This window comes from Pseudomonas antarctica (assembly GCF_900624995.1).
In the GTDB taxonomy this organism is placed as follows: domain Bacteria; phylum Pseudomonadota; class Gammaproteobacteria; order Pseudomonadales; family Pseudomonadaceae; genus Aquipseudomonas; species Aquipseudomonas antarctica.
The window spans coordinates 1-55,529 of record NZ_UYXQ01000007.1; the positions used below are offsets into that span (position 1 = coordinate 1).

Annotated in this window: 54 protein-coding genes, 1 tRNA gene, 3 pseudogenes and 1 riboswitch (1 of these 59 running past the window's edge); of the genes and pseudogenes, 25 read left to right on the forward strand and 33 right to left on the reverse strand. The window is 60.7% G+C overall.

Annotated elements, in window-relative coordinates; translation table 11 throughout:
• Window positions 1-345: 345 nt before the first annotated feature.
• From E0F99_RS07140 to E0F99_RS07155, 4 genes are all read right to left on the reverse strand, one after another.
• Window positions 346-2,904: a TonB-dependent receptor gene (locus E0F99_RS07140; protein WP_083359692.1), complete on the reverse strand. Its 2,559-nt coding sequence runs from the start codon at window positions 2,902-2,904 to the stop codon at window positions 346-348.
• 128 nt (window positions 2,905-3,032) lie between these two features.
• On the reverse strand, window positions 3,033-4,001 hold the full coding sequence (locus E0F99_RS07145) for a FecR family protein (protein WP_083359691.1): 969 nt from the start codon (window positions 3,999-4,001) through the stop codon (window positions 3,033-3,035).
• Window positions 3,998-4,546 (reverse strand): RNA polymerase sigma factor, encoded by a 549-nt coding sequence (locus tag E0F99_RS07150; RefSeq protein WP_083359690.1) that lies wholly within the window; start codon window positions 4,544-4,546, stop codon window positions 3,998-4,000. Before E0F99_RS07150 ends, E0F99_RS07145 begins: the two co-directional genes overlap by 4 nt.
• 209 nt (window positions 4,547-4,755) lie before the next feature.
• Window positions 4,756-5,772 carry a DUF4917 family protein gene (locus E0F99_RS07155; RefSeq protein WP_083359689.1) on the reverse strand — a complete coding sequence of 339 codons (1,017 nt, stop codon included), beginning with the start codon at window positions 5,770-5,772 and terminating at the stop codon, window positions 4,756-4,758.
• A gap of 123 nt (window positions 5,773-5,895) precedes the next feature.
• On the opposite strand from E0F99_RS07155, the gene yiaY reads away from it, so the two are divergent.
• The 5 genes and pseudogenes from yiaY to E0F99_RS07180 all read left to right on the forward strand — a co-directional run bounded on the left by yiaY (window position 5,896) and on the right by E0F99_RS07180 (window position 10,508).
• On the forward strand, window positions 5,896-7,044 hold the full coding sequence (yiaY, locus tag E0F99_RS07160) for an L-threonine dehydrogenase (protein ID WP_130908736.1): 1,149 nt from the start codon (window positions 5,896-5,898) through the stop codon (window positions 7,042-7,044).
• Window positions 7,045-7,136: 92 nt separating this feature from the next.
• Window positions 7,137-7,811: an NAD(P)H-binding protein gene (locus E0F99_RS07165; protein WP_083359687.1), complete on the forward strand. Its 675-nt coding sequence runs from the start codon at window positions 7,137-7,139 to the stop codon at window positions 7,809-7,811.
• Window positions 7,811-8,185, forward strand: a pseudogene (locus tag E0F99_RS07170) (LysR family transcriptional regulator); the annotation flags it as partial. The gene E0F99_RS07165 and the pseudogene E0F99_RS07170, both read left to right, overlap by 1 nt.
• Before the next feature lie 191 nt (window positions 8,186-8,376).
• Window positions 8,377-9,570, forward strand: coding sequence for a CaiB/BaiF CoA transferase family protein (locus E0F99_RS07175; protein ID WP_083359686.1), 1,194 nt, complete (start codon window positions 8,377-8,379; stop codon window positions 9,568-9,570).
• Window positions 9,567-10,508, forward strand: coding sequence for a hydroxymethylglutaryl-CoA lyase (locus tag E0F99_RS07180; RefSeq protein WP_083359685.1), 942 nt, complete (start codon window positions 9,567-9,569; stop codon window positions 10,506-10,508). The genes E0F99_RS07175 and E0F99_RS07180 overlap by 4 nt, the downstream gene beginning before the upstream one ends.
• A 126-nt stretch (window positions 10,509-10,634) precedes the next feature.
• Here the strand turns inward: E0F99_RS07180 and E0F99_RS07185 are convergent, their stop codons facing one another.
• Window positions 10,635-11,123 carry a DMT family transporter gene (locus E0F99_RS07185; protein WP_083359684.1) on the reverse strand — a complete coding sequence of 163 codons (489 nt, stop codon included), beginning with the start codon at window positions 11,121-11,123 and terminating at the stop codon, window positions 10,635-10,637.
• A 77-nt stretch (window positions 11,124-11,200) separates the two neighbouring features.
• Here E0F99_RS07185 and E0F99_RS07190 point away from each other — a divergent pair, with 77 nt between their 5' ends.
• The 4 genes and pseudogenes from E0F99_RS07190 (at window position 11,201) to E0F99_RS07205 (ending at window position 13,883) form a co-directional block, all read left to right on the forward strand.
• A complete protein-coding gene (locus tag E0F99_RS07190; RefSeq protein WP_408003408.1) occupies window positions 11,201-12,118 on the forward strand; it encodes a LysR substrate-binding domain-containing protein in 918 nt (305 codons plus the stop codon).
• A gap of 13 nt (window positions 12,119-12,131) precedes the next feature.
• Window positions 12,132-12,541, forward strand: a pseudogene (gene fos / locus E0F99_RS07195) (fosfomycin resistance glutathione transferase).
• Between the two features lie 54 nt (window positions 12,542-12,595).
• A complete protein-coding gene (locus tag E0F99_RS07200; RefSeq protein ID WP_083359682.1) occupies window positions 12,596-13,237 on the forward strand; it encodes a LysE family translocator in 642 nt (213 codons plus the stop codon).
• A 118-nt stretch (window positions 13,238-13,355) separates the two neighbouring features.
• On the forward strand, window positions 13,356-13,883 hold the full coding sequence (locus tag E0F99_RS07205; RefSeq protein WP_083359681.1) for a DUF4142 domain-containing protein: 528 nt from the start codon (window positions 13,356-13,358) through the stop codon (window positions 13,881-13,883).
• Window positions 13,884-13,941: 58 nt separating this feature from the next.
• Here the strand turns inward: E0F99_RS07205 and E0F99_RS07210 are convergent, their stop codons facing one another.
• The 16 genes and pseudogenes from E0F99_RS07210 to E0F99_RS07285 form a co-directional block, all read right to left on the reverse strand.
• Window positions 13,942-14,367 (reverse strand): low affinity iron permease family protein, encoded by a 426-nt coding sequence (locus tag E0F99_RS07210; protein ID WP_083359680.1) that lies wholly within the window; start codon window positions 14,365-14,367, stop codon window positions 13,942-13,944.
• Between the two features lie 112 nt (window positions 14,368-14,479).
• Window positions 14,480-14,980 carry a methylated-DNA--[protein]-cysteine S-methyltransferase gene (locus tag E0F99_RS07215; RefSeq protein ID WP_083359679.1) on the reverse strand — a complete coding sequence of 167 codons (501 nt, stop codon included), beginning with the start codon at window positions 14,978-14,980 and terminating at the stop codon, window positions 14,480-14,482.
• Window positions 14,981-15,344: 364 nt separating this feature from the next.
• Window positions 15,345-15,452, reverse strand: a pseudogene (locus tag E0F99_RS30390) (type II toxin-antitoxin system HicB family antitoxin); the annotation flags it as partial.
• Between the two features lie 117 nt (window positions 15,453-15,569).
• A complete protein-coding gene (locus E0F99_RS07225; protein WP_083359678.1) occupies window positions 15,570-15,875 on the reverse strand; it encodes a DUF6482 family protein in 306 nt (101 codons plus the stop codon).
• A gap of 23 nt (window positions 15,876-15,898) precedes the next feature.
• Window positions 15,899-16,423 (reverse strand): DUF3833 domain-containing protein, encoded by a 525-nt coding sequence (locus tag E0F99_RS07230; protein WP_083359677.1) that lies wholly within the window; start codon window positions 16,421-16,423, stop codon window positions 15,899-15,901.
• 195 nt (window positions 16,424-16,618) lie between these two features.
• A tRNA-Gly gene (locus tag E0F99_RS07235) sits at window positions 16,619-16,692 on the reverse strand.
• Between the two features lie 215 nt (window positions 16,693-16,907).
• A complete protein-coding gene (locus E0F99_RS07240) occupies window positions 16,908-17,792 on the reverse strand; it encodes an alpha/beta fold hydrolase (RefSeq protein ID WP_083359676.1) in 885 nt (294 codons plus the stop codon).
• A gap of 304 nt (window positions 17,793-18,096) precedes the next feature.
• A complete protein-coding gene (locus E0F99_RS07245) occupies window positions 18,097-18,789 on the reverse strand; it encodes a pseudouridine synthase (RefSeq protein ID WP_083359675.1) in 693 nt (230 codons plus the stop codon).
• Entirely contained in the window at window positions 18,789-19,001 is a 213-nt protein-coding gene (locus E0F99_RS07250) for a cysteine-rich CWC family protein (protein WP_083359674.1), read from the reverse strand. The genes E0F99_RS07245 and E0F99_RS07250 overlap by 1 nt, the downstream gene beginning before the upstream one ends.
• 51 nt (window positions 19,002-19,052) lie before the next feature.
• Window positions 19,053-20,825, reverse strand: coding sequence for an allophanate hydrolase (gene atzF / locus E0F99_RS07255; RefSeq protein ID WP_083359673.1), 1,773 nt, complete (start codon window positions 20,823-20,825; stop codon window positions 19,053-19,055).
• 28 nt (window positions 20,826-20,853) lie between these two features.
• Window positions 20,854-24,477 carry an urea carboxylase gene (uca, locus tag E0F99_RS07260; RefSeq protein WP_083360489.1) on the reverse strand — a complete coding sequence of 1,208 codons (3,624 nt, stop codon included), beginning with the start codon at window positions 24,475-24,477 and terminating at the stop codon, window positions 20,854-20,856.
• Between the two features lie 259 nt (window positions 24,478-24,736).
• Entirely contained in the window at window positions 24,737-25,366 is a 630-nt protein-coding gene (locus E0F99_RS07265) for an urea amidolyase associated protein UAAP2 (RefSeq protein ID WP_083359672.1), read from the reverse strand.
• A gap of 9 nt (window positions 25,367-25,375) precedes the next feature.
• Entirely contained in the window at window positions 25,376-26,101 is a 726-nt protein-coding gene (locus E0F99_RS07270; RefSeq protein WP_083359671.1) for an urea amidolyase associated protein UAAP1, read from the reverse strand.
• Window positions 26,098-26,862: an ABC transporter ATP-binding protein gene (locus E0F99_RS07275; RefSeq protein WP_083359670.1), complete on the reverse strand. Its 765-nt coding sequence runs from the start codon at window positions 26,860-26,862 to the stop codon at window positions 26,098-26,100. Before E0F99_RS07275 ends, E0F99_RS07270 begins: the two co-directional genes overlap by 4 nt.
• Window positions 26,859-27,674, reverse strand: coding sequence for an ABC transporter permease (locus tag E0F99_RS07280; RefSeq protein ID WP_083359669.1), 816 nt, complete (start codon window positions 27,672-27,674; stop codon window positions 26,859-26,861). The genes E0F99_RS07275 and E0F99_RS07280 overlap by 4 nt, the downstream gene beginning before the upstream one ends.
• Before the next feature lie 12 nt (window positions 27,675-27,686).
• A complete protein-coding gene (locus E0F99_RS07285) occupies window positions 27,687-28,754 on the reverse strand; it encodes a putative urea ABC transporter substrate-binding protein (protein WP_083359668.1) in 1,068 nt (355 codons plus the stop codon).
• Between the two features lie 61 nt (window positions 28,755-28,815).
• Window positions 28,816-28,917: riboswitch (guanidine-I (ykkC/yxkD leader) on the reverse strand.
• Between the two features lie 313 nt (window positions 28,918-29,230).
• Here E0F99_RS07285 and E0F99_RS07295 point away from each other — a divergent pair.
• On the forward strand, window positions 29,231-29,578 hold the full coding sequence (locus E0F99_RS07295) for a hypothetical protein (protein ID WP_083359667.1): 348 nt from the start codon (window positions 29,231-29,233) through the stop codon (window positions 29,576-29,578).
• Here the strand turns inward: E0F99_RS07295 and E0F99_RS07300 are convergent.
• On the reverse strand, window positions 29,575-30,687 hold the full coding sequence (locus tag E0F99_RS07300) for an enoyl-CoA hydratase/isomerase family protein (protein ID WP_083359666.1): 1,113 nt from the start codon (window positions 30,685-30,687) through the stop codon (window positions 29,575-29,577). The two genes, E0F99_RS07295 and E0F99_RS07300, sit on opposite strands and share 4 nt — an antisense overlap.
• Before the next feature lie 135 nt (window positions 30,688-30,822).
• Here E0F99_RS07300 and ung point away from each other — a divergent pair, with 135 nt between their 5' ends.
• Window positions 30,823-31,515 carry a uracil-DNA glycosylase gene (ung, locus tag E0F99_RS07305; RefSeq protein WP_083359665.1) on the forward strand — a complete coding sequence of 231 codons (693 nt, stop codon included), beginning with the start codon at window positions 30,823-30,825 and terminating at the stop codon, window positions 31,513-31,515.
• A 64-nt stretch (window positions 31,516-31,579) separates the two neighbouring features.
• Here the strand turns inward: ung and E0F99_RS07310 are convergent, their stop codons facing one another.
• From E0F99_RS07310 to E0F99_RS07330, 5 genes are read right to left on the reverse strand one after another with little or no spacing between them, the layout of a single operon-like run.
• Window positions 31,580-32,617 carry an AbrB family transcriptional regulator gene (locus tag E0F99_RS07310; RefSeq protein ID WP_083359664.1) on the reverse strand — a complete coding sequence of 346 codons (1,038 nt, stop codon included), beginning with the start codon at window positions 32,615-32,617 and terminating at the stop codon, window positions 31,580-31,582.
• Complete coding sequence (locus tag E0F99_RS07315; RefSeq protein WP_083359663.1) at window positions 32,610-34,124, reverse strand: tripartite tricarboxylate transporter permease; 1,515 nt, start codon at window positions 34,122-34,124, stop codon at window positions 32,610-32,612. The genes E0F99_RS07310 and E0F99_RS07315 overlap by 8 nt, the downstream gene beginning before the upstream one ends.
• Window position 34,125: 1 nt before the next feature.
• Window positions 34,126-34,584, reverse strand: a complete 459-nt coding sequence (locus tag E0F99_RS07320; RefSeq protein ID WP_083359662.1) for a tripartite tricarboxylate transporter TctB family protein — start codon at window positions 34,582-34,584, stop codon at window positions 34,126-34,128.
• 60 nt (window positions 34,585-34,644) lie between these two features.
• Window positions 34,645-35,628, reverse strand: coding sequence for a Bug family tripartite tricarboxylate transporter substrate binding protein (locus tag E0F99_RS07325; RefSeq protein ID WP_083359661.1), 984 nt, complete (start codon window positions 35,626-35,628; stop codon window positions 34,645-34,647).
• 48 nt (window positions 35,629-35,676) lie between these two features.
• Window positions 35,677-36,966, reverse strand: a complete 1,290-nt coding sequence (locus E0F99_RS07330) for an OprD family porin (protein WP_083359660.1) — start codon at window positions 36,964-36,966, stop codon at window positions 35,677-35,679.
• A gap of 235 nt (window positions 36,967-37,201) precedes the next feature.
• On the opposite strand from E0F99_RS07330, the gene E0F99_RS07335 reads away from it, so the two are divergent.
• Together E0F99_RS07335 and E0F99_RS07340 are read left to right on the forward strand one after the other, a co-directional pair.
• A complete protein-coding gene (locus tag E0F99_RS07335; protein WP_083359659.1) occupies window positions 37,202-37,873 on the forward strand; it encodes a response regulator in 672 nt (223 codons plus the stop codon).
• A complete protein-coding gene (locus E0F99_RS07340; protein ID WP_083359658.1) occupies window positions 37,866-39,251 on the forward strand; it encodes a sensor histidine kinase in 1,386 nt (461 codons plus the stop codon). The genes E0F99_RS07335 and E0F99_RS07340 overlap by 8 nt, the downstream gene beginning before the upstream one ends.
• On the opposite strand, the gene E0F99_RS07345 is transcribed toward E0F99_RS07340, so the two are convergent.
• The gene (locus E0F99_RS07345; RefSeq protein ID WP_083359657.1) at window positions 39,252-40,073 is read right to left on the reverse strand and encodes an HDOD domain-containing protein; all 822 of its coding nucleotides are present in this window, start codon (window positions 40,071-40,073) and stop codon (window positions 39,252-39,254) included. It abuts the gene before it with no gap.
• A gap of 36 nt (window positions 40,074-40,109) precedes the next feature.
• Window positions 40,110-41,051, reverse strand: coding sequence for a CAF17-like 4Fe-4S cluster assembly/insertion protein YgfZ (gene ygfZ / locus E0F99_RS07350; RefSeq protein ID WP_083359656.1), 942 nt, complete (start codon window positions 41,049-41,051; stop codon window positions 40,110-40,112).
• Window positions 41,052-41,191: 140 nt separating this feature from the next.
• Here ygfZ and E0F99_RS07355 point away from each other — a divergent pair, with 140 nt between their 5' ends.
• On the forward strand, window positions 41,192-41,446 hold the full coding sequence (locus E0F99_RS07355) for an FAD assembly factor SdhE (protein WP_083359655.1): 255 nt from the start codon (window positions 41,192-41,194) through the stop codon (window positions 41,444-41,446).
• Window positions 41,430-41,876 carry a protein YgfX gene (locus E0F99_RS07360; RefSeq protein WP_083359654.1) on the forward strand — a complete coding sequence of 149 codons (447 nt, stop codon included), beginning with the start codon at window positions 41,430-41,432 and terminating at the stop codon, window positions 41,874-41,876. Before E0F99_RS07355 ends, E0F99_RS07360 begins: the two co-directional genes overlap by 17 nt.
• Here E0F99_RS07360 and nadB read toward each other — a convergent pair.
• Window positions 41,845-43,461 (reverse strand): L-aspartate oxidase, encoded by a 1,617-nt coding sequence (nadB, locus tag E0F99_RS07365; protein WP_083359653.1) that lies wholly within the window; start codon window positions 43,459-43,461, stop codon window positions 41,845-41,847. The genes E0F99_RS07360 and nadB overlap by 32 nt on opposite strands.
• 461 nt (window positions 43,462-43,922) lie before the next feature.
• Here nadB and rpoE point away from each other — a divergent pair, with 461 nt between their 5' ends.
• The 4 genes from rpoE (at window position 43,923) to E0F99_RS07385 (ending at window position 47,771) form a co-directional block, all read left to right on the forward strand.
• On the forward strand, window positions 43,923-44,504 hold the full coding sequence (gene rpoE, locus E0F99_RS07370) for an RNA polymerase sigma factor RpoE/AlgU (protein WP_003172477.1): 582 nt from the start codon (window positions 43,923-43,925) through the stop codon (window positions 44,502-44,504).
• Between the two features lie 32 nt (window positions 44,505-44,536).
• Entirely contained in the window at window positions 44,537-45,124 is a 588-nt protein-coding gene (locus E0F99_RS07375; protein ID WP_083359652.1) for a sigma-E factor negative regulatory protein, read from the forward strand.
• Window positions 45,125-45,140: 16 nt separating this feature from the next.
• On the forward strand, window positions 45,141-46,100 hold the full coding sequence (locus E0F99_RS07380; protein ID WP_083359651.1) for a MucB/RseB C-terminal domain-containing protein: 960 nt from the start codon (window positions 45,141-45,143) through the stop codon (window positions 46,098-46,100).
• A gap of 234 nt (window positions 46,101-46,334) precedes the next feature.
• Window positions 46,335-47,771 (forward strand): DegQ family serine endoprotease, encoded by a 1,437-nt coding sequence (locus tag E0F99_RS07385; protein WP_083359650.1) that lies wholly within the window; start codon window positions 46,335-46,337, stop codon window positions 47,769-47,771.
• Between the two features lie 56 nt (window positions 47,772-47,827).
• Here E0F99_RS07385 and E0F99_RS07390 read toward each other — a convergent pair whose 3' ends face one another.
• A complete protein-coding gene (locus E0F99_RS07390) occupies window positions 47,828-49,261 on the reverse strand; it encodes a M48 family metalloprotease (RefSeq protein ID WP_083359649.1) in 1,434 nt (477 codons plus the stop codon).
• Between the two features lie 95 nt (window positions 49,262-49,356).
• Between E0F99_RS07390 and E0F99_RS07395 the strand changes: the two genes are divergently transcribed.
• Together E0F99_RS07395 and E0F99_RS07400 are read left to right on the forward strand one after the other, a co-directional pair.
• Window positions 49,357-49,596 carry a sulfurtransferase TusA family protein gene (locus E0F99_RS07395; RefSeq protein ID WP_010212198.1) on the forward strand — a complete coding sequence of 80 codons (240 nt, stop codon included), beginning with the start codon at window positions 49,357-49,359 and terminating at the stop codon, window positions 49,594-49,596.
• 31 nt (window positions 49,597-49,627) lie between these two features.
• Complete coding sequence (locus E0F99_RS07400; protein WP_083359648.1) at window positions 49,628-50,698, forward strand: AI-2E family transporter; 1,071 nt, start codon at window positions 49,628-49,630, stop codon at window positions 50,696-50,698.
• Between the two features lie 36 nt (window positions 50,699-50,734).
• Here E0F99_RS07400 and E0F99_RS07405 read toward each other — a convergent pair whose 3' ends face one another.
• Window positions 50,735-51,208, reverse strand: a complete 474-nt coding sequence (locus tag E0F99_RS07405) for a peroxiredoxin (RefSeq protein WP_083359647.1) — start codon at window positions 51,206-51,208, stop codon at window positions 50,735-50,737.
• Between the two features lie 14 nt (window positions 51,209-51,222).
• Window positions 51,223-51,783, reverse strand: coding sequence for a glycine cleavage system transcriptional repressor (locus E0F99_RS07410; protein WP_003172487.1), 561 nt, complete (start codon window positions 51,781-51,783; stop codon window positions 51,223-51,225).
• 273 nt (window positions 51,784-52,056) lie between these two features.
• Here E0F99_RS07410 and dapA point away from each other — a divergent pair, with 273 nt between their 5' ends.
• The 4 genes in view from dapA to purC are tightly spaced (at most 27 nt apart) and all read left to right on the forward strand, a layout consistent with a single transcriptional unit that may run on beyond the window.
• Entirely contained in the window at window positions 52,057-52,935 is an 879-nt protein-coding gene (dapA, locus tag E0F99_RS07415) for a 4-hydroxy-tetrahydrodipicolinate synthase (RefSeq protein ID WP_083359646.1), read from the forward strand.
• Window positions 52,936-52,952: 17 nt separating this feature from the next.
• Complete coding sequence (gene bamC, locus E0F99_RS07420; protein WP_083359645.1) at window positions 52,953-54,068, forward strand: outer membrane protein assembly factor BamC; 1,116 nt, start codon at window positions 52,953-52,955, stop codon at window positions 54,066-54,068.
• A gap of 4 nt (window positions 54,069-54,072) precedes the next feature.
• Window positions 54,073-54,831 (forward strand): MBL fold metallo-hydrolase, encoded by a 759-nt coding sequence (locus tag E0F99_RS07425; RefSeq protein ID WP_083359644.1) that lies wholly within the window; start codon window positions 54,073-54,075, stop codon window positions 54,829-54,831.
• A gap of 27 nt (window positions 54,832-54,858) precedes the next feature.
• A protein-coding gene (gene purC / locus E0F99_RS07430; protein WP_130908737.1) for a phosphoribosylaminoimidazolesuccinocarboxamide synthase crosses the window boundary here: on the forward strand, window positions 54,859-55,529 show its 5' portion. The gene runs 43 nt beyond the window's last position; the window shows 671 of its 714 coding nt (coding positions 1-671); the start codon lies at window positions 54,859-54,861; its stop codon lies off the right edge, out of view.

The following is a 55,529-nucleotide window of genomic DNA, read 5'->3' on the forward strand; positions in this document are numbered from 1 at the left end:
GGGTAAACCGGCAGGACGCCGGTTTAGCCGCGATGGGCCAAGGATGGCCCATGGCGGCGGCCCACGGTCCAAAGCCTGCGTGAGGGCACACCGAGCCTAGGCGAGGTGCCGAGTGGTGGGGCAAGAGCGTTTTGGTTACTTTTGCGCTCTTTCAAAAGTGACCCGCTGTAAGAGCGGAACCCATAGCCGCCGTTACCCAAATAACGGATATGTACCCAGCGCCCCCGCGACAACCAAAGCATTCAACCCATAAAAAGATGTGTAGATACCTATGCTGCGATAGCACCACCTCGAGATGCCTGATACACCGAGTCGCCTGTATCGCAGGCGAGCCAGTTCCCACAATCAGAAGAACCGCGTAACGCTGATCTTCGCATCGCGGCCTTTGGTGTAGGCACGGTCGCCGCTCAAGGCCGGGCGGAAGTTGTTGTTGAACAGGTTGTCCACGGTGAAATTCACCTCGGTGCCTTTCAGGTAAGCCTGTTGCGGCTTCCATTTGGCGAACAGGCCTTGGGTGTTGTAGGCCTTGTTGCCGTATTGGTCGTAGAACAGGTCGCCCACGCTACTGCCCGGGCCGCCGGAATATTTGTCGCTGGGCAAGCGGTCGGTCGCACCGATGAACTGACCCATCCAGCCCACCTGGGCATCCCACGCCGGAATGTGGGTGCCCAGTACCAGCACCCACTTGGTCGGTGGAATGTCGCGTGCTGCCACGTTCGGGCCCCATGGGTTGGTGTAGGCGCCTTCGTGTTCGCCCTTGGCGTAGGCGAACGACACCGAGCCGAACAGGTAGGTGGAGTTGTAGAACGATTCCAGCTCAAAGCCCTTAATGGTCAGGCTGCCGATGTTGCGGTAGTTGGACATCGCGCCCGGTGGGCAGGCGCTGGAAACCGTGCCGCCATTGACGGCCTGGTTTTGGCAGCCAACGCCGGTGGCCTTGAAGATTTCGTCTTCAACTGTGTTGTGGAACAGCGTGGTGCGCACTTGCAGGTTGTCGTCCTGAGCGATCAGGTTATCGAAGCTGACGACGCTGCCCACGGTGATCGAGGTGATGCGTTCCGGGTCGAGGTCGACGCTGGTGGCGGTGCGGCTGCCCAGGCCTTGCACTTCATACTGCTCGTCGATGACCGGCGCGCGCCAGGTCTTGCTCCAGTTGGCGAACAGTCCCAGGTGCGGGTTGACGTTCCAGAACAGCGCCAGGCGCGGTGACCAACCGGTGTAGGTGCGGTCGCTGTAATCGTGGCCGACGGCCGGGTTTGGGCTGCTGTAGTACGGCGCATCGTTGGCTTCGCCGCGATTGCGCACATGGTCGTAGCGCAGGGACGGGGTGATGGTCACATCGCCAACGGTCACCGCATCCTGCACAAAGAAGCTATTGGTGTCGACTTTGCCGTGGGGCATGAAGCCTGGCTGGAAGTGCCCGTAGTTGTAGCGCGCGGTGTCGTAGGTTTTACCGGGCATCCACATCTCGGTTTCGCGGATGTGCTTGCGGACCTGCCCGCCGACGGTGACTGCATGCTGCAAGGGGCCGGTGTCAAACAGGCTGACGTTGCGGATATCGAGGTTCTTGTCGGTGTAGGACGTGTCCATCTTGCGCCCGCCGGTGGCCAGTTGGAAAAACGCGCTGGCGTTGCGCTCGTCGGTCTGGTCGGTGTTGGACTGCGAATACTTGACGGTCAGGTCTACCAGCGGGTTGTCCAGCGGTTGGTATTCATACTTGCCCGACCAGGTGGTGTCGACGGTGTCGCGGTGGGCTAAAAAACGCGTCAACGCGCCTTCGTAGCCGTAGCGGTCGATCTGGGCCTGGGTCGGCGGCGCCGGGTAGCTGGCGGCGGAAAACGGTGTCCAGCGGTTGCTGTGGGAGCGCGAGTAGGAAAGCCCGACACTGTGCTCATCGGTCAGGTGCGCGTTGACCTTGAACAATTTGCCGTCCACATCCTGGGCGCTGTTGGGCAGGCGCTGAGGGTTGATCGGGAACAGGTTGTCCTCGTTGGGCAGCTTGGCGGCCACCTTCATGTCGCCGCCGTCGCGTTGGGTCAGGTAGGCCAGGGCGTCGAAGCGACCGTCGTCGGTGCGGCCATACACGGCGCCGCTGTAGACCTGTTCGTGGTCGTTGCTGGAGTAACCGTACTTGAGCATCGCGCCGCTGTTGTGCCCATCTTTGAGCAAGTCCGGGGCATCCTTGGTGGTCATGTTCACTGTGCCGCCAAAACCGCCGTTGCCGGTGAACGGCGAGTTGGGGCCTTTCTCGACCTCGATGCTCTTGATCAGCTCGGGCTCGATAAACACCGTGCCTTGTTGATAGCGCTCAAAGCCACTTTTGGTGGCGCCATCGACGGTCATCGGCACGTCTTCGGCATCGCCGAAACCACGGATGTTGATGGTCTGGCCGCCGGGTTTCAGCGAGCCGCCCTGGCTCACGCCGGGCAAGGTCTGCAACAGGCTGGGGATGTTATTGGACTGGTAGCGATCGATGTCGGCCTGGCTCAGGGTGGAGCGGTTGACGGTGTTGGAATCGACGTCGTTTCCGGTGCCGATCACGCTGAGCGCGTCCAGCTCGATTGCCCCACTGTGGGTGGGCTTGCCTTCATCGGGGCGTACCACGTAGGTGGTGCCGACCTTGATCAGGGTGAACGCGCCGTTTTTCAGCAGGTTGTGAATCGCTACTTCCGGGGTGAACTCGCCATTGAGCGCTGGCGCCTGCACGTTCTCGAGCAGTGTTTCATCGAACAGCAGCTGTATTTTCGCTTGCTGCGCCACCTGGCTCAGGGATGTGGCCAGCGACTGGGCGGGCAGTTGCAGCTTGAACGACTCGGCCTGGGCACTGAGGCTCAACGCCATGCAGCTGGCAATAAGGGTCGGTCGAAGAAACAGGTGCGTAGCGTGGCAAGGCGCGCGAAACATGAAATCCCCCGGGGTGGCTAAGTTGCCAAAAAGGTGTGCGTATCAAACACAGTCGGGAGGAAGACGGGGCAGGTTAAAAAAACCACACATGCGAATGCAAAATATTCTCAACCGTGGGTTCGCCTGCGTTACTTGTTCGGTTCGATTCTCACAATGCCATCGGCTGAGGCCACCGTTTTCACTGGCAGCAGGGCCGGCAGGGCGTTGAGCAGGGCGTCCGGGTCATTCACATCCAGATTGCCCGAGACCTTCAGTTGCGCCACGGCTTTGCTGACCTGCAACGGTGCCTGCGGCCGGTAAAGGCTCAGCTCATCGATCAGGCTGGCCAGGTCGCGGTTGCGAAATGACAAGTGCCCGCTGCGCCAATCCGCCACTTCCTCAGCCGTGAGGGTTTGTTGTTGCACCGTGCCCTTGGCGTAGCTGTAGGCCGCGCGTTGTTGGGCGCCAAGTAAGGTCACCGGGCTTTTGCTGTCGGGCGCGAAGGCCACTTGGCCATGGGCAACGCTGACCACCAGTTGCTGCTGGCTGCGCCGCACATCGAAACCGGTGCCGACCACCCGCACATCCGCCTCGCCGGCTTGCACGTACAGCGGCCGTTCCTTATCGGCGGCCACTTCGATGTACAGCTGGCCCTTGTCCAAATGAAGGAGGCGTTGGTGAGCGCTGAAGTCTACGCGCAGCCGCGTGTTGGCATTCACATACAGCGTGCTGCCATCGGGCAGATTCAGGGTGCGCATGCCTTTGGCGTGGGCGGCGATTTGGCTGTGGTAAAGCTCGCGAGGCGCGCCGATGTGCGTGGCCAGCACGGCGCAAACCAGCGCGGCGGCGACGGCCAGGGCAGGGCGCCAGACAGAAGGCTTGCGCGTGGGCAGCGGCACGGGTTTGTTCAGTTGCTGCAATTGGCCGAGGTCGGCCCACAGTTGTTCGAACTCGGCATACGCGCGGGCATGGGCAGGCACGGCCTGCCAGGCGGCAAAGGCTTTGCGATCGGCACGCCCCATGTCGCTGCGGTTGCGGGCAAACCAGCTGGCGGCTTGGGCATCGATGGAGTCACTCGCTTCGATGTCTAGCGCGTCGATGTCGCTCAGGCGGTTCATTCTGGCTGCTCCGTGCCGGGTTCGTGTTGAAGGCGTCGCTTGCAATGCAGCAGGGCAAACGCGATGTGCTTTTCCACCATGCTGGTGGAAATGCCCATGCGCTCGGCAATCTGCGCCTGGCTCAGGCCTTCGAAGCGGTGCAGCATAAGGGCTTCTCGCCTGCGGGGCGAGAGTTCGGCGAGGACTTCTTTCAACTGTTCCAAGCGTTGCAAGCGCTGCAAGCGCTGCGCGGCGACCATGGGCTCGTTTTGCTCATCGGTGACCGGCTCGGCGTCCCTTTCGTTGGGGGCAAGGTGGACGGTCTGCCGTACCTTCTGCTTACGCCAGTGATCGCGCAGCAGGTTGCGCGCCATCTGGAACAGAAACGCCCGTGGCTGCTCGACCTTGGCCCGGTCGCGGTAGTCCAGCCATTGGGTAAAGACATCCTGGGTCATGTCCGCCGCGTCGCTGGCGTTGTCCGTGCGTTTGCGCAGGAAATACAGGATGTCTGCATAAAACCCGCGAAAGGCATCGGTCGACAACGGGTCGGGCTTGGGACGAGACATGGATATCCTTCTTGACGAAGCACGACGTAGAAAAGCCGCGAATGATATCGAGAATTATTGTCATTTGTCTCTAGGTGAGTGTGGCTCGCTCAAAATGTGGGAGGGGGCTTGCGCTCGATGGCAGTGTGTCAGCCCATGAATGTGGCGACTGATTCACTGCAATCGGGAGCAAGCCTCCTCCCACATTTGATTCTCTTTGTTCCGGGAGATCAGCGTTCAACGGGGACGGACAACGCGCTATTACCCAACGGATGCGTGCGCGCCGCAAAGAATTTCAAGTCCACGCCGCTGCCCTCAAATAGCTGCGAATAGCGGCGCTTCTGCTGGCGAATAAACCCATCGCTGCGCCCCGACACCGAAATCGCCAGGGTTGTAATCCTGGCCTGGCGAAGCGCATCCACCAGGTGCTTATCCTGCGGCCCGAGGTCCTGGCCGAAGATGCACAGCGCACCTGCATGGCTGAGCAACTGCTCGTAACAGAACGACAAGTAGTCCGAACTGCGGATGGTTTTGAGCTTCTCTTGCACCTTGCCTTCGCTGACAAACAGCGGCACATCATCCAGGGTCTTGATCGTGTTGTTGATCGCAAAACTGCTGAGCAGAATGCTGTCGGTGGACGGCAATTTTCGCGCCGTACCGTCGAGGTTGCGCACCAGGTGCAGGCCGCCGTGCAGGTAGAGGATGCGCGTGGCCTCGGTGCGGGTGTTGCGCAGGTCGAAGCTGGCATCGGCGCTGCGGAACAGATCGTCGATGCCTGGCGTGTGCAGGATCGCCCAAGCGTTGAGCAGGTCGTAATTGCTGGTGAATACCGTGGAGTAGCGAGCCAGTTCCGCGTTGATCGTCGCCAGCGTTGACGGCTGCACCAAGCGCCACGGAATGTGCACGGCGTGGAGGGTATTGATCAGCGCTTCCTTGATCGCGTAGTAGCGATTGCGCGGCGCCGCCGAGCTGACTGCCAGGGCCTTGTTGACCCGGCTGGTGGTCTTCAACGCGCCCAGCGCCTGCTCGAAACTGCGGGTTTGCAGGGCGTCGAACACACTCAGCTCGGATTGGCTGAGGGGTTTTTCTTCGACGGTACGGGCGTTTTCGAACAGAGAGTCGTAGGCAAAGTCTTCCCAAATCGTGCGGCTCGCGCCATTGCCGATCAGAATCCCACTGAAGTCGACGGCGCTGCGCAGCGCGCTCCAGTCTTCAAGGTGGGCGTCAATATCGTGGAAATCCTTCATTGCGGCGGGTCTACTCGAAATCGGCTGGGTGGTGACTTTATCACGAGCGGGCGTTGATCCTGATCAAGATGGCGCAGGCAAGTCAGGTTGATTCTGTAGGCATAACGCCTCTGAGGATTGACCATGAGAAGCACCTTCTTTATTCCCGCCGTCAACATCATGGGCACCGACTGCCTCGACGAGGCCATGATTGCCATCCGCAACTACGGTTTTCGCAAGGCTCTGATCGTCACTGATGCGGGCCTTGCCAAGGCCGGCGTGGCCAGCATGATCGCCGAGAAGCTGGCGATGCAGGATATCGACTCGGTCATCTACGACGGCGCCAAGCCCAACCCCAATGTGGAAAACGTCGAGAAGGGCCTGGCGCTGTTGCAGCATAGCCAGTGCGATTTCGTAGTGTCCCTGGGCGGCGGTTCGCCCCATGACTGTGCCAAGGGCATCGCGCTGTGCGCCACCAATGGTGGGCATATCGGCGACTACGAAGGCGTCGACCAATCCAGCAAGCCGCAACTGCCACTGGTGGCCATCAACACCACCGCGGGCACCGCCAGCGAGATGACCCGCTTCTGCATCATCACCGACGAAACCCGCCACGTGAAAATGGCCATCGTCGACCGTAACGTCACGCCGTTGTTGTCGGTCAACGACCCGGCGCTGATGGTCGGCATGCCCAAGGGCTTAACCGCCGCGACCGGCATGGACGCCCTGACGCATGCCATCGAAGCTTACGTTTCTACCGCCGCCAACCCGATTACCGACGCTTGTGCGATCAAGGCCATTGAGCTGATCAGCGCCAACCTGCGTCTGGTGGTGCGTGATGGCACCGACAAAGCCGCGCGGGAAAACATGGCCTATGCGCAGTTCCTCGCCGGGATGGCATTCAACAATGCCTCCCTGGGTTTTGTGCATGCCATGGCCCACCAACTCGGCGGCCTCTACGACTTGCCCCACGGTGTGTGCAACGCGGTCTTGTTGCCCCACGTGCAAAGCTTCAACGCCAGCGTTTGCGCCAAGCGCTTGAGTGACGTGGCGCGCGCATTGGGCGCCGATATCAAAGGAATTACCCCGGAAGAGGGTGCCCAAGCTGCCATCGCCGCCATTCGCACCTTGGCCCAGGATGTTGAGATTCCCGCCGGCTTGCGTGAGCTGGGCGCCAAGTTGCAGGACATTCCGTTGCTGGCCACCCATGCGTTGAAGGACGCCTGTGGGCTGACCAACCCACGGCGGGCGGATCAGCGGCAGATCGAGGAGATCTTTCGCAGCGCTTTCTAAAAGGGGCAGCCACACGCTGCAGACGGTAAGCTACAAGCTGAACTGCATTTAACTTAAGCATGAAGCTTGCGGCTTGCCGCTGAGGTCCCCCAATGAGAGTTCTGTTATTCGGCGCTACCGGCATGGTCGGCCAAGGCGTGCTGCGCGAGTGCCTGCTGGCTGCTGACGTACAGGAAGTCGTCGCCGTTGGCCGCACGGCCCTCACCCAGGAGCACGGCAAGCTGCACCAGGTGCTGCACAGTGACATGCTGGATTTCCAGCCGCTGGAAAACCTGCTGCAAGGTTTTGATGCGTGTTTCTTCTGTCTCGGCGTTTCGTCAGCGGGCATGAATGAAGCCAAGTACACCCACCTCACCTATGACTTGACGCTGGTCGCGGCCAGCACCTTGGCACGACTCAATCCGCAGATGACCTTTATCTACGTGTCCGGCGCCGGCACCGACAGCTCCGAGGCGGGCAAGTCGATGTGGGCGCGGGTCAAGGGCAAGACCGAAAACGCTTTGTTGCGCTTGCCGTTCAAGGCGGTGTACCTGTTTCGGCCGGGGGTGATTCAGCCGTTGCATGGCGTGCGTTCGAAAACGCCGCTGTACCAATCCTTCTATTGCGTACTCGGGCCGGCGCTCTCTTTCGTACGTCGGGTCAACCCGGGCTGGGTCGTGAGCACCGAGACCGTCGGCCAAGCGATGTTGGCTGCCGTGCGCCATGGTGCGCCGCACGCGGTGGTGGAGCAGGCCGACATCAATCGCCTGGCAGCCGAGCGTCACTGATGCTGCACAAGAGCTGGGTGCGTCGCCTGGACTTGATCACCTTGCAACTCTTCGTTGCAGTGTTCGAGGAAGGCACGCTGACCCGCGCAGCTGCCCGCGAGGCCGTTGCGGTGTCCGCGGCGAGCAAGCGTCTGATGGCGCTGGAACACGTGCTGGGCGTCAGCCTGTTCGTGCGTCGGGCTAAGGGCATGGACCTCACCGCTGCGAGCGAAACCCTGTTGCACCCTGCGCGGCAGATGCTGTTCAACGTCGAAAAAATCGGCCTGGAGCTGGGCGAGCACAGCCATGGCGTGCGAGGTTATGTGCGCATGCTGGCCAATCTGTCGGCGATCATTCAGTTCCTACCCGAAGACATGCGGCCGCGCGCGAGGCGGGCAAGCCCGGCTCCCACCTATGAATGCGATCACCTGTGGGGGCGGGCTTGCCCGCGATAGCGATCGAGTCAACGCCGTGATTGTATTGTTGTTCGTGTTTTGCGAACGCTCGTTGCCAACTGACGGTTGGATTTTTCCTACGGCTGTCCTCTAGCCTAGGCCACACATTTCAAGAATAAGAGGCACACCCCATGACGGCTCCATTGAACGGTATCAAGGTGATTGAGATCGGCACCCTGATTGCCGCGCCGTTCGCCGCCCGGTTGATGGCCGAGTTCGGCGCCGAGGTGATCAAGATCGAAGCCATGGGCCAGGGCGACCCACTTCGAAAATGGCGAAAACTGCACGAAGGCACGTCGCTTTGGTGGTACCTGCAATCGCGCAACAAGAAGTCCCTGGCCCTGGACCTCAAGTCCCCGGAAGGCCTTGGCCTGATCAAACAACTGCTCGGCGACGCCGACGTACTGATTGAAAACCTGCGCCCTGGCGGCCTGGAAAAACTCGGCCTGGGCTGGGATGTGTTGCACGCCCTCAACCCCAAGCTGACCCTGGTACGCATCTCCGGCTACGGCCAGACCGGCCCTTACCGCGACCGCCCAGGCTTCGGAGCCATCGGCGAGGCCATGGGCGGCATTCGCTACACCACTGGCAACCCTGATTCGCCACCGGCGCGAGTGGGCGTGAGCCTGGGCGACTCCCTCGCTTCCCTGCACGGCGTGATCGGCGCGCTGATGTCGCTGCTGCGGGTCAAGACCGGGCAGGGCGACGGGCAGGTTGTCGATGTGTCCCTGGCCGAAAGCGTGTTCAACCTGATGGAAAGCCTGGTGCCCGAATACGACATGCTCGGCCATGTGCGCGAACGCAGCGGCGGCGCCTTGCCCGGCATCGCGCCCTCCAACACCTACCTGACTGCCGATGGCACTTACGTGGTGATCGCCGGCAACAGCGACCCGATCTATAAGCGCCTGATGACCACCATCGGCCGCGCCGACTTGGCCGAAGCGCCGGAGTTTGCTCATAACGATGGCCGTGCGGCGAAGAGCGGGCTGCTTGACGCGGCGATTACCCACTGGACCAGCAGCCTGCCCATCGACCAAGTGCTCAGCGCTCTGGAAGCGGCCGAAGTGCCAGCCGGGCGCATCTACTCGGCGGCCGATATTGTCAGTGACCCGCACTACCAGGCGCGCGGCATGTTGCTCAATGCCGTACTGCCCGGCGGCGTGTCGGTAAAAATGCCCGGCATCGTGCCCAAGCTTTCCGAAACCCCAGGCGCGGTGAACTGGCAAGGCCCGACACTGGGCCAGCACACCGACGACATCCTCGCCGGGCTGGGCCTGACCGGTGCCGATATCCAACGCTTGAAAACCACGGGAGTGGTGCAATGATCACCGACTATTGCGACCCGCTGATCGTGCAGGAAGTGTCGCCGCGCGACGGCCTGCAAATCGAACCGACCTGGGTCGAGACGGCCGACAAAATCGCGCTGATCAACCAGCTGTCGTTGGCCGGCTTTTCGCGGATCGAAGCCGGTTCATTCGTCTCGCCCAAAGCCATTCCTGCATTGCGCGATGGCGAGCAAGTGTTCCAGGGCATCGCGCGCACGCCGGGTGTGATCTACGTGGCGCTGATCCCCAACCTCAAAGGCGCCCAGCGTGCCATCGAATCCCGGGCCGATGAGTTGAACCTGGTGATGTCCGCCAGCCAGACCCACAACCTGGCCAATATGCGCATGCGTTGCGAGGCGTCATTGGCAGCGTTTGGCGATATCGTCAGCTTCGCCGCCGACTACCCGGTGCACCTCAACGGTAGCATCGCCACCACCTTCGGTTGCCCGTTTGAAGGCAAGATTGATGAAGACCGCGTGCTGCAAATCGTCGACGCCTACCGCGAGTTGGGCATCCAGGGCATCACGCTTGCCGACACCACTGGCATGGCCAACCCGCGCCAGGTGCAACGTCTGGTCAAGCGTGTGCTGGCGCGCGTTCCGGCCAGCGACCTGACCCTGCATTTTCACAACACCCGCGGCCTGGGTTTGTGCAATGTGCTGGCGGCTTATGAAGCTGGCGCACGGCGTTTTGATGCCGCGCTGGGTGGCCTCGGCGGCTGCCCGTTTGCGCCGGGGGCTTCGGGCAATATCTGCACCGAAGATTTGCTCAACCTGTGTGACGAAGTCGGTATTCACACCGGTATCGACCTGCCGCACGTGCTGCACATGTCCCGCCGCCTACCGGCTCTGCTCGGCCATGAGTTGCCTGGCCAAGTGGCGAAAGCCGGGCGCAACGGCGACCTGCATCTGCCGCCGGCTTACATCGCCACGCTGTAATGCCGCACCCGACAACAAAAACAATCGGGTGCCTTTGAGCAGCCCACTGGAGAGAAAGCATGAGCACTAATACGTTGGAGGCGCGCGCGCGCCCAGCCGCTCAAATCGATACCGAAAAAGCCCTGGTCAGCCCGCAGTTGCCAGTACACGGGCGGGCGTGCTGCTGAACTGAATCAACACCACCGCGCCAATCAATAACAACGCCCCCAACACACGGGGCGTTGTTAGTTGGCGCTCCATCAGGCCGAACAGCCCAAAGTGGTCGAGCAGCAGTGCGGCCAGAATCTGCCCTGCCATGGCTAGCGCGATAAAACCCGACGCGCCGAGCCTGGGCAGCAGCATCAACGCCAGGGAAATAAAGCACACGCCAAATGCACCGCCGGCCCACATCCACAGCGGTGCTTTAGTGATAAACGCCAGGCTCGGCAGTGGTAAACGCAACGCCAGAATCACCGGCAGCAGCACGATAATGCTCACCAACAGTGACGCCAGCGTGGCCCACAATGGGTGGCCCAGCCCGCGCCCGAGGTTGGCATTGATCGCACTTTGAAACGGCACTACCGCCCCGGCGATTACCGCCAGCGCCAACAAACCCAGCCAATACAACGTCGTCATTTCAAATCTCCCAAAGGTTTTGCTGGACTCTAGGCTATTCGTCGCGCAAATTTAAATTCAAAGTTCTTATGCTGGGTATGCAGCTGATGAATGATCTGCGCCGTATCGACCTCAACCTGCTGGTAGTCCTGGATGCCTTGCTCAGCGAGCAACACGTCACCCGTGCTGCTGAGCGTCTGCACCTGAGCCAGCCAGCGGTCAGCCATGCGTTGGCGCGCCTGCGGGATGTGTTGAATGACCCGTTGCTGGTGCGCCAGGGCGGCACATTTGTGCCGACCGCGCGCGCTCTGGAATTGGCTGGGCCGTTGGCCGAAGCCCTGGCCCAGGTGCAGGCGCTGCTGGCGCCGAACCGGTTTGACCCGGCGTCGGCCAAGCGCAGATTTCGCGTGGCAATGTCGGACTACAGCGCGGCGATTTTGCTACCCGGTTTGGTCCGCGTCCTGCGTCATGAGGCGCCCGGCATCGACCTGCAAATCATCCAGGCCAGCCGCGAAGGCATGGTGGACGGCGTGCTCAATGGCGACATTGACCTGGCCGCTGGGGTCTTTCCTGATATGCCCGCCGAACTGCGCACCACACTGTTGTTCGAGGAGCATTACACCTGCCTGGTAGACCGCGACAGCCTGCCGGCAAACGGCACGCTCGACCTGCCCACCTACCTGTCACGCCCCCATGTGCTGCTGGAAATGCGCGGCAGCGGCACCCCGGAAATCGAGCGGGCGTTGACGGCGATTCGTGAGCGGCGGCATGTGGCGATCAGCCTGCCGCATTGGGGCGTGGCGCCGCAGTTGATCCAGGGCACCGACCTGATTTTGACGGTGTCATCCAGAGGCGTACCCAACATCGATCAGCAGCATTTGCTGGCCGTGCCGCCGCCGTTTCATATTCCCTCGTTTGCCTTTGAGCTGGCGTGGCATGCGCGGCGGGGTGGGGATTCGGGGTTGCAGTGGTTGATTGGGCAGGTACAGGGTGTATTGTCCGAAAGCCACCGATAACAGGAAGCCCACCATGCTCTCAGGCCTCAACCACCTGACCCTTGCCGTCACCGATTTGAACCGCAGCGTCAACTTCTATCACCAGGTGCTGCACCTTCAAATCGACGCCACCTGGGACAACGGTGCCTACCTCTCATTGCCCGGTTTGTGGCTGTGTTTGTCGCTCGATCCCTCGCGTCAGTCAGAACCCGCAGCGGAGTACACCCACTACGCGTTCACCGCCGCTGCCAGTGATTTCCCCGCGCTGGTGGCGCGCCTGCGCGCGGCAAAGGTCCAGGAGTGGCGCGACAACCGCAGTGAAGGCGCCTCGTTCTACTTTCTCGACCCCGATGGCCACAGCTCGAAGTGCACGTCGGCGATTTAGCCTCGCGCCTGCACGCCTGTCGCGCCAAGCCGTATGCCGGAATGAAGTTTTACCCATAGCCCCAGAACGTGCAGAATCCTTGCACCTCTCAACCGTCTGTCAGAGTCGCGCCCATGACCCCATCCTTGCTGCTCGCCGTCCTCGCTTCGGGTTTTATCTACGGGATTACCCCAGGCCCGGGCGTCCTGGCCGTGTTCGGCATTGGCGCTGCGCGTGGCCGCCGCGCCGGTGCGGGTTTTCTGTGCGGGCATTTGCTGGGGGACGTGGTGTGGTGCAGTACTGCGCTGATCGCCATTGTTGGTGCGCGGGAAGTCGGCAGCAGTGCCTTTGATGTACTTGGTGTGCTCAGCGGCTTGTATTTGTTCTGGCTCGGCTGGCGCGCCATTCGCACCCAGCGTCGCAGCAGCGATGCACCTCAGGGCGCGGCGCGGCATCCGTTCTGGCACGGCATTCTGTTCGGCTTGACCAACCCCAAAGCCTACCCGGTGGCGGTGGCGACATTTACCGCGCTGCTGTCCAGCCGTGCCGAGTTGCTGACCTGGGCGATGCTGCCGTCGTTGATCTTCCTGAGCTTCGTCGGTGGCGTGCTGGCCTACGCCATTCTGATCGGCGTGGTGGGCGCCCAGCGCGTGCGCACGGTGTATCAGCGCCATGAAATCCTGATCACTAAACTGTGCGGTGTGATGTTCATCGGCTTCGCCATTAATGCGCTGGCGCATGCATTGCCCGGCCTGTTCGGCAGCAAACCGGCCTGATGCGACGACGACCGTTCGTCGCACTGGGAAGTTTTTTCTAAACCTTTGCTGCCCTGAAAATTCGAATTCAGGGCGGGTGTATTTTCCCGCACTTATTTTTGCCCTGGAGGAACCCATCATGAGCCGCATGGCTATCCGGTTACGCACCGCCAGTTTCGCGATGCTGCTGGGCCTCGGCGCCAGCAATGCTCTCGCCCAGTCGCCTGCTGAATTCATCGAGCAGGCTTCGGCCATAGGTATGGCCGATATCGAAACCAGTCGCATGGCCCACGCCAAAACCTCGTCCCAGGAAATCAAGGACTACACCATCGAGGTGATTAACGAGCGCACCTTGGCCAACCAGCATCTGGCGGCGATCGCCAAGAAGCTCGACTTGCCGGTGGCGCCGCGCGAGAAGATCGTCGACAAGGCCGAAACCCTGATGCCCGAGCTCAAGGATGGCGACACCTTTGACGCCGCCTACACCGCGCAGCAGGTCAAGGAAAACGAAGACGCGATCGCCTTGTTCAAACAGGAAGGTGCGGCCTCGGATGTGCCGGAGATAAAAGCGCTGGTGGACGAGACGCTGCCTAAGCTGCAAGAGCGTCTGCAAAAAGCCCGTGCCCTGGCGTCGACTTACGGTAAAGGTCATCAAGGCGACGGTTGATTCATTTGCGGTGAACTGAAAAAAACGGCGGTTTGGTCAAGTCCAACCGCCGTTTTTTTTATGCCTGGTTCAGGTCGGTTTTATTCGCTACCGCGTCATCGACCATGTCACCGCAGCTGCTGTTGAGGCTGACGCTGCCGGTGGCGCCGATGCTGCGGTATTCCTTGCGCAGTTTTTCCAGCTCTTTGCGGTCCAGCCCGTCCAGGCTCAACACCGCGTTCTGCGCATCCTTGGAAACGCGCAGCAGCTCATCAATCTTGATATGCAGGATGTCGTTATCGCGGTTTTGCGTGTTCTGGATCAGGAACACCATCAGGAAGGTGATGATGGTGGTCGAGGTGTTGATAATCAGTTGCCAGGTGTCGTTATAGTGAAAATACGGCCCGCTCAGGCTCCACAGCAAAATCAGTGCAACGGCGGCGTAAAACGTCCGGGCACTGCCTGCCCAGCGCGACAGAGACTGCGAGACAGCGGAGAATTTCATGACCTTTTTCCTTAACGGGTGGGTGATGAAATGATGGACCGCAGCCGTGCTTTGAAATTTCTTTTTACATTTTGGCGCGTGAACAAAGTTGTGCGTTTTTGTCGCGACGTGTTCAGAGCGCCAGCGCTGCCTGGCGCGTACCTTCCAGGGCGAGCAGATATTGCTTGGTCTCAAGCCCTCCGGCAAACCCGGTCAGCCCGCCTGAAGCGCCGATGACACGGTGGCACGGTGCGATGATCGAGATCGGGTTGCGGCCGTTGGCAGCGCCCACCGCACGCACGGCTTTGGGGTTGCCGATCTGCTGGGCGATCTGGCTGTAGCTGCGGGTTTCGCCAAAGGGGATGGTCAGCAGCGCCTGCCAGACTTGTTTTTGAAACGCGGTGCCGGTGAAATCCAGTTCCAGTTCAAACTGGTTGCGGGTGCCAGCGAAATACTCTCGCAACTGGCGCTCGGCTTCCAACAACACCGGGCTGTCGTTGGCCTCCTGCAATTCACCCAAACGCACACGGTTAGCACGCTCTGTTTCCCACAGGATGGCGCTGAGTTTGCCGTCGCGCGCGACCAAGGTGAGCTGGCCGACGGGGGAGGGCATGAGCTTGTATTCGTAGGACATGAGCTGATTCCTCGAAGGGCATTTAACAGGTACGGCGCTACTGTAGTTCTCCCCGCCGGGCTGGAAACTACGTTTCTTGCGATCAAATTCTCCCTGAGTTTAGAGGCTCCAGTAAACCCAATCGGAGCCGTGCGGGTACCCGTAGAACCAGGCGATTCTATAAAGCCCCTTGAGTATTGAGACCTCGCCAATTGCCACTGGCGAAATCACAGTGAGCCGCGTGACGATCAACGCGAATACGCCCAGGCGTCGGCTTATGGCGCCAGGCAAGCCTTACGCCATAAGCCGAAGCAGCAATAGCGCCCAGCACCATGAGCAACCCAAGGGGAAATGGCAGCCTTACAAACGAGACTAATAATGGCAACACCACGGCCCGGGCGCAGCCAGCGTACTGTGGGTTGGCCGCATGCACGCTAACTTTTTGTGCGCTGGGAATCGGCGCGCTATCTTGCGCAAGGATCTCGAAGAGCCCTTTCAACGGTTGAAATTGCGATGGGGTAAAGCATGTCTATTGCCCTCCGGGGACGGTCAGCTGAGCAGATAGTCTGCACATACTGAACGCAAGGGCAGCCAGAAAATGCAAAGCGTTTTAGAGCGATGCGCTCAGCGTAAACGGAATACGCAACGCGCCGATCGGCCCTTCCCGTGCACCGCACATTTCATCGTGCACGCACTGCTGGACCAGCACGCAGGGAAACGGCGGAACCCGTTGCAACAGGTCGCGCAAATGCGTGGTGGAACCGATGCGCATCGGTTTAGCATCATCGTCCAGCAGCGTCATTTCGACATGATCCAACCTGACGCGCGCGATGTAGAAACCACCTTCCAGCGACAGCAGTTCCAGCTCACGCACTTCGCCTTTTACCGCCAGTTCGGTCAGCATTTTCATATTCATGATTCACCCTCACTCTCGGTCGTTTATTGGCGACGGAAAAACAACGTGATCTGGCCCCATTCGACGCCGAACTTGGTCATGCTGGAACGGTTGATCAAGGTGTCTTCGTCCATCAAGTACATCCAGTCATCAAAGCTGACTTCGTACACTGAACCATCCACCGGCAGGTTGAGCCGGTAGCGCCAACGCAGCGCGTTGCCCGCCACTTCGCCAATCGCCTCGCCGACCACATCACCTGCACGACCGCGCCAGCGCCCCGGGCCATCGGGTGTCAACGTCCACACTCGCTGTTGGCGCGTACCATCGCTGTACAGGAAGCGCTCGTCGAGAATCAAGGCGTTGCCCTCGCGCCGGCTGGCGATATTCACTTCAAAGCGCTTGGCCACTTCGCCCGAACGCTTCTGGAAAATCCCCCAGGCCTTGACGGGTTTGCTGAAGAAACGTTGCAGGTCCAGCTGCGGCTGTTGGTCGGCGTAGTGGTCGACCCCTACGTTGCCGCAACTGCTTACACTCAACACCAGCAACAATGAAACCAGTAGACGTGTCATTGCCCGGCTCCGGGATCGTACGTGGCGAAGCGCCAACGCTCAGACTTAATACTTGTACAGAAATATTGATTTGTACAGGTTTGACCGGACGAATGACTGATCGCTTAAATCGCGCCCATAAAAAAACCGGTCACATGGACCGGTTTTTTACGCGTCCCTCGTCAGAACTATACTGACGTGAGTGCACTATGTGAGTGGAGCGGGTAGAGGGAATCGAACCCTCAACTAAAGCTTGGGAAGCTTTCGTTTTGCCACTAAACTATACCCGCTCAGAGCGGCTGACTTTGTACCAGATGTTCGCCGGAATTTGAAGTTTTTCTTCGAAAAATGTGTGGGTTGCGTTCATCACGCCAGTCGACGAACAGGCCTCATACCGGCGCACGCTGGTGTGGGAGCGGGTTTACCTGCGATGGCCTGCACCTGAGTGCGACTGACACACCCAGGCGTTTGCCTCACCGGCAAGCCCGGCTCCCTCATAAGCGGTTCAGATCGCAAAGGCATGCTGCGTCTGGCCATGGTGATAGCGCAACCGGCTGGCCTGCCGCTCGGGTTTCAAAAAGCCCACCACCGCGTCCCGGCTGTCCCGGCACGCCGCCTTATGCTCCATATCCAGAAAGTGCCCGGTGGCCTGGATGGTGCTGAAGCTGCTCTTGGCCACATGCTGGCCAAACAGCTTGGCCTCTTCGGCGCTGGTGTATTCGTCCCATTCGCCATTTAAAAACAGCACCGGAATGTCGATCTGCCGGGCCGCCTTGAGGTAGCACAGCCGGTCGCTGTTGAGCACGTGGCTGATGTGAAAGTGCATCTGCCCGTATTCGTGCTCGGCCAGGTTGCTGACGTGTTTGTGGTTGAAACGCTTGAACAGCGACGGCAGGTGTTTGCCGAGGGTGCTGTTGACCAGGTGGCCGACGCGCTCGCGGTCGAGGTTGCCGAGGTAGTCGACGCCGCGTTCGAGGTAGTCGCGCATCGGCGCGTTGATCACCGGGGAGAACGAGCTGATCACCGCCTTTTCCACACGGCGCGGGCGCTCTGCGAGGGCGACCAGGGCGGCGGCGCCACCCCAGGAAAACGACAGCACGTGTTCGGCGGCGAAATGGTCGATGAGTTCCAGCAGAATCTGGCCTTCGACTTCCTTCGTCAGCATCTGCTCGTGGCGGTTATGGATTTTGGAGCGGCCAGCGTAGGGCTGGTCGTACAAAACCACATTGAATTGCGGGTACAGGCTTTTCACGGTTTGGGCGAAAGAGGCCGTGGTGGCCATGGAGCCGTTGACCAGGATGATGGTCTTTGCCGCAGCATCCGCGCGATAGAACTCCGTGTAAACCCGATACTGACCCTGTATATCCAACACAGCGATTTCTGGCCTCATGTCGTAAGACTCCTGGCAAGCGGGTAGGGCGCGCAGATCAGTCTGCACACGCTTTATGACAGGTAGGCATACGCCTGGAAGATGAGCGCCCATGTCGGCCCGATGACGGCTGGCCGACGGCTGTTGTTAGGGCGGGCTGTTTGCCGCAAAGGCCCTTGGATCAAGCGCGGGCGGGGCAAGGTGTTTCTTGGAGGTTATCGGCGACTCGCCAGTCATATTTTGGCTGACGTCTTGATTCAAGCAGCGCAGACGCCAGGTCGCAAGGCGCCGAACTGGTTTTTTGCCATCACCGGCCGAACGGTCATCAAACCCTTCGGATTTCGTTGTCAGTCAGTGCCCGATATTCGCCCGGCGCAAGCGCATCATCCAGCACCAGCGGCCCCATCCGCTCACGGTGCAGGCCGATCACCTTGTTATCAAAGTGGCCGAACATGCGCTTGACCTGGTGATAGCGGCCTTCGATGATGCTCAGCCGCGCCGTCCTTGGGCCTAACAGTTCCAACTCGGCGGGCTGAGTGGTGAGGTCTTCAAACGCAAAATACAGGCCCGCAGCAAACGTCACCGCGTACTCAGGGGTGATGTCTTGTTCGGTTTGCACGAGGTAAACCTTGGGCAATTTGGTCTGCGGTTGGGTCAGGCGTCGCGACCACTGGCCGTCGTTGGTGATGAGCATCAGCCCGGTGGTGTTGAAATCCAGACGACCGGCGATATGCAGCTCGCTCGGATCCGGCTCATCCAACAGATCAAGCACCGTGGGGTGCACCGGGTCGGCTGTGGCGCTCACGCAGCCTTGAGGTTTGTGCAGCATGAAATAGCGCGCTGGTTTGCCGACTTGCAGCACTTCATCGTCAACACACACGCAGCTGAACTCACGCACTTCGTGGTGTGGATCGCTGACCGCTACGCCATCGACCGTCACCCGTCGCTCAACCAGCAGTAAGCGCACTTGCTGGCGATTGAAACGCGGCAGGTTGCTGAGGAAACGATCAACGCGCATTACTTCGGCGCAACCCCACGCAATTGCGCATCCACCTGGGCACACCGTGGGCATAGGCAGGCGGTGTTGCGCAGTTCATCCGCCAGCGCTTGTAGCACCGCCGGGTCGATGGTGACGCTGTAGCACCAGCACGCTTGGTCGGCGGTGCGCGGGTCGGCCAGGGTGCAGTCGTTACGCGCACCGCAGGCGGGGCAGAGGGTTGGCGTGGTCATGTCGGTTCGGGCTGTATCGCGCAGTTTCCAGCACGATACAGCGCCGCCCCGCTATTGCAAGCTATGCAGGTAGCCGCGCCAGCCGCCGAAGTGGCTGATGTCCACCGCGCCCGCCAGGCCGTAGGGCTCGCAGATGAAGCCGCTTTCCCAGCGCCCGTCCGCCAGTTGCACCTTGCCCAGGCCCAGTGGCGCGGGGATGCCGGTGAGGAATGAGCCGAGTTCGCGGCTCGGCAATTCCCACACCTCAACCTCGACGGCCACGCCGCCTTCGCTCACCCGCAGCATGCCGGGGCGATAAGGCGGCCCGCCGGCCAGGGCGAACAGTTGATAGTCCGCCGAGCTGTGGGTGCGCTCCAGCAAGCGTGCACCACGGCGCACTAATTGGCCGTTCAGCGCCAACCCTTGCAAGTGCGCGCCGCACACCACCAGCCGCGTCATGTCATGGCTGGCGATACCTGCTGGCGCGCTGAGCGATGCATCCTGTTGGCGCTGCAGCGCATCGGCCACGCCCAGCAGGTATTGATCGGTAAATGCGCGACCAAACAGCGTCACACCCCAAGGCAAACCGTTATGCATAAAGCCGCTGGGCACGGCGACGGCCGCGTAATCCAGCAGGTTCATGAAGTTGGTGTAATAGCCCAGTTCGGCGTTGCGCAGCACGGGTTCGGCGCGCAATTCCTCGAGGGTAACCGGGCGACCGATAGTCGGCGTCAGCACGCAATCGAGCCCTTCCAATAACACGTCACATTGGGCTTTCAAGGCTTGCAGACGGTATTGCGCACGGAAGGTGTCTACGCCACTCACCGCCGGCGCCTTGGCCAACACGGCACGGATTACTGGCAGCACCGCCTCGGGTTCACGTGCCATCAGTTCACCGGCGACGCTGTAGCGCTCGGCCACCCACGGCCCTTCATAGAGCAGGCACGCGGCTTCGAGGAAGGGTGACAGGTCGAGCGTAACCGGCTCGCCGCCGAGGGCAATCATGCGGGCGATGGCCTGCTGGAGCAGGTGTGGGCCTTGCTCGCAGCCGAAGAACTCCAGGTCCTCTGCACGCGGCACACCAAAACGAAACGGCCTCGGAGCGCCAAACGCGCAAGCGTCATTCCACGCCGGGTTCTGCCTGCTGTAGGTATCCAGTGGGTCGAGCTTGGCAGTCAACGCCAGCAAGTGGCTGGCCTCGCGCGCGGTGCGGGTAAAGGTGGTGACGCAATCCAGCGTGCGGCACGCTGGCACCACGCCCGCCGTGGAGATCAGCCCTTTGCTCGCCTTGAGCCCCACCAGGTTATTCAACGCCGCCGGCACCCGCCCGGAACCGGCGGTGTCGGTGCCCAGGGCAAAGCTCGCCACGCCCAGGGCGACGGCCAACGACGACCCGGCACTGGAACCGCCCGACGGATAGTCGGGCAATACACTGTTGGGGCACGCGCCAAAGGGCGAGCGGCTGCCATTGAGCCCGGTGGCGAACTGATCCAGGTTGGTCTTGCCCAGCGGCACCGCGCCCAGCGCGATCAGTTGCTCGACAATCGTCGCACTGCGCGTCGGTACATAAGCAAATGCCGGGCAGGCCGCCGTGGTCGGAATGCCCGCCAGGTCGATGTTGTCCTTGATCGCAAACGGCACGCCGAACAACGGCAATTCGGACGGCTCGCGAGCGTCCAGTGCCGCCAGGTACGGCTCCAGTTCCGCCACGCTGAGCAGATGAATAAACAGGTGATAGTCAGGGTTCAGATGCGCGGCTTTTTCGCGCAGTTGCAGCAAAAGCTCGCGGGGTGTGATGTCGCCGCTGAGGTAGGCATTGCGCAGGTTATCCAATTGCAGATTCATGGCTTGTCCGCCTGTTGAAAAAGAAAAGTCAGTCACGTTCCAGCACCACCACCCGTTGCCCGGCGGCAATGCCACTGCCGGGTTGCACCGGGATCTCGCGCACGGTGCCAGCGCAGGGCGCCACCACCGGGATTTCCATTTTCATCGACTCAAGAATCACCAGCACATCGCCGGCTGAAACCCGATTCCCGGTAGTCACCTGAACCTGCCAGAGGTTGCCGGCGAGAGGGCTGTCGACGCTGACCTCGTTGGCCAGCAGCGGCGTGTCTTTACCGCTTGGCGCAGCCAGCTCTTCACTGTCGTAATGCGCCTGGCCGCTGGCGATCCAACGCTCGCGCTCGGCGTTAAAAGCGTGCTGCTGATGCTCGCGAAAGGCGCCGATGCTCGACGCTTCGCGCGCCAGAAAAGCCTGGTAATCCGCGAGGTTCAACTGGCTGTGCTCGATGCTCAGGGCAAAGCGCCCCAGTGGGAAGTCACGGCGGATCTGCACCAGCTCATCAGCCGTCACCGGATAAAAACGAATCTGATCAAAGAAGCGCAGCAACCATGGCTTGCCGTCAAACGCTGCCACTTCCCGATAGCGATTCCACATCTGCAACGTGCGGCCCACAAACTGATAACCGCCAGGGCCTTCCATGCCATACACACACAAGTAGGCACCACCGATGCCCACCGAGTTTTCGGCGGTCCAGGTGCGGGCCGGGTTGTATTTGGTGGTCACCAAGCGGTGGCGTGGGTCCAGCGGCGTGGCCACCGGCGCGCCGAGGTAGACGTCGCCCAGGCCCATCACCAAGTAGCTGGCGTCGAACACGGTGTGACGTACTTCATCGAGGTTCGCCAGGTCGTTGATACGGCGGATGAACTCCAGGTTGCTCGGGCACCACGGCGCGTCTTTGCGCACGGTGGTCATGTATTTTTCGATGGCCAGTTGGCAGGCCGGGTCGTCCCACGACAGCGGCAAATGCACGATGCGCGACGGCACTTGCAGGTTTTGCGTGGCGCACACGGTGGCCCATTCGGTAGTGATCAGCGCCAGCAGGTCGGCCAGGGGCAGTTGTTCGGGCTGGTAGTGAATTTGCAGCGAGCGGATGCCCGGGGTCAGGTCGATCACGCCGTACAGGGCGCGGGTTTGCAGGGCTTGCATCAGGGCGTGGGCGCGAAAGCGCAGCACCAGGTCGAGTTCAGGCGCGCCGATTTCCAGCAGCAGGTGGGTGTCACCGGCGAGTCGGGCGACGAGGCGGGTGTCATCTTCACCGATGTCCAACACCACTGGCGACTCGATCAACTGTGGGAGCGGGCTTACTCGCGAATGCATCACCGCGGTTTGACTGACACACCGAGCCGTCTGCATCGCGGGCAAGCCCGGCTCCCACAGTTGGTCCCATTTCAGGGCGAGGTCGCGTGCGGTCTTGAGATCCACCGGTTCGAACCTGATTTTGTCTCCCGCCTTCAACTGCCCCAACTGCCACAGGTCCGCCTCTATCACCGTCACCGGGCACACAAACCCACCCAGGCTCGGCCCATCCGGTCCGAGGATCACCGGCATATCCCCAGTAAAATCCACCGCCCCAATCGCATAAGGATTGTCATGAATATTCGACGGATGCAGCCCGGCTTCGCCGCCGTCCGTGCGCGCCCATTCAGGCTTCGGCCCGATCAGCCGCACCCCGGTGCGGCTGGAGTTGAAGTGCACTTCCCACTGGGTGGCGAAGAAGGTATCGATGTACTCAGGCAGGAAATATTCCGGCGCGCCGTGAGGGCCATAAATGACGCGCAGTGTGCGTACCTCAGTCAGCGGTTCACAGACCAACTGCTGCCCGGCGTTGAGGTCTGCCAATGGCAACAGATGCAACACATCACCGGCCCGTAAAGCGCGCCCGCCATGCCCGCCAAACTGACCGAGGGTGAAGGTGCTTTTGCTGCCCAGGTAGTTCGGCACTTGCAGCCCGCCACGCACGCATAAGTAACTGCGCGCACCGCTACCGGCGATAGTGCCAAGGCTCAACACCGCCCCCGCCTGAATTAACAGCGCGGTATTCATCGGCACGGCCTGGTCATTCAACCGCAGTGGAATATCCGCCCCGGTCACCGCCACAACCGCCGCGCAGTTGAAGCGCAGCAGTGGCCCACTCATGGTGATTTCCAGCGCCGCCGCCCCGTCGCTATTGCCTAGCAAGCGGTTACCCAAGCGCAGCGCACGGCTGTCCATCGGGCCGGATGGCGGTACGCCGACCGCCCAATAACCGAGGCGGCCTGGATAGTCCTGCACACTGGTTTGTGTGCCAGCGCTGAGCACTTCAAACGTGTCGGCGGTGTACACCAGGTTTTCCAGGCAGCGCGTCCACGGCTGGCCACTGGCGAAGGGCTCGGCAAGCAGGATCTGGCGCAGGTAATCGCGGTTGGTTTGCACGCCATAGAGTTGGCTGTGGCTCAGTGCCTGATGCAAATCCAGACGCGCCTGTTCGCGGGTAGGCGCCCAGGTGATGAGCTTGGCGATCATCGGGTCGAAATACGCTGGGATCTCGCAGCCAGCTTCCACCCAGGTGTCGATCCGTAGGCCTTCGGCCGCCGGGAAATCGACGCGAGTCAACAGGCCCGGGCTCGGCTGGAAGTCCTTGCCCGGGTCTTCCGCATACAGCCGTGCCTGAATCGCATGGCCGTGGGGGTTCACATCCAAGGTATTCAACGGCGGCATTTCGCCTGCCGCCAGTTGCACCATCCAGCGCACCAGGTCCACGCCCCAGACTTGCTCGGTCACGCCGTGTTCCACCTGCAACCGCGTGTTCACTTCGAGGAAGTAGAAGCGGCCATCGGCGCTATCAAAGATAAATTCCACGGTGCCGGCGCTGCGGTAATTTACGGCCTTGGCCAGGGTGATGGCAGCCGCGCACAAGGCCTCGGCCATGCCGTCGGGCAGGTTCGGCGCCGGAGTTTCTTCGAGGACTTTCTGGTTGCGCCGCTGCACGGAACAGTCGCGTACACCGAGGGCGATCACTTCACCTGCGCCGTCGCCGAACACCTGCACTTCCAGGTGGCGGGCGTGCTGGATGTACTTCTCGATGAATACACCGGCGTCGCTGAAATTGTTCTGCCCCAGGCGTTTGACCGCCTCGAACGATTCGCCCAACTCGGCTGCGCTGCGGCACACGCGCATGCCGATACCGCCACCGCCGGCGGTGCTTTTGAGCATCACCGGGTAGCCCACCGTGTTGGCCGCCAACAACGCCGCGTCGAGGCTGTCGAGCAGTTCGGTGCCTTCCAGCAAGGGGATCTGATGGTGCTTGGCCAAGGCGCGGGCAGTGTGCTTGAGGCCGAATACGCGTAACTGTTCAGGCGTCGGCCCGACGAAGGCAATACCGGCGCTTTCGCAGGCTTGCGCAAAGGCGGCGTTTTCCGAAAGGAAGCCGTAGCCGGGGTGGATGGCCTTGGCGCCACAGGCCTTGGCGGTGGCGAGGATTTTCTCCACCGCCAGATAGGTGCCGGCCGCCGCGCCTTCACCGAGGCTGTAGGCCTCGTCGGCTTGCTGGATATGCAGGCTGGCGGCATCGGCTTCGGCGTACACGGCGACGCCCTTGACCTGCAGCTCGGGCAAGGTGCGCAGAATGCGGCAGGCGATAGCGCCACGGTTGGCGATCAACAGTTTTTCGAACATGGCAAAACCCTGCGGGCCGTCCCGCATGTGGGGGTACGCGCCAGGGTCGTCCATGGCGCAAATCTTTGGAGTTGATGGTGATCAACTGTGGGGGCCGGGCTTGCCCGAGATGGCGGTGGGTCTGTCACCTTATTTATTGGCTGATTAACCGCCATCGCAGGCAAGCCAGCTCCCACAAGGAACCTTCATTGTTTTTGCAGGCACTGCCCCGCTCGGGCCTGGCACAGGGCGAATAACCATTTACGCAACCGCTTCATTTTCAGTTCCATACCAGTAACTCCGCAGGGGTCGGGTTGTAGGCGTTGCAGGAGTTGTTCAATTGCGGGCAGTTGGAAATCAGCACGATCACGTCCATCTCCGCGCGCAAGTCGACGTACTTGCCGGGCGCGGAAATGCCGTCTTCGAACGTCAGCCCACCGTCGGCCGTGACCGGCACATTCATGAAGAAATTGATGTTCGGCCCGATGTCGCTTTTACCCAGGCGGCCATCGTGGGCACAGGCGCGCAGGTAGTTGTCGCGGCAGCTGTGCATGTAGCGTTTTTCCAGGGCGTAGCGCACGGTGTTGCTCTCTTGGGCGCAAGCGCCACCGAGGGTGTCGTGGCGCCCGCAGGTGTCGTCGACGATGGTCAGCATCGGTTGACCAAGGTTGGAATACAGCACGCTGGCGGTGCTCAGGTACACGCTGTTTTGTCGGCGCAGGGTGCGTTGCACATCGTAGCGTTCCTTGGGGTTTTTGAGGCTGTAGAACAGCGTGTCGACGGCCTGGTTGCCCTCAAGGTCGAGGATGCGCAAGGTCTGGCCAGCCTTGACCTCCATCAGCCACGGCTCGCCGGCGGGAATGGTCGCGCGGTACACCGCTGCGTCGGGTTGTTTTATTGCGATAGACATGGCAGCTCCTCAGGCGAACAGACGGTCGGTGTTGATAAAACCGCGCTCGTTTTCCGGGCGCGACGTGCGGCAGTGTTCGGCGACGCTGGGGTCGGCGTTCATCCAGCTCAGTTTCAGCGGTTGCGGCGCGTACTCGGGGTTGGGGTCCATCGGGTGTTGCAGGGCGGTGAGTACCACCAGCGTGTCCATCGGTGCGTAGAGTTCGATGTAGTCACCGGCCTTGGAATTGCCTGGTTCAAAGTGCAGGCCGCCATCGCCGTCCACGCTGACGCGGCTGAACAGGTTGAGGGTCATCAGCAGGTCGCAAAGCCCTAAGCCCCACTTGCCCAGTTCCACCAGCAGGTTGTCGGTGCCATTGCGATAGAAGCCATTGCGCAGTTCCTGATAGCGGCCCTTGCCGTATTTTTCGGCCACCTCGGCGGCGCATAACACCCCGCCAATGCTGTCACTCCAGCCGCAGGTGTCGGCGGTGATGGCGGCCAGCACGCGGCCCATGTCCGAGTACAGGCAGTGGCCGCGGGTGAGCTTGGCGGTGTGTTGGCATTTGAGGCTGTCGGGCAGGTTCAGGCGCTCGGTTTTTTCGTTGGCATTGAGCAGGGTCAAGCTGACATTGGCGCCGCCGCGAATGTCGGTGAGGCGCAGCAATTGGCCGCGTTTGAGCACGAAGGAACGGTGGCCGCCGCCGGGCAGCATTTCTTCGGCGAACGGCGGGAACAGCTGAGTGGAATCGGTCATTGGGCTGTGGCTCCAAGTTCGACGGCGAGCGCTTTGCGGCGCGCGCTGTTCAAAGGGATGTCGTAGGTAATGCGGGCGCCATAGGCACCGGGGGCGTGGGGGTCGACGCGGACCTTGTCGAACACCAGCAAGCGCGTGCCGAGGCTGAAGCCTTCGCTCAGGTCGTGGGTGACCATGAACACCGTCAGCCGGGTTTCGCGCCACAGCGCCAGCAACAGCTGGTGCATGTCTTTGCGAATGCCCGGGTCGAGGGCGCCGAAGGGTTCGTCCAGCAGCAGCACGCGGGGTTTCATGATCAGCGCTTGGGCGATGGCCAGGCGTTGTTGCATGCCGCCGGAGAGCTGCGCCGGGTATTTGTCCAAGGCGTGGCCAAGGCCGACTTTCTGCAGCAGTGCGGCCGCCTGTTCCCTGGCGTGTTTTTTGGCGTTGCCGAACAGCCGGCCCAGCAGCGGTGCATGCGGCAGTTCAAGGCCCAGGGCGACGTTGTCCAGTACAGTCAAATGCGGGAACACCGAGTAGCGCTGGAACACCACGCCACGGCTGGCATCCGGCTCAGCGGCGAGGGCTTGACCGTCCAGCAGGATCTGGCCTTTGCTTGCGGTTTCCTGGCCCAACAGCAGGCGCAGGAAGGTGGATTTGCCGCAACCGGAGGTGCCGACCAGCGTGCAAAACTCACCCTCGTCGACGTGCAGGTTGAGGCCCTCCAGCACCACTTGGTCGCCGTAGCGCTGCCACACATTATTGACGCTGATAAAACTCATGCCCGCGCTCCTTCGTACCAGGGGAACGCACGGCGAGTGAGGGTTTTCAGGCCCCAATCCATCAGCCAGGCGAGCAGGGTGATCCACACCACGTAAGGCAAGATCACGTCCATCGCCAGGTAGCGGCGCACCAGGAAAATCCGGTAGCCCAGGCCGTCGGTGGCGGCGATGGCTTCGGCGGCGATCAGGAACAACCACGCTGAACCGAGCATTAGCCGCAGCGAGATCAGCAGGCGCGGCAGCAGTTGCGGCAACACCACGCGCAGCATCAGCGTCCAGGTAGAGGCGCCGAGGGTTTGCGCTTTTACCAGCAGCTCGACGGGGATTTCCCTGGCACGTTGCTCCAGATCGCGGGCCAGGGCCGGGGTGATGCCGATGACGATCAGCATCACTTTGGACAATTCTCCCAGCCCGAACACGATGAACAGAATCGGCAGGATCGCCAGCGGCGGCACCATCGACAGCACCGTGAGCAACGGCGACAACGGCGCGCCAAACAGCGGCAGCGTACCGGCGGCAATCCCCAGGCACAGGCCGGCGAGGGCGCTGATCCCTAAGCCGATGGCGAGGCGGCGCAGGCTCGAGGCGCTGTCTTGCCACAGCACGTACTCACCGGTACGCGTGTCGGCGCTGAACGCCAGGCGTTTTACCGCGTCGCCCATTTGCACGGCGCTGGGCAGCAGCTTGTCGTTGGGGTTGTCTGCCAGGCGCTCGGCCGAGCCCACGAAGTAGGCGAACAGCAGCAGGGCGAACGGCAGGATCACCAACAGCAGGCGACTGGAGCGTTCCGGGTGACGGTTGATCAGGCGCATGGCCGGGTCCTCTTACAGCGTGCTGTCGGCGGCCATCTGCACATAGCGGGGGTCGAAATGCAGCTTGAGGTTGGCGGTGTCGCCGCTGGTCACGCCATTGGCGAAGCTCATGCCCACGGCGCTGGTGTCCTTGGCGCCCTCACCGAGCAAGCCGTGCTGGAAGGAGAATTCGGCAACTTTGCGCATGGTGGCGGGCAACTGCGCACTGGTGGCGAAGGCCAGGGCTTCCTTGGGCGTGGCGAACAGCTTGGTGGTGTCCAGTTGCGCCTGGAAACCCTTGAGGTCAGTGCCCGACGCTTTGGCCATATGCTCCAAGGCATCGGTGCTGGCGGCGTTTTTGGCGTTCATCAAGGCGACCACTTCAAACCAGGCACCGGTGAGCGCTTTGCCCAGGGCCGGGTTGTCTTTGAGGGTTTGGGTGTTGACCACCATCATGTCCATGATTTCGCCGGGCACTTTGCTCGAGTCGAACACCTGGGTAACGCCGGGCTTGGCCTTGATCTCGGAGAGCATCGGGTTCCAGGTGGTGACGGCTTGCACCTGATCGGTGTTGAAGGCGGCGGCGATGTCGGCATCGGAGGTGTTGACCACTTTGAGGTCTTTTTCGGTGAGGTCAGCCGATTCCAGCGCACGCGCCAGCAGGTAGTGGGACACCGAGAGTTCCACCAGGTTGACGTTCATGCCCTTGAGGTCGGCCACGGTCTTGCCGGTGCCTTTGATCACCACGCCATCGTTGCCGTTGGAGAAGTCGCTGACCACCAGTGCGGTGCTGTCCACGCCACCGGCGGCGGGGATGGTCAGGGCGTCCATGTTGGTCATGGTGCAGCCATCGAACTGGCCGGCGGTGTACTGGTTGATGGATTCGACATAGTCATTGAGCTGCACCATGTCGATCTTTATGCCGTACTTCTTGGCCCACTTGTCGAGGATGCCCTGGCTGCCGGCGTACTCCCACGGCATCCAACCGGCGTAGATGGTCCAGCACACACTGAAGTGGTCTTTGCTGGCGGCTTGGGTCTGCAAGCTCAACACGGCGGCGAAGGCGGCGGCGAGCAGGGCGGGTAAACGGGGTGTTGGCATGGGGTTTCTCCAGTTGATCATGGGCGGGCAGGGAGCAACGCGGCACCGTGAACGGTGGCTTGTCTCCCGGGCTTTTATCCCGCCGTGTAACCTCAACTGGAGGTCGCCAACTCTCGGACCAGCCACTCGCGTCAAGCGAGCCGGAACCCTAGTCAGCCATTGCAAATTGTGGTGCCGCGAACCTGTGATAAATCCTGCACGGGTTAGCCAAAGCGAGAGTCGTGCCAAGTAGGCCGCGAGCCTTTAGACCGAGGGTTTGCACGCGGATGGCGATGGGCAGGGGGCTTGGAGTGCGTTGTGCTGGTGCGCTGGCGCACTGCAATGAAGCGCTCGCTTCGTCTGAAACAGATGTTTCAGCCTGTGTCCAAAACGCACCAGATTCGGTTTTTGGTGTCAGATATTTCGTCATTCATTGAAAGACGAATGCCGCCCTTCAGCGTCGCTGAAGGTGCTCTCAAGCGGTCCAGGAGGCCGCCATGTATCGACGACTGCTTCTCAGCGCTTTATTTGGCCTGACCCTGTCTGCGTGTGTGCCCTATTACGATGGCGGTGGCACCTACTATCGCTCCGAGGTCTACACCGCACCGGCGCCAGCCTATTACTACGGCGGCGGCCCCACCTATCTGTATGGGCGTGGCTACTATGCGCCACCGCCGCGTTACTACCCGGCGCCGCGTTATTACCGGCCCGCGCCCGGCTATTACCCAAGGTCTGGTTACCGGCCGTATCCGAACCAAGGCTGGGGCGACAACCGGTGGGGCAATGGCGGTGGGCATAACCGGGGCGGCGGGCATGGTGGCGGCCACGGTGGTGGTCACCGTTAGACGTCGGACAAGTTCGCCAGTGGGTGCCGACCTTCCCAGGCCTTGTGGAAATGCGCTTGCACCACGGCCTCGGGAATGCTGTTGATATCGGGCCAGTGCCACTGGGGCGTCTGGTCCTTATCAATCAACCGCGCGCGCACGCCTTCGGCGAATTCGGGGTGGCGGCAGCAGTTCAGGCTCAGGGTGTATTCCATCTGGAACACCTGGGCCAGGGACAGGTGCCGGGCGCGCTGGATCTGTTCCCATACCAGATGCGCCGTCAGCGGGCAGCCTTCGCTGAGGGTCTTGCCAGCGCGGCTGAGGAGCGGATCGGCGTGGTCGCGCAATGGGCTCAACGCGCGCCAGGCGGAACGCACATCACCCACGTCCAACCATTCGTCGATCTGTGCACGGCGGGGCAGCCATTGCGCCTCGGGTTGCTGGCTGACCGCTTCTTGGGCCAGTGCCTTGAGCAGGCTGTTGAGTTGCATCGCGGTTCGTTCCTGCCAGTTCAGTTGCAGCAGGCCTTCGATCAGTTCGTCTTGTTGGTCATCGCGCAGGAAACGGTCGGCCAGGCCCAGGTCCAGGGCGTCACGACCGTTGATGTGCGCGCCGGTGAGGCCAAGGAATAAGCCAAGTTTGCCGGGCAGGCGCGACAGGAACCAACTGGCACCCACGTCCGGGTACAGGCCGATGCTGACCTCGGGCATTGCCAAACGGCTGCTCGGTGTGACGATGCGCACCGCCGCGCTTTGCAGCAGGCCCATACCGCCGCCCAACACATAACCGTGGCCCCAGCAGATCAGCGGCTTGGGGTAGGTGTGCAGGCGGTAGTCGAGGCGGTATTCCGCGGCAAAAAACTGCGCGGCCAAGGGTGGCACCACGCCGGGTTGTTCGCGGCAAGCCTGGGCCAGGCTACGCACTTCGCCGCCGGCGCAGAAGGCCTTGGCGCCATTCCCACGCAGGAGTACGCAGACGATTTGTGGGTCTTTGGCCCACGTATCCAAGCGTTCGCTCAAGGCCAGGATCATTGGCAGGGAGAGCGCGTTGAGAGACTTTTCAGCGTCCAGGCTGGCGATGCCGATGCGGGCACCGTCGCTGCCGGTCAGCTCTTCGAAGTGCAGGTTCATCGTGACCTCAATCGAGAAAGTGAAAGATCAGTATGATCGCTCCGTGGGAAAGTGCCGGTTGTGTGTCAGATCAATTGACAAGCGGGGTCGGCTTTCCTAGGGTTCGCCCATCCTTTTTTACGCGACGAACACACCATGACCGAAGGCGACCGTATCAAACTCGAACCCAGCTGGAAACACGCCCTGCGGGATGAGTTCGACAAGCCCTACATGGCTGAGCTGCGCGAGTTTCTGCGCCAGGAACACGCCGCTGGCAAAGAGATTTACCCGCCGGGCCCGCTGATTTTCAATGCGCTCAACTCAACGCCCTTGGACAAGGTCAAGGTGGTGATCCTCGGCCAGGACCCGTACCACGGTCCCGGCCAGGCCCACGGCTTGTGCTTCTCGGTGCAGCCGGGCGTGCCGACGCCGCCCTCCCTGGTGAATATCTACAAAGAGCTCAAGCGCGACCTGAACATCGACATCCCCAGCCACGGTTGCCTGCAAAGCTGGGCCGACCAGGGCGTGCTGATGCTCAACACCACCATGACCGTGGAGCGTGCGAATGCCAACGCGCATGCGGGCAAGGGCTGGCAGTTCTTTACCGATCGGATTATTGAAGTGGTCAGCGAGCATCAACCGAACCTGGTGTTTTTGCTCTGGGGTGCGCATGCGCAAGGCAAGCAGAAGCTGGTGGATGCGACCAAGCACCTGGTGCTGACGTCGGTGCATCCGTCGCCGTTGTCGGCCTATCGGGGGTTCTTGGGCTGTGGGCATTTCAGCCGCACCAACAAGTTTCTTGAGCAAAATGGCGAGACGCCGATCGAGTGGCGGTTGCCGCCAGTTTAACGGTCAACACAGTTCAAAATGCGGGGGGGGCTTGCTCCCTCCCACATTTGAGCTGCGCAAGGCGTTAGATCTTGTCTGGCTGGCGATTCCAGTGCCTGAACAACGGCTCTGCCAGAAACAGCACAAACAACAAGCGCATCACCTGCATCGCTGTCACCAATGGCACCGACAGTTGCAACGTCTCGGCGGTGAGGCTCATTTCGGCAATGCCGCCGGGCATCATGCCCAAGGTGAGTGAGCGCAAGTCCAGGTGCGTCATGGCGCTCAAGCCCACCGCCGCCAACGTCGCCAGCGCCATGGTCAACGCCGTACCGATCAGCGTGCGGGCCATAAACGACGGTGCCCGGCGAAAGAACTGACGGTTGAAGTGGCAGCCCAAACCGCTGCCGATCAGCCATTGGCCGATCTGGCTGCCGCCATCGGGCAGGCCGATATGCAAGTCCCACACAACACTGGCGGTGGCGCTGACCAACAGCGGCCCGAACAACCACGGGTTCGGTTGGCGCAAACGCTGCCATCCCCAGGCGACCAGCGCCCCCATCGGAAATAACACCGCGAGCCAGGCCCAGCTCACCGGCGCCGGATGAAACTGCGGTGCACCGCCTTCGAGTAAATACTTGAAGATCGCTGGCACACACAGCACCACCACCAGCACGCGCAAACTCTGCCCCGCTGCAACACGGCTGAGCACCGCGCCATTACGCGCGCCGAGGTTGACCATCTCACCGGAGCCGCCGGGCATGCTGGAAAAAAACGCGGTGGCACGGTCTTCGCCACTGCGGCGCATCAACCACACGCCGACAATGCTCGACAGGCTGGTGATCAGCGCGCCGAAGAAAATCAGACCGAAGTGGCTCATCACCTGTTCGATCACCACCGGGGTGAAATGCAGCCCGATGCCGACGCCCACCACCCATTGGCCGCATTTGCGCCCGCCGGGAATTTCCGCCAACTGCCACGGTGTAAGGCAGCGCACCAGAATGATCGCCAGCAACGAGCCGACCATATACGGCAAAGGCCAGCCGACGAGGCTGGCCAGGTAACCGCCGGCCAGGCCGACCAGCGGTGTTGCCCACCATTGTTTAAAGGTGACCTCAGACATCGGCCACGGTACGACGCTGCTGGGCACGTTTACGCCAGATACGCAGCACCGGCACAAGCAACATGATTGCGGTCAGTACCCACACGCCAAAGGTGATTGGGCTAGACCACAGGATCTCCAGCGCGCCGTTGGAAATCGACAGCGCCCGGCGCAGGTTCTGCTCCATCAGGCCACCGAGGATAAAGCCCAGCAACACCGGCGACAGCGGGAAGTCCAGCTTGCGCAGAATATAGCCGAAGATGCCGATCCCAATCATCAGGAACAGGTCGAAGGTGGTGGCGTGAACCGCGTACACCCCAATTGCGGTGATGATGGCGATTACCGGCACCAGGGCCCAGTTTGGTACGGCAAGGATGCGAGTGAAGATGCGGATCATCGGGATGTTGAGGATCACCAGCATGACGTTGGCGATAAACAACGAAGCGATCAGGCCCCAGACGATGTCCGGCTGTTGCTGGAACAGCAGTGGGCCGGGGGTAATGTTGTACAGCGACAACGCGCCGATCATCACCGCGGTAGTGCCTGAGCCGGGTACGCCCAAGGTCAGCATGGGGACCAGTGCGCCGCAAGCGGCAGCACCGATGGCGGTTTCCGGTGCGGCCAGGCCACGTTTGTCACCTTCGCCGAAGGTGCCGCTGGCACCGGCGATCCGTTTCTCAGTCATGTAGGCCACGGCGCTGGCCAGGGTGGCGCCGGCGCCCGGTAGCACACCCATGATGAAGCCCAGCACGCCGCAGCGAATATTGACTACGAATACCGACGCTGCTTCCTTGAAGTTGAACATCATGCGCCCGCTGGCCTTGACGGCTTCCTGGCCATGGTGGGTTTTTTCCAGCAGCAACAGGATCTCGCTGATGGAAAACAGGCCCAGGACCAGCACCACAAATTGGATGCCGTCGGTCAGGTGGATATTGTCACCGGTAAAGCGGTACACGCCGCTGTTGGCGTCGATACCCACCGCCGACAGGAAAAGGCCGATCAAGGCGGCGACAAAGGTTTTCAGCGGTTTATCACCGGCCATACCGCCCAGGCAGACAATCGCGAACACCATCAATACGAAATATTCCGCAGGCCCAAAGGCAATCGCCCATTTAGCCAGCAGGGGAGCAAACATCACCATGCCGCAAGTGGCGATGAGTGCACCGATGAACGAACTCCATGCCGACAACGACAGTGCCACGCCCGCCAGGCCCTTACGCGCCATCGGGTAGCCGTCGAGGGTGGTCATTACTGTCGAGGCTTCGCCCGGGATGTTCAGCAGAATCGAACTGATACGGCCACCGTATTCACAGCCCAGGTACACGGCCGCCAGCAATATCAGTGCTGACTCAGGCGGCAGCCCAAGCGCGAAGGCGATGGGGATCAACAGCGCCACGCCATTGATCGGCCCCAGGCCCGGCAACAGGCCGACCACGGTACCGATCAGGGTGCCGCACAATGCCGTCACCAGGTTGTAAGGGGTCAGCGCAACGCCGAAACCCTGGCCCAAATAGCCAAGCGTATCCATATCAGTTCTCCAGAACGTCGAGCAGGCCGAGGGGCAGAGGTACGTCCATGGCTTTATCAAACAGCAGATAAAGACCGACGCTCATCAACGTGATAATCACCACGCTGGGCAACCAGCGACCGCCATATAGCCGAGCCATGGGTATACCGATCAGTATGCTGCTGAGAATGAAACCCAGCGGCTCGAAGGTGCCGGCAAATACCAGTAGCAGTGCCACGCATAGGCCGATTTTGATCAGGGTCGCTCGGTCCAGCGGTGGCTCGTCGTCCTTGTGTTGGGCGGGCTGAGGGCGAAACAACATGTAGATCAGTGCCAGGCTCATCAGGCCGAGCATCAACAGCGGATAGGCGCGAGGCCCGACCGGCTCGTAGGAAAATGCCGCCTGATACGGCCAGGCCATCAAGGCCAGGCCGGCGCAGGCAAGCAACAGCGTGGCGGCAAAAATGCGTTGTAAGAGCATGGAAAACTCCTGGGCCACACCCCTGATGCACAAAGGCGTGGCCGCGCGAACAAGGGGCGATTACTGGATCAGGCCGAACTCTTTGGCCAGCACTTTGTAGTCAGCCACCTGTTTCTTCACGTAGGTGTCCAGCGCAGGTCCCGTCATGGCGAACGGGAACAGCTCGCGCTGGTTGCGCAGCTTGGCGAAGTCTTCGGAAGCCAGCAGCTTGTCAAAGGCGGCTTTCCACCAGGCGTAGTCTTCATCGCTGACTTTTGGCCCCAGGTAGAAGCCTCGTACCACTGGCCAGACGATGTTGTAGCCTTGCTCCTTCGCGGTCGGAATATCCTTCATTTCCGGCTCGTCCAGGCGCTCCTCGGAGAACACCGCCAGTAAGCGCATATCGCCGCTCTGGATATGGGGCATGGAGTCGGAGATGTCGGTACTGCCCACTTGGATATGGTTGCCCATCAATGCGGTGACAATTTCACCACCGCCTTCCAGTGCGACATAGCGCAGGTCGCGCGGATTGATGCCGGCAGCCTTGGCGACCAGAGCGGTTTGCATCCAGTCCTGGCTGCCCACGGTGCCGCCTGAGCCGATGACCACTTTGCTCGGATCTTTCTTCAGCGCCTGTACCAAGTCGTCGAGGTTTTTATAAGGCGAATCGCTTTTTACAGCGATGGCACCGTAGCTGGTGCCCACGGCTGCCAACCAACGCACGGCGCTTTCATCGAAGCGACCGAACTTGCCCTGGGCCAGGTTCAACAGCGAACCACTGGACCACGCCACCAGCGTGCCGGCATCTGCCGGGCGCTGCGCCACCACTGCGTTATAGGCCACCGCACCTACGCCGCCTGGCATGTAGGTGACGCGCATTGGCTTGCTCAGTAACTTCTCGTTGACCAGCGCGCTTTGCGCCAGTTTGCAGGTCAGGTCAAAACCACCGCCAGGCGAGGCCGGGGCGATGCACTCCGGGCGCTTGGGCTCGTCGGCGGCCAGCAGTTGGCCAGCGAACAGCATGCAGCCAGCGGCGAGGGCCAATTTACGCAGTGAATAGGTCATTTTTATCTCCGTCATTGTTGTTATGAGGTACGACTACCAGGCACTTACTTACCAGAGCGCAATGCTGTAGCTCACCAGCACACGCACTTCATCCGCGTCACGGGCTGAATAGTTGGAACGGTACGTGGCGTTACGCAGGCGCAAGGCTACATCCTTGAGCGTGCCGCTTTGCACGATGTAGCGGATCTCGCTGTCGCGTTCCCACTCTTTGCCGGTCTCGCCATTCCTGAGCTTGATGTTGTCACCAGACAGGTAACGGCTCATGAAACTCAGGCCGGGAATCCCCAGCTTGGCGAAGTCGTAGTCGTAGCGTGCCTGCCAGGAGCGTTCTTCGGCGCCGGCGAAGTCGTTGATCTGTACGAAGTTGACCAGGTACGGGTCAGCGCCATCCACATAGGGAAAGGCGCTGTCGCCGGACATGTGTTGGTAGCCGGCGCTGAGCTTATGGCCATTGAGGGCATAGCTGAACAGGCCGTTGAGGGATTTGTTGTCGATCTTGCCGCCACGGGCGCTGCCGGTGTCATCGCTGATGGCCAGGCGCAGGTCGGCGCCGAAGGTGCCGGGGCCCATCGGGCGTGAGGCCACCAGGCCGAGGAAGTGTTGGCGGTAGACGTCGTCGAGTTGGGCCAAGTGGTAGCTGCCGGTGATCTTGTCGGCGAACTTGTAGTCCACGCCGCCGAAGTTGAAGTGCTTGCCGGTGGCGCCGCTGACGAAACGGCTGTTTTTGTTGTTGAGGGCGATGTCTTCGTAGTCGGTAGAGTCGCGGTCCTTGGCTTTATCCAGGCGGCCGCCGGTGAACACGAGGTTCTTGAATTCTTTCGATGTCAGCAGGCCGCCGTTGAAGGTCTGCGGCAGGATGCGTCCGTCGTTGGGTTTGAGGATCGGCAGTTCGGGGATCAGCGCGCCGATTTTCAGCTCGGTGGCGGAGATTTTTACTTTGCCGGTCAGGCCAAGTTTGGAGTACTCATCAACGGCCCTGCCGTTGTCGGTGGGCAGCAAGCCTGAGCCGGTACGGTCGGGGCTGGAGTCGAGCTTGACCCCGAGCATGCCCAGCGCATCCACGCCAAAACCGACGGTGCCATCGGTGTAGCCCGATTGCAGGTTGAGCATGAAGCCCTGAGCCCATTCGTCACGCTTGGATTGCTGTGCACTGGTACCTTCGCGAAAGTCGCGGTTGAAGTACATATTGCGGGTTTCGAGGGTGGCGCTGCTGTCTTCGAAGAAGGCAGCCTGGCTAAGCGGCGAAAAGCCGGCAAGGGCAGTGGCGCTGGCAAGGGCGGTCTGGGCAAGGCGAGAAAAACGAACAGGCGGGCAAGCCTGCGGCTGTGTCGACAGCATCGTTGTGTACTCCGTTATTGTTCTTATTTTGACGAAAACGCATCTAGGCGTTTTTCTGGCGCTACGGATCAGGTAGCTCGGCGGGCATTACCCACCGTCTGTGGATGCTAAAGGGCGAACCTTTCACTAACCTTTCAGTTGCCTTTCAATGTTTTCGGGCTTCACAGGGCAGGCGGCGCCTGTAAACTGCCCGCCAAAGCGTGGCGTCGACCATGCCTGAATGAGGTGAAAATCCATGCGTGTCCTCTTGGTTGAAGACCATTTGCAACTCGCCGAAAGTGTCGCCCAGGCGCTCAAGAGCACGGGTTTGACCGTCGACGTGTTGCACGATGGGGTGGCTGCGGACCTGGCCTTGAACAGCGAGGAATATGCGGTGGTAATCCTCGACGTGGGGCTGCCGCGCATGGACGGTTTTGAGGTGTTGGCGCGTCTGCGGGCGCGTGGGAAAAATCTGCCTGTGTTGATGCTCACGGCGCGTAGCGACGTGAAAGACCGCGTGCATGGCCTGAACCTGGGCGCCGACGACTACTTGGCCAAGCCGTTTGAACTGACGGAATTGGAAGCACGGGTCAAGGCGTTGTTGCGCCGTAGCGTATTGGGCGGTGAACGGCAGCAGGCCTGCGGCGTGCTGGTCTATGACCTGGATACCCGGCGTTTCACGGTGGGCGGTGAACTGCTGACGTTGACCTCTCGCGAGCAGGCGGTGCTGGAAGCGCTGATCGCCCGCCCTGGCCGCGTGATGAGTAAGGAGCAGTTGGCTTCCCAGGTATTTGGACTGGATGAAGAAGCCAGCCCGGATGCGATCGAAATCTACGTGCATCGCTTGCGCAAGAAACTCGACGGCCAGCCCATCGCTATCGTGACCTTCCGCGGCCTCGGCTACCTGCTGGAAGCCCGCGATGCATAAGCCCAGCAGCCTGCGCTGGCGCCTGCTGTGGAACCTGGCGCTGTTGCTGGTGGTGTTGATGCTCGCCAGTGGCATGAGTGCCTACTGGAACGGTCGCGAGGCCGCCGACACAGCTTATGACCGCACCTTGCTGGCCTCGGCGCGCACCATCGCTGCCGGGTTGACCCAGGTGGATGGCACCCTGAGTGCGAATGTGCCTTATGTGGCGCTGGACACCTTTGCTTACGACAGCGCCGGGCGTATTTACTATCAGGTCAACGACATTGATCGGAAGCTGATCTCCGGCTACGAAAACCTCCCCGGCCCGCCTCCCGGCACGCCGCGTACCGATGACTACCCCGCGTTGGCGCGGTTTTATAACGCCATGTATCAGGGCCAGCATGTGCGTGTGGTCAGCCTGCTCAAGGCTGTCTCCGAACCGAACATGAATGGCATGGCGGAAATTCGCGTCGCGGAAACCGACGAAGCGCGCGAGAGCATGGCCCGTAGCCTGATGGCCGATACCTTACTGCGCCTTGGGATGTTGGCTATCGGCGCGTTGCTGCTGGTGTGGTTCGCCGTGAGCGCGGCGTTGCGCCCGCTGGAGCGCTTGCGCACGGCGGTGGAGGAGCGCCAGCCCGACGACTTGCGGCCGTTACCGCTGGTCGAAGTGCAGGATGAGTTCGGCCCGCTGGTGCGCTCCCTCAATCACTTTACCGAGCGCCTGCGCGGCCAGTTCGAACGTCAGGCGCAGTTTATCGCCGACGCCGCCCACGAACTGCGCACCCCGCTGGCCGCGCTCAAGGCTCGTTTGGAGCTGGGCCTGCGCAGCGACGCCCCAGCGACGTGGCGCAGCACCCTGGAAACCGCCGCCCAAGGCACCGATCGTCTGACTCACCTGGCCAACCAGTTATTGTCGCTGGCGCGCATCGAAAACGGCGCGCGCGCGATTGCCGAAGGCGGCGCGCAGTTGCTCGACCTCAGCCAGTTGGCGCGCGAGTTGGGCATGGCCATGGCGCCGCTGGCCCATGCGCGCGGTGTCGCCCTGGCGTTGGAGGCAGACGAGCCGGTGTGGCTGCGCGGCGAGCCGACTTTATTGAATGAGTTGTTGAGTAACTTGGTCGATAACGCGCTGGCCCACACGCTACCGGGTGGCAACGTGATCCTGCGGGTTACGGCGCCCGCGATTCTGGAAGTGGAAGACGACGGCCCAGGCATCCCGCTGGATGAGCGGGACCGGGTATTTGAACGTTTCTACCGCCGCAGCCAGCAGGGCATGGGGTCGGGGTTGGGGTTGGCGATTGTCGGTGAGATCTGCCGCGCGCACTTGGCACAGATCAGCTTGCATGACGGTGAGTCGGCGGGGTTGAAGGTGCGCGTGAGTTTTATCGCGGGTTGATCAGTAGAACATCGAGCGCGCTTCATCCAGCTCGGCGCGCAGGGCATCGCTGTAAGGGTCGACCCGCAGTTTCTTGATCGCCGGTAGCGTGGAAACCGCCACGTTAGCCAGCGGATGATCGGTGCCCTGGTGGCAGTACAGCACGGCAACTTGCACCAGGTCGATGTAGTCCAGGCTCGCGGAGTCGCGCTCCAGGTTCAGGTACTGCCCCGGCAGCTTCGCCAGCATCTCCGGAAAATCCCAGCCACCCAGCAGTTTGTCGCCCAGCAACGGGTGAATGCTCTCGATCACATGGTTGAGGCTGACCGGGTCGGAGAGCAGTTCGTAATGGTCTTCGGCATAGGTGAGGATCGGCAGCACGCCAATCTGATGCACCAACCCGCCGAGGGCCGCCTGGTCAGGTTTGAGTTGGCTGTGGCTGCGGCACAAGGCATAACTCACGCCCGCCACTTCGAGGCTGCGGCGCCACACTTCGCGCATTTTCAGTTCGACGACTTCGGAGCGCGCGTGGAAGATCTGTTCCATCACCAGGCCGATGGCCAGGTTGCTGCTGTAGTTGGTGCCCAGCCGGGTGATGGCGGTGTGCAGGTCGGTGACTTCCTGGGTGGCACGCATCAGCGGGCTGTTGACCACTTTGATCAGGCGCGCCGACAGGGCGGTATCGCGGCTGATCACTTTGCTCAAGTGGTTGATGCTGATCTCCGGGTCTTCGGCGGCCTGACGTATCTTCAGGGCCACTTCCGGTAATGTCGGCAGAACCAGGTCATCGTTGTCGATGGCCGTCACTAAAGCCTGTTGGACTTTTTCCGCCAGCTTGTTCATTCATGCTCTCTAGGGTGCTGCAAAAAAGTACGGCGATTAACGCTGGATCTCTTGATCGCGATCCAGTAGGTAAGGCAGGTCAAGCAGGTGCAAGCCGGGGCCTTCCAGGGTGCCTAAATGCACATCGCCACTGTCTGCAGCTTCGGCTTGCAGTACGGCCAGAAGTTCAACGGATTGGTCAGCTTTTGCTGCAATCACCACTTCACCTATAGCACTGTTGTGGCTGGGCGCAAACAGCGGGGTGCCTGGCTCGGGCAGTTCGGTGGCATTGAGGCTCAGGCGATACAGGCGACGCTTGAGCTTGCCCAGGTACTGCATGCGCGCGACGATTTCCTGGCCGGTGTAGCAGCCTTTTTTGAAGCTGACGCCGCCGACTGCCTGCAGGTTGAGCATCTGCGGGATGAACAGTTCGCGGGTCTGAGGCATGACCTGGCCGATGCCGGCGCGGATCTGGCCGAGCAGCCAGTCATTCAAGTCAGCTTGTTGCAGTTGTGCAGCCAATTGGTTGCGTAAGGTTTCGGCTTGTTCGGCGCCTATCCAGAGTTCGGCACGGCCGGGGGAGACGCGAATGGCGATCATCGCCTCGGTGCGCACGACGCTGTCGGTCTCGGCAGGCAGTTCAAGGCCAAGGGCGGCCAGTACCTGATCGGCATTCGACAGGCCGAAACGCGCCCAAACGGCGCTTTCGTCGGTGAGCTTGGACTTGGAGAACACCGCGTATTTTTTCAGGTCGACCAGTTGCGGCTCGAGCAGCTCGGTGGCCATGGCCAAGAGCACGCCATCACCTTGCAGCAGGATACGAAAACTCGACTGCATACGCCCTTTTTGCGTGCAGCGCGCGCCGAGGCTGGCCTGGGTGTCGCTCAGGTAATTGAGGTTGCAGGTCAGTTGCCCCTGCAGGAACTTGGCAGCATCAGAGCCGCGGACGGCGAGAATGCCTTCGTGGAGCAGGGGGCAGAAAAAAGCAGAGTCGGCCATGGGTCATCGCAGGTCAAAAAGTCATGGGTGCATCATAGAGGGGCGCCCGGCAAATGGATAGTTTCCGTAGGGGGCGACCAAAGCCGACTGGTCCGCTGCCGTCGGGGCTGTATACTTGCGCCCTATTTGAGGAGCGCTCCATGGTCGAAGAAGTAGAAATCAATCGCCTCTACTGGCACAGCCGTCGCGGCATGCTGGAGCTGGATGTGTTGTTGGTGCCTTTCACCAGAGAGGTGTACAAGACGCTCAATCAGGTGGATCGCAAACTCTACGAGCGGTTGCTGACTTGCGAAGACCAGGACATGTTCGGCTGGTTCATGGAACGCGCCGAATCTGAAGATCCAGAGCTGCAGCGCATGGTTCGCAAGATTCTGGACCGTGTCCAGCCCAAGTAATCGCTTCGAATGCCGCTGGCAGGCCTCTCGGCTTTTGCTGGCGGCGTATCTGCTTGCCCAGGTGTTCGCGCTGGGTGCCTTGCTTGTTGTTGACTTACCTTTCTCCAGCGTTGGCATTTTGTTGTGCCTGGCTCACGCTGCTTGGGTCTTACCGCGTCATATCCTGCTGACCCACCGTTCGTCGATTCGTGGCCTGCGCCGCGACGAAGATGGCTGGCAGTTATTCAGCCATGAGCGAGGCTGGCACAGTGTTCAGCTACGTCCAGATAGCCTGGCATTGCCGCTGATCGTGGTACTGCGCTATCGGGTGCCGGGCGAATGGGGAGTGCGTTCGATCTGTGTACCGACCGATTCGCAGGCCACCGATGTGCATCGGCGCCTGCGGGTACGCTTGAAGTTCAGCCGCCGTAGGTGGTTGGCACCAGAATAGTGTCGCGGGCTTCGGGCAGCATCTGCGGGTAGTCGAGGGTGTAATGCAGGCCCCGGCTTTCCTTGCGCTCCATGGCCGAGCGGATCATTAGTTCCGCTACCTGAGCAAGGTTCCTCAATTCAATCAGGTCGCGGCTGACTTTGTAGTTGCTGTAGAACTCGTCGATCTCATCCAGCAGCAACCTTACGCGATGCTGCGCTCGCGCCAGGCGCTTGTTGGTGCGCACAATTCCCACGTAGTCCCACATGAAGCGGCGCAGCTCATCCCAGTTGTGGGCGATTATCACGTCTTCGTCCGAATCGGTAACCTGGCTGGCGTCCCAGCGGGGCAGGGCGGCGGGTACCGGGATGCGTGGCAGTTGCTTGAGGATGTCGGCGGCGGCTGAACGGGCGTAGACGAAGCATTCGAGCAGCGAGTTGCTGGCCATGCGGTTGGCGCCGTGCAGGCCGGTGAAGCTGGTTTCGCCGATCGCGTACAGGCCGGGCACGTCGGTGCGCCCGTGTTGGTCGACCATCACACCGCCGCAGGTGTAGTGCGCGGCCGGCACCACCGGGATCGGGCCTTTGGTGATGTCGATGTTGAACGCCAGGCAGCGCTCGTAGACGGTGGGGAAGTGGGCCTTGATGAAGGCTTCGGGTTTGTGGCTGATGTCCAGGTAGACGCAGTCGATGCCCAGGCGCTTCATTTCGTGGTCGATGGCGCGCGCGACGATATCCCGTGGCGCCAGCTCGGCACGTGGGTCAAAGCGCTGCATGAAACGCTCGCCATTCGGCAGTTTCAGGTGTGCGCCTTCACCACGCAAGGCCTCGGTGATCAGGAAACTCTTGGCCTGCGGGTGATACAGGCAGGTGGGGTGGAACTGGTTGAACTCCAAGTTCGCTACCCGGCAGCCCGAACGCCAGGCCATGGCGATGCCATCACCGCAAGCGCCGTCGGGGTTGCTGGTGTAGAGGTAGACCTTGGCTGCGCCGCCGGAGGCGAGAATGGTGAAGCGTGCACCATAAGTGTCGACTTCGCCGCTGGCGCGGTTGAGCACGTAGGCGCCGAGGCAGCGCTCGCCTTCCAGGCCCAGGCGTTTTTCGGTGATCAGGTCGACGGCAACGCGCTGCTCCAGTAATTCGATGTTCGGGCGTTGGCGAGCCTGGTCGAGCAGGGTTCTGAAGATGGCGGCGCCGGTGGCGTCGGCGGCGTGAATGATGCGGCGATGGCTATGGCCACCTTCACGGGTCAGGTGGAATTCGAATCCGCCGTCGTCGCTGCTGGCGTGTTCGTCGCGGGTGAACGGCACGCCTTGGTCGATCAGCCATTGGATGGCCTCGCGGCTGTGCTCGACGGTGAAGCGCACCGCGTCTTCGTTGCACAGCCCACCGCCGGCGTTAAGGGTGTCTTCGACGTGGGATTGCACCGTGTCAGTGTCGTCCAGTACCGCAGCTACGCCACCTTGGGCCCAGAATGTCGAGCCGTTGGCCAAGTCGCCTTTGCTCAGGACCGCAATGCGCAGATGGCTGGGTAGGGTCAACGCGAGGCTCAAGCCCGCCGCGCCACTACCGATCACCAGGACATCGTGTTGAAACTGTTGGCTCATTTGAAGGATTCCGCAAAAAGCGATCCATAGGCTGGCGCTAACAGGACGCCTGGATCGGCGAATCAAAGGGTCACACGGGCCACTAGTATATAGAGGGGGGGCGCGGCACAATAGCCGGGCATTCGTGGCAATGTGAGATTACGGTGCACGGCGAGGTAAATCGTCCGGTTATTGAAGCGGGAACTTTTTGCATAAGCCCCCACTCAATAGCAGGTTGCCCGAAAGCTGGGAAAACGTTGAGTTTATTGGCCCGTCGGGAGCATTGGACGCGTCAGAAAACCGGCGACAAGATTATTCGCGCAGCCGGCATTGCCCGTGCTGCGTTTTTCGTGTGTGCCAAATCAGTGCGCGCCGGAAACTTGCTTGGAGGGGGGAGAACTTTTGCGAAAAGTCCGAGTCTATGTTTGCAAGCCTGATCGTTTAGTTATGCAAGCCTCCTTCAAGTACAACGAGGAGTGTTCATGCTAACCCAGGAAGAGGATCAGCAGCTGGTCGAGCGCGTTCAACGCGGTGACAAGCGAGCATTTGATCTGCTAGTGCTGAAATATCAGCACAAAATTCTCGGGTTGATCGTGCGTTTTGTGCACGACACCCATGAAGCGCAGGACGTTGCACAGGAAGCCTTTATCAAGGCGTACCGTGCACTGGGCAATTTCCGCGGCGATAGTGCGTTTTATACGTGGCTATACCGCATCGCCATCAACACGGCGAAGAACTATCTGGTGTCTCGCGGACGCCGCCCGCCAGACAGTGATGTAAGTTCAGAAGATGCAGAATTTTACGACGGTGATCACGGCCTCAAAGATCTCGAGTCGCCGGAGCGTGCATTGCTGCGCGACGAGATCGAAGGAACCGTTCATCGCACAATTCAGCAACTGCCAGAAGATTTGCGTACGGCGTTAACTTTACGTGAATTCGATGGTCTGAGTTACGAAGACATTGCGAGCGTCATGCAGTGTCCGGTGGGGACTGTAAGGTCACGGATTTTCCGGGCCCGGGAAGCCATCGATAAAGCCTTGCAACCGTTGTTGCAGGAAAACTAAAGACAGCGGCGACAGCCAAGAGAGGAACCGCCATGAGTCGTGAAGCCCTGCAGGAATCGCTGTCCGCAGTGATGGATAACGAAGCGGATGAACTGGAACTTCGTCGAGTGCTCAACGCATTTGATGATGCCGAAACCCGTGATACCTGGTCTCGTTACCAAGTCGCTCGGGCGGTGATGCACAAGGATCTTCTAATCCCTCGTTTGGATATTGCTGCGGCCGTTTCTGCTGCGTTGGCTGATGAAGCCGTTCCGGCAAAAGCTGCTCGTGGTCCATGGCGTAGCCTGGGTCGTCTGGCAGTAGCTGCTTCGGTGACTGTTGCTGTGCTGGCTGGTGTTCGTCTGTACAACCAAGACGAAATCGCTGGTGCCGAGCTGGCCCAGCAGACTCAGCAACCGGTCATGGCCGGTCCGCAAGTTAAAGGCCCAGCCGTACTGGCCGGCTACAAGGAAAGCTCTGACACTACCGGCCCTATGGCCAGCGGTGTCCTTCAAGGGCAATCCGGCTGGCAGGATCAGCGTCTTCCAGGCTATCTGCGCCAACACGCGCAGGAATCGGCACTGAAAGGCACTGAAAGCGCTTTGCCATACGCTCGTGCAGCAAGCCTGGAAAACCGCTAAACCGATAAGGGGCCCTATGCGCGCCATACCGCTCCTTACGCTTTTGCTCAGTGGTTGTTTTGCACTATCCGCCCATGCCGATGAAGCCCAAGACTGGCTGACTCGACTTGGGCGTGCAGAGCAGCAGCAAAGCTTTGCAGGTACGTTCGTCTACGAGCGTAACGGCAGTTTTTCTACCCATGACATCTGGCACCGTGTCCAGGATGGTCAAGTCCGAGAGCGGCTGTTACGGCTCGATGGCTCGGCTCAGGAAGTCGTGCGCGTCGATGGTCGTACGCAATGCGTCAGTGGCACACTGGTCGCAGGTCTTGGTAATTCGCCTGATGCGCCTTCACGCGCACTCGATCCGCAAAAACTCACTCAATACTACGCGCTGTCCGTCATTGGCAAATCGCGCGTGGCCGGTCGTAATGCGGTGATCGTGTCGATCACTCCGCGCGATCAATATCGATACGGCTTCGAGTTGCACTTGGATCGTGAAACAGCGCTGCCGCTCAAATCTTTGTTGCTCAATGATCAGGGCCAGTTGTTGGAGCGTTTTCAGTTCACCCGATTGAGCACTTCGCCAGCACCCTCTGATCGCGACTTGCAGCCCAGTAGTGAATGCACGCCTGTAGCTGTTTCAAAGAGCAAAGCGCCTGAAGTACCGGCTACTCATGCGTGGCACCTGGATTGGTTGCCTCCTGGTTTCCAGCTCACCAGCAGCAGCGCGCGTAGAGACACCCAAACTAAATCCACCGTAGACAGCCTGATGTATAACGACGGGCTTGCGCGGTTTTCGGTGTTTCTCGAGTCAACCGACGGCGCGAGCGTGAGTGAAATCCGCACGCAGCTGGGCCCAACCGTTGCCGTGTCGCGCCGTTTGAACACAGTCGATGGCGAAGTAATGGTGACGGTTGTCGGCGAAATTCCCATCGGCACTGCCGAGCGCATCGCGCTCTCGGTGCGCGGTGAAAAGACAGCTGCCAAGCCATGAGTCGTTAATCCTATGTTCATCCTGACCTTTCAATCTGCGCCTATGCCTGCTTGGGTGCTGAGAACATGAAATTTCTGGATCAGTATTTTCACTTGCAAAATATCTCCATGTTTTTTATAGGTCAGGGCTTAGCGGCCCTGACCTTGTTTTGTTCGCGGAACAAAGATGTCGGTCGCAGTTTTCGGCGTTTCTTGAACCCTGTCGCTCAACCCTGCTCGTCGTAACGGGAGCTGTATGTCGATACCACGTTTGAAGTCTTACCTATCCATAGTCGCCACGGTATTGGTGTTGGGTCAGGCCGTATCCGCGCAAGCGGCCGAGCTGCCTGACTTCACCCAACTGGTGGAGCAGGCCTCGCCTGCCGTGGTGAATATCAGTACCACGCAAAAACTGCCGGATCGCAAAGTCTCTAACCAGCAGATGCCCGACCTGGAAGGCTTGCCGCCGATGCTGCGCGAGTTCTTCGAGCGCGGTATGCCCCAGCAGCGTTCCCCTCGTGGCGGCGGTGGGCAGCGTGAGGCTCAGTCCCTGGGCTCGGGCTTCATCATTTCTCCCGATGGCTACATCCTCACCAACAACCACGTGATTGCCGACGCTGATGAGATCCTCGTGCGCCTGGCTGATCGCAGTGAGCTGAAAGCCAAGCTGGTCGGCACTGACCCGCGTTCCGACGTGGCCTTGCTGAAAATCGAAGGCAAAGATCTGCCCGTGCTGAAGCTGGGTAAATCCCAGGACCTCAAAGCCGGGCAGTGGGTCGTCGCGATCGGTTCACCGTTCGGCTTTGACCATACCGTCACCCAAGGCATCGTCAGCGCCATTGGCCGCAGCCTGCCGAACGAAAACTACGTGCCGTTCATCCAGACCGACGTGCCGATCAACCCAGGTAACTCCGGTGGCCCGTTGTTCAACTTGGCGGGCGAAGTGGTCGGGATCAACTCCCAGATCTATACCCGTTCCGGCGGGTTTATGGGGGTGTCCTTCGCTATTCCAATCGACGTGGCCATGGATGTATCCAATCAACTGAAAAGCGGTGGCAAGGTCAGCCGTGGCTGGTTGGGTGTAGTGATTCAGGAAGTGAACAAAGACCTGGCCGAGTCCTTCGGTCTTGATAAGCCGGCCGGTGCCCTGGTCGCGCAGATCCAGGACGACGGCCCGGCTGCCAAAGGTGGCCTTCAAGTAGGCGACGTGATCCTGAGCATGAATGGTCAGCCGATCGTCATGTCTGCCGACCTGCCGCATTTGGTCGGTGCGCTCAAGGCCGGTAGCAAAGCCAAGCTGGAAGTGATTCGTGAAGGCAAGCGCCAGACCGTTGAGCTGACCGTAGGCGCGATTCCGGAAGAGGGTGCCACACTGGATGCCCTGGGCAATACCAAGCCGGGTGCCGAGCGCAGCAGCAATCGTCTGGGCATCGCCGTGGCCGAGCTGACTGATGAACAGAAGAAGAGTTTCGACCTTAAAAGCGGCGTAGTGATCAAGGAAGTGCAGGACGGCCCTGCCTCTCTGATCGGCCTGCAGCCAGGTGATGTGATCACCCACCTGAACAATCAGGCCATCGACACCACTAAGCAGTTCACCGACATCGCCAAGGCGCTGCCGAAGAACCGTTCCGTATCGATGCGCGTGTTGCGTCAAGGGCGTGCAAGCTTCATCACCTTCAAGCTGGCCGAGTAATCCGCTAGAACAATAAAAAGCCCCGCGAAAGCGGGGCTTTTTTGTGGGTGATGGATTTAGTTCATCATCCCTTTTACCAAGCGCTCCTGTTCGATCAACTCGCGCTGGCGTGCGTCGATACGCGAGGACAGCGGGAAGTTGTTGCCAGCGCGGCGCTTGGCGAAGTCCAGTTGCTGAATGGCCTGCTGGTAGTCGCCCACCAGTGCAAAGTACTCGGCGCGAGCTTGATGCAGGCCGATGATGTTACCGGACAGTCCGCGTGTCTCGGCGACCTGATACCAGACATCCGGATCATCCGGACGGGATTTTAGCAATGCATCCAAAGCCTTCTCCGCATCAGCGGTGCGATTCTGCTTGAGCAGCAGGTCTACCCGTACCTGATTCAGCGGATAATTGCCGGGGTATTGGGTGAGCATGCGGCCAGTGCGTTGCTGTGCATCAGGCAAGCGGTTGTTGGTGATGTCCAGCTCGATCTGCGCCAAGTTGTAAGTGATGTCGTTGGGCGCCTTGGCCAGCAGCGGCGCCAGGGTTTCTCGCGCTTCCTTGAGTTGAGTGCCCTTGATCTGGGCGATGGCCAAGCCATAGCGCGCCACATCGTTTTTCGGGTTCTCGTCCAACTGCGCCTGGAAGCGTTTGGCCGCGAGGCCCGGGGTGTCTTCGTATTGCAACTGCACCCGTGCGCGAATCAACTGGTAGCGCAGGCTGTCTTCCTTGCCGCCGGGTTTGGCTTGCTCGGCGCGGTTGCGAGTATCGGCGATCCGTGACTCGGTAACCGGGTGAGTCAACAGAAATTCCGGCGGCTTGGCGTCAAAACGGTATTGGCGCATCAGGCGTTCGAACATGGTCGGCATGGAGCGCGGGTCGTAACCGGCTTTTTCCAAGTTAAGGATGCCGATGCGGTCAGCCTCTTGTTCGTTCTGGCGGGAGAACCGGCGTTGCTCCTGGATTGCCGCCGCCTGGCTGCCGGCAATCGCGGCAATACCTGCATCACCTGCACCCGCTGCAGCCGCAATAATGCCGCCGAGCAAAGCAGCCATCATTGGTATCTGCATGCGCGACTGCGCCTCCACGCCCCGGGCAAAGTGGCGCTGCGACAAGTGCGCCAACTCGTGGGCGAGTACCGAGGCATATTCGCCTTCGGTCTGGGCATTGAGGAACAGGCCGCCATTGACCCCGACAATCCCGCCAGGGGCGGCAAAGGCGTTGAGCTGCGGGCTGTTGATCAGGATGAACTCCAGGCGCCGGTCATTGACCTGGCTGGTCTCCACCAGCTTGTACACGCTGGTTTCGACGTAATCTTTAAGCTGCGGGTCATTGAGCTGCGAGACCTGGCCGCGCAAGTAGGCCAGCCATGCACGGCCCAGTTGGTATTCCTGTTGTGGCGAGACAATCGCAGAACTGGCGTCGCCGAGTGACGGCAGGTCGTCAGCGAAGGCCGGAGAGGCCAGCAGGCAAGCCAGCGTCAGCAGGGTGGGGCGCAAAAAAGTCATGCACAGAGCCTTTCGACAAAGAGATTACTGTAGCCGGACACTGAGCCTCGGACCAGATATTCTAAGCACCCTAAACACTTGTCCGGAGTAATACCATGACCGACGCCGTAGCCTTTGATGCCGAACTCGATGCCAGCGGCCTCAATTGCCCGTTGCCGTTGCTCAAGGCCAAGCTGGAGCTCAATCGATTGGCCAGTGGTGCAGTGCTCAAGGTGATCGCCACGGACGCAGGCTCCCAGCGCGATTTCCGCACGTTTGCCAAGTTGGCCGGGCACACCCTATTGCACGAAGAAGACGCCGCTGGTGTATACCGTTATTGGTTGCGCAAGGCCTGAACCGGTTGCCCCCACCACCCGAGGTTGATTGATGTTCAAAGTGTTACGAGACTGGATTCAGCGCTACTTCTCTGATGAAGAAGCCGTGGTGCTGGCGGTCCTGCTGTTCCTGGCCTTCACCGCCGTACTCACCTTAGGTGGCATGTTGGCACCGGTGCTGGCGGGGATGGTGCTGGCGTACCTGATGCAAGGCCTGGTCACTACCCTGGAGCGTTTGCGCTTGCCGGGCGCCGTGGCGGTGGGCTTGGTGTTTGCTTTGTTCATGGGGCTGCTGGTGGTGTTTATAGTGGTGGTGTTGCCATTGCTGTGGCACCAACTGATCACGCTGTTCAATGAGCTGCCCGGCATGCTCGCCAAGTGGCAATCGCTGTTGCTGTTGTTGCCCGAACGCTACCCGCATCTCGTGTCGGACGAGCAGGTACTGCAGGCCATCGAAGTGGCGCGCGGCGAGATCGGAAAATTCGGGCAGTGGGCGTTGACCTTTTCCCTGTCCAGCCTGCCGCTGCTGGTCAATATCATGATCTACCTGGTGTTGGTGCCGATCCTGGTGTTCTTCTTTCTCAAGGACCGCGCAATGATCGGCCGCTGGGTAAGCGGTTACCTGCCGCGTGAACGGGCGCTGATCACTCGTGTGGCTGAGGAGATGAACCGGCAGATCGCCAATTACATCCGTGGCAAGGTCATTGAGATCGTTATCTGCGGGGGTGTTACCTACATCGCGTTTGTGGCGCTGGGGCTGAACTACGCGGCACTGCTGGCGTTGCTGGTGGGCGTGTCGGTGGTAGTGCCGTATGTCGGCGCGGTGGTGGTGACGGTGCCGGTGATGTTGATCGCGTTGTTCCAGTGGGGTTGGAGTGATCAGTTCATCTACCTGATGGCGGTGTACGGCATTATCCAGACGTTGGATGGCAACGTGCTGGTGCCCCTGTTGTTCTCGGAGGCTGTCAACCTGCACCCGGTGGCGATCATCTGCGCCGTGCTGTTGTTTGGTGGGTTGTGGGGGTTTTGGGGCGTGTTCTTTGCGATTCCCCTGGCGACACTGTTCAAGGCCGTACTGGATGCATGGCCGCGACAAGAACCGGTGGTTGCGCCTTTGTTGTAGCGATTGGGGCGAGCACCCGGTGTTCGCCCCAAAGCTTCAAGCCTTGTTCAACGCCTGCGCCGCCGCCAAAACGGCGTCCACATGCCCCGGCACTTTCACACCGCGCCATTCCTGACGCAGCACCCCATCCTTGTCGATCAAAAAGGTGCTGCGATCAACGCCCAAGTATTCCTTGCCGTACAGCTTCTTCAACTTGATCACATCAAACAGCTGGCAAACCGCTTCGTCCTTGTCACTGATCAGTTCAAAGGGAAACGCCTGCTTGCCCTTGAAGTTTTCGTGAGACTTCACGCTGTCGCGCGACACGCCAAACACTTCGGTGTTGGCCGCCTTGAACGCTGCGTACTGGTCACGAAACCCCTGGCCTTCGGTGGTGCAGCCCGGCGTGCTGTCCTTCGGGTAGAAGTAAATCACCACTTGCTTGCCCTTGAGGGCGGCGAGGCTGAACGTCTGGCCGCTGGTGGCCTGGGCTTCGAAATCGGCCACGGGTTTGTCGATGGCTACCGGCATGGATAGATACTTCCTTACATTGGGTTCTGTGGGCGCCATGGCTCGATCAAAGCGTCGAGGTTCAAGGCATCGGCGAAATCCAGGAACTGGTCACGCAGCCAGCTGATCTGCACGCCGGCTGGCAAGGTCACGGTGAACGTGGCGTTGAGCATGGTGCCGCCGGTTTGTGGCGCCTGGTAAGTGTCGCAGGTCAGGTTTTCCAGTTCGACGTTATGGTCGATAAAGAACTGGCACAGCTCGTTAACGATGTCCGAACGGTAGGCCGAGCTGACATACGCCACATAAGGCAGGGCCTGTGGGCGGTTTTCCAGTGCGGCGCTGCGAACCACATTGACCGTGAAGTCGTGCTTCTTGGCCAAGCCAGGCAGGCCCGTCTCCAGGCGCGCCAGGGCGTCCCAGGTACCGGAAATCTGCAGCACCAGCGCACTGCACTCGCCGTGGCGGGTGAGGCGGGAAGTCACGACGGCGCAGCGGTTTTCATGGCTGGCGCGGCACAGGACGTTGGTCAGCTCCATGGGGTTGGCGCCGAGGGCACTGATAACAAGGAATTGTTCGCGAACTGTGGGGGTGGACATGCAGCCTTCCTAAAACGATGAGCGGTCGACACGGTGAGGGCTGTATCGATCAAAGGATGAAGGGTAGCGAAAACCGTCGCGAAGGGATAGGAGGTGGCGTTTTCATTGCGTGATCGGTCGGATTTCAACGTGCTTCACGCCACGCTTTGGTCCAATGATGGCATTGCCCGTCGTTTAGTTGGTCCAGAACGCATCCTCAGGCGGTACTTCGCTTGTACAAGCATCTTGGCGCCAGTACCATTACGGCTCTCTTTTTCCGGCAGGAGCGGTTGCATGATTGCGGGCAGTATGGTGGCACTGGTCACACCCATGGATGCACAAGGTCATCTCGACTGGGACAGCCTCGGCAAACTGGTGGACTTCCACCTGCAAGAAGGCACCAACGCCATAGTGGCGGTCGGCACCACGGGTGAATCGGCCACGCTTGATGTGGAAGAACACATCCAGGTGATCGAGTTCGTGGTCAAGCGCGTCGCGGGCCGTATCGCCGTGATCGCCGGTACGGGCGCCAACTCGACGCGTGAAGCGATCGAGCTGACCAAAAACGCCAAGCACGCCGGTGCCGATGCCTGCCTGCTGGTGACCCCGTACTACAACAAGCCGACTCAGGAAGGCCTGTACCAGCACTTTCGCACCATTGCCGAAGCCGTTGATATCCCGCAGATTCTCTACAACGTGCCCGGCCGCACCGCCTGCGACATGAAGGCCGAGACCGTGATCCGCCTGTCCACCGTACCGAACATCATCGGTATCAAGGAAGCCACCGGCGACCTGCAGCGCGCCAAGGACATCCTGGCCGGCGTGAGCAGCGACTTCCTGGTGTATTCCGGTGACGACGCCACGGCGGTCGAACTGATCCTGCTGGGTGGCAAAGGCAACATCTCGGTGACCGCCAACGTCGCCCCGCGCGCCATGAGCGAGCTGTGCGCCGCCGCCATCGCTGGTGACGCCGTGACCGCCCGCGCGATCCACGAGAAACTGATGCCGCTCAACAAGACACTGTTTATTGAATCCAACCCTATTCCCGTGAAATGGGCGCTATTTGAGATGGGCCTGATGCCGGACGGTATCCGTCTGCCGCTCACCCGGCTCAGCGAAGCCTGTCACGAACCGCTGCGACAGGCCCTGCGCCAGTCCGGCGTCCTGGTTTAATTGAGGAAGCACTACGCATGAAGCGATTGGCCGGACTTTCCGCACTTGCCTTGATTATCTCCAGCACCAGTGGCTGCGGTTGGATTTGGGGCCCGGATGGTTACTTCCGTGACCGCGGTAGCGATTACCTGGAAGCACAAGCAACCAAACCGATGCAACTGCCGCCGGACGTCAACGTCGCCAAGCGCCTTGACCCGTTGCTGCCAATTCCGCGCAACGTTGCCGACGACACCACCAAGGGTGAGTACGTGGTGCCACGCCCACAGCCGATCTCGGCCGTGGCGGACGCCAGCGATTACAGCCTGCAGAAGAGCGGTGACAACCGCTGGATCATCGCCCAGCGCCCACCTGCCGAAGTCTGGCCGGTGGCGGTGCAGTTCTTCCAGGACAACGGTTTTCGCATTGACCAGCAACGCCCGCAGACCGGTGAGTTCACCACTGCATGGCAGCACAGCAGCGAACTGTCCGCTAACATGGCCCAGCGCCTGCAGGCCAGTGGCGTAGCCGCTGACAATGAAGCCCGTGTGCGTGTGCGCATCGAGCCAGGCGTGCAGCGCAATACCAGTGAAGTCTACGTGGTCAGCGCCGAGCGTCCGGCCGGCAGCACCGCAAACGTCGATTTCACCCCGCGTTCGGTCAACATGGGCGTTGACGCTGCGCTGGTCGACGAGATGCTGGCCAGCATGAGCCGTATCTCCGAGAAGGGCGGTTCGGTTTCCCTGCTCGCCGCACGTGATTACGACACCCCTAACCGCGTCAGCCTCACCGAAGACGGCAGCGGCAACGTGGTGCTGAACCTCGGTGAAGACCTCGACCGTGCCTGGGCCAGTGTTGGCCGCGCGTTGGAGCAGGGTCCTTGGCGTGTCGAAGACATCAACCGCAGCCTGGGCCTGTACTACATCAACGTGGCTGAAAAGGCCGAGAAGAAAGACGACGAGCCAGGTTTCTTCAGCAAATTGTTCGGCAGCAAGCCGACCAAGGAAGAGATCGAAACCCGTGCCGAGCGTTATCAGGTTCGTTTGAGCAAGGTTGGCGAGAGTGTGCAAGTCACCGTCGAGAAAAACATCAACACCGTTGCGCCCGCTGAAACAGCGCGCAAAGTGTTGGGCGTGATTCAGGACAACCTGGGCTGATCCGATGCGTTTTGCCGTTCTCGGCAGCGGTAGCCAAGGGAACGGCACGCTGGTCGCCCACGACGACACGTACGTGCTGGTGGATTGTGGTTTCTCGTTAAAGGAAACCGAGCGGCGCCTGCTGCGCCTGGGGGTTCACCCTACGCAGTTGAGCGCGATTCTGGTGACCCACGAACATGCCGACCACGTGCATGGCGTGGGTTTGCTGTCTCGGCGCTACAATCTTCCGGTGTACCTGAGTCGTGGCACTCTGCGCGGGATGCGCAAACCCATAGAACCCGCAGGTTTCCTGGCCGGTGGCGAGCAGTTGCAGATTGGTGCGTTGAGCATTGATGTGATTGCCGTGGCGCACGACGCCCAGGAGCCGACGCAGTACGTATTCAGTGACGGTGAGCGACGTTTGGGCGTGCTCACCGACCTGGGTTCCTACTGTTCCAAGGTGCTGGACGGTTACCGCGACCTCGATGCATTGATGATCGAGTCCAACCATTGTCGCGACCTGCTGGCGCGCGGTCACTACCCGTACTTTCTCAAGCAGCGGGTGGGCGGCGAGCTGGGACATTTGAACAACCATCAGGCGGCGTACCTGGTGTATGAGTTGGGCTGGCAAGACTTGCAACACTTGGTTCTGGCCCACCTGAGCAGCAAGAACAACCTGCCGCAGCTGGCCCGGCAATGTTTTGTCGACACCCTCGGGTGCGATCCGGACTGGCTGCAATTGGCCGATCAAGATTCAGGGCTCGACTGGCGACACATCGCCTAGCCCACCATTTAGCAAGCGGAGCCCATCATGGAAAAACGTGAAGAACTCTACCGCGGCAAAGCCAAGTCGTTATACAAAACCGACGACGCCAACCGCCTGATCCTGCTGTTTCGCAACGACACCTCGGCGTTCGACGGCAAGCGCATCGAACAGCTTGATCGCAAAGGCATGGTGAACAACAAGTTCAACGCCTTCATCATGCAGAAACTCGAAGCGGCCGGCATTCCGACCCAATTCGACAAGCTGCTGGGCGACAACGAGTGCCTGGTGAAGAAGCTCGACATGATCCCGGTCGAATGCGTCGTGCGTAACTACGCCGCCGGCAGCCTGGTCAAGCGCCTGGGCGTGGAAGAGGGCCTCAAGCTCAACCCTTACACGTTCGAACTGTTCCTGAAGGACGACGCCAAGGGCGACCCGTTCATCAACGAATCCCACGTGGTGGCGTTCGGCTGGGGCACCGCTGAGCAACTGGCGCGCATGAAGGCGTTGTCCCTCAAGGTCAACGACGTGCTGACCAAGCTGTTCGACGACGCCGGCTTGCTGCTGGTCGACTTCAAACTGGAATTCGGCGTGTTCCACGACGGCTCCATCGTCCTGGGCGACGAATTCAGCCCGGACGGCTGCCGTCTGTGGGACAAAGACACCAAGAAGAAGATGGACAAAGACCGCTTCCGCCAGGGCCTCGGTGACGTCATCGA

Coding starts and splice junctions, on each gene's coding strand:
- E0F99_RS07270 (WP_083359671.1), bottom strand. CDS start 26,101: ATGACCGATTCCACTCAGCTGTTCCCGCCGTTCGCCGAAGAAATGCTG.
- ygfZ (WP_083359656.1), bottom strand. CDS start 41,051: ATGGCCGACTCTGCTTTTTTCTGCCCCCTGCTCCACGAAGGCATTCTC.
- E0F99_RS07375 (WP_083359652.1), top strand. CDS start 44,537: ATGAGTCGTGAAGCCCTGCAGGAATCGCTGTCCGCAGTGATGGATAAC.
- E0F99_RS07185 (WP_083359684.1), bottom strand. CDS start 11,123: ATGACGACGTTGTATTGGCTGGGTTTGTTGGCGCTGGCGGTAATCGCC.
- E0F99_RS07400 (WP_083359648.1), top strand. CDS start 49,628: ATGTTCAAAGTGTTACGAGACTGGATTCAGCGCTACTTCTCTGATGAA.
- E0F99_RS07180 (WP_083359685.1), top strand. CDS start 9,567: ATGATCACCGACTATTGCGACCCGCTGATCGTGCAGGAAGTGTCGCCG.
- E0F99_RS07355 (WP_083359655.1), top strand. CDS start 41,192: ATGGTCGAAGAAGTAGAAATCAATCGCCTCTACTGGCACAGCCGTCGC.
- E0F99_RS07215 (WP_083359679.1), bottom strand. CDS start 14,980: ATGTCCTACGAATACAAGCTCATGCCCTCCCCCGTCGGCCAGCTCACC.
- E0F99_RS07335 (WP_083359659.1), top strand. CDS start 37,202: ATGCGTGTCCTCTTGGTTGAAGACCATTTGCAACTCGCCGAAAGTGTC.
- E0F99_RS07315 (WP_083359663.1), bottom strand. CDS start 34,124: ATGGATACGCTTGGCTATTTGGGCCAGGGTTTCGGCGTTGCGCTGACC.
- uca (WP_083360489.1), bottom strand. CDS start 24,477: ATGTTCGAAAAACTGTTGATCGCCAACCGTGGCGCTATCGCCTGCCGC.
- E0F99_RS07245 (WP_083359675.1), bottom strand. CDS start 18,789: ATGCGCGTTGATCGTTTCCTCAGCAACCTGCCGCGTTTCAATCGCCAG.
- E0F99_RS07155 (WP_083359689.1), bottom strand. CDS start 5,772: ATGAAGGATTTCCACGATATTGACGCCCACCTTGAAGACTGGAGCGCG.
- E0F99_RS07325 (WP_083359661.1), bottom strand. CDS start 35,628: ATGACCTATTCACTGCGTAAATTGGCCCTCGCCGCTGGCTGCATGCTG.
- E0F99_RS07285 (WP_083359668.1), bottom strand. CDS start 28,754: ATGCCAACACCCCGTTTACCCGCCCTGCTCGCCGCCGCCTTCGCCGCC.
- E0F99_RS07210 (WP_083359680.1), bottom strand. CDS start 14,367: ATGAAATTCTCCGCTGTCTCGCAGTCTCTGTCGCGCTGGGCAGGCAGT.
- E0F99_RS07250 (WP_083359674.1), bottom strand. CDS start 19,001: ATGACCACGCCAACCCTCTGCCCCGCCTGCGGTGCGCGTAACGACTGC.
- E0F99_RS07225 (WP_083359678.1), bottom strand. CDS start 15,875: ATGAATATGAAAATGCTGACCGAACTGGCGGTAAAAGGCGAAGTGCGT.
- E0F99_RS07145 (WP_083359691.1), bottom strand. CDS start 4,001: ATGAACCGCCTGAGCGACATCGACGCGCTAGACATCGAAGCGAGTGAC.
- E0F99_RS07175 (WP_083359686.1), top strand. CDS start 8,377: ATGACGGCTCCATTGAACGGTATCAAGGTGATTGAGATCGGCACCCTG.
- E0F99_RS07230 (WP_083359677.1), bottom strand. CDS start 16,423: ATGACACGTCTACTGGTTTCATTGTTGCTGGTGTTGAGTGTAAGCAGT.
- E0F99_RS07265 (WP_083359672.1), bottom strand. CDS start 25,366: ATGTCTATCGCAATAAAACAACCCGACGCAGCGGTGTACCGCGCGACC.
- E0F99_RS07140 (WP_083359692.1), bottom strand. CDS start 2,904: ATGTTTCGCGCGCCTTGCCACGCTACGCACCTGTTTCTTCGACCGACC.
- bamC (WP_083359645.1), top strand. CDS start 52,953: ATGAAGCGATTGGCCGGACTTTCCGCACTTGCCTTGATTATCTCCAGC.
- E0F99_RS07310 (WP_083359664.1), bottom strand. CDS start 32,617: ATGTCTGAGGTCACCTTTAAACAATGGTGGGCAACACCGCTGGTCGGC.
- E0F99_RS07390 (WP_083359649.1), bottom strand. CDS start 49,261: ATGACTTTTTTGCGCCCCACCCTGCTGACGCTGGCTTGCCTGCTGGCC.
- E0F99_RS07200 (WP_083359682.1), top strand. CDS start 12,596: ATGACCCCATCCTTGCTGCTCGCCGTCCTCGCTTCGGGTTTTATCTAC.
- rpoE (WP_003172477.1), top strand. CDS start 43,923: ATGCTAACCCAGGAAGAGGATCAGCAGCTGGTCGAGCGCGTTCAACGC.
- E0F99_RS07295 (WP_083359667.1), top strand. CDS start 29,231: ATGTATCGACGACTGCTTCTCAGCGCTTTATTTGGCCTGACCCTGTCT.
- E0F99_RS07165 (WP_083359687.1), top strand. CDS start 7,137: ATGAGAGTTCTGTTATTCGGCGCTACCGGCATGGTCGGCCAAGGCGTG.
- E0F99_RS07340 (WP_083359658.1), top strand. CDS start 37,866: ATGCATAAGCCCAGCAGCCTGCGCTGGCGCCTGCTGTGGAACCTGGCG.
- atzF (WP_083359673.1), bottom strand. CDS start 20,825: ATGAATCTGCAATTGGATAACCTGCGCAATGCCTACCTCAGCGGCGAC.
- E0F99_RS07300 (WP_083359666.1), bottom strand. CDS start 30,687: ATGAACCTGCACTTCGAAGAGCTGACCGGCAGCGACGGTGCCCGCATC.
- dapA (WP_083359646.1), top strand. CDS start 52,057: ATGATTGCGGGCAGTATGGTGGCACTGGTCACACCCATGGATGCACAA.
- E0F99_RS07205 (WP_083359681.1), top strand. CDS start 13,356: ATGAGCCGCATGGCTATCCGGTTACGCACCGCCAGTTTCGCGATGCTG.
- ung (WP_083359665.1), top strand. CDS start 30,823: ATGACCGAAGGCGACCGTATCAAACTCGAACCCAGCTGGAAACACGCC.
- E0F99_RS07150 (WP_083359690.1), bottom strand. CDS start 4,546: ATGTCTCGTCCCAAGCCCGACCCGTTGTCGACCGATGCCTTTCGCGGG.
- E0F99_RS07330 (WP_083359660.1), bottom strand. CDS start 36,966: ATGCTGTCGACACAGCCGCAGGCTTGCCCGCCTGTTCGTTTTTCTCGC.
- E0F99_RS07405 (WP_083359647.1), bottom strand. CDS start 51,208: ATGCCGGTAGCCATCGACAAACCCGTGGCCGATTTCGAAGCCCAGGCC.
- E0F99_RS07425 (WP_083359644.1), top strand. CDS start 54,073: ATGCGTTTTGCCGTTCTCGGCAGCGGTAGCCAAGGGAACGGCACGCTG.
- E0F99_RS07190 (WP_408003408.1), top strand. CDS start 11,201: ATGCAGCTGATGAATGATCTGCGCCGTATCGACCTCAACCTGCTGGTA.
- nadB (WP_083359653.1), bottom strand. CDS start 43,461: ATGAGCCAACAGTTTCAACACGATGTCCTGGTGATCGGTAGTGGCGCG.
- E0F99_RS07275 (WP_083359670.1), bottom strand. CDS start 26,862: ATGAGTTTTATCAGCGTCAATAATGTGTGGCAGCGCTACGGCGACCAA.
- yiaY (WP_130908736.1), top strand. CDS start 5,896: ATGAGAAGCACCTTCTTTATTCCCGCCGTCAACATCATGGGCACCGAC.
- E0F99_RS07380 (WP_083359651.1), top strand. CDS start 45,141: ATGCGCGCCATACCGCTCCTTACGCTTTTGCTCAGTGGTTGTTTTGCA.
- E0F99_RS07280 (WP_083359669.1), bottom strand. CDS start 27,674: ATGCGCCTGATCAACCGTCACCCGGAACGCTCCAGTCGCCTGCTGTTG.
- E0F99_RS07345 (WP_083359657.1), bottom strand. CDS start 40,073: ATGAACAAGCTGGCGGAAAAAGTCCAACAGGCTTTAGTGACGGCCATC.
- E0F99_RS07395 (WP_010212198.1), top strand. CDS start 49,357: ATGACCGACGCCGTAGCCTTTGATGCCGAACTCGATGCCAGCGGCCTC.
- E0F99_RS07240 (WP_083359676.1), bottom strand. CDS start 17,792: ATGAGGCCAGAAATCGCTGTGTTGGATATACAGGGTCAGTATCGGGTT.
- E0F99_RS07385 (WP_083359650.1), top strand. CDS start 46,335: ATGTCGATACCACGTTTGAAGTCTTACCTATCCATAGTCGCCACGGTA.
- E0F99_RS07410 (WP_003172487.1), bottom strand. CDS start 51,783: ATGTCCACCCCCACAGTTCGCGAACAATTCCTTGTTATCAGTGCCCTC.
- E0F99_RS07320 (WP_083359662.1), bottom strand. CDS start 34,584: ATGCTCTTACAACGCATTTTTGCCGCCACGCTGTTGCTTGCCTGCGCC.